This is a genomic window from Microvirga sp. Mcv34 (assembly GCF_024519725.1).
Lineage (GTDB): Bacteria > Pseudomonadota > Alphaproteobacteria > Rhizobiales > Beijerinckiaceae > Microvirga.
Window position 1 is genome coordinate 1 of the sequence record NZ_JALJRK010000045.1, and the last position, 41,749, is coordinate 41,749.

At 62.4% G+C, this 41,749-nt stretch carries 36 protein-coding genes and 2 pseudogenes; 16 read left to right on the top strand and 22 right to left on the bottom strand.

The window, feature by feature from the left end:
• Window positions 1–660 precede the first annotated feature (660 nt).
• The 13 genes and pseudogenes from OC446_RS31085 to OC446_RS20370 form a co-directional block, all read right to left on the bottom strand.
• Entirely contained in the window at window positions 661–1,290 is a 630-nt protein-coding gene (locus OC446_RS31085; RefSeq protein WP_410055104.1) for an RT0821/Lpp0805 family surface protein, read from the bottom strand.
• Between the two features lie 63 nt (window positions 1,291–1,353).
• Entirely contained in the window at window positions 1,354–1,905 is a 552-nt protein-coding gene (gene lspA, locus OC446_RS20320) for a signal peptidase II (protein ID WP_262030840.1), read from the bottom strand.
• A 35-nt stretch (window positions 1,906–1,940) separates the two neighbouring features.
• Entirely contained in the window at window positions 1,941–2,663 is a 723-nt protein-coding gene (locus tag OC446_RS20325) for a cytochrome c biogenesis CcdA family protein (RefSeq protein WP_262030841.1), read from the bottom strand.
• Window positions 2,664–2,688: 25 nt separating this feature from the next.
• Window positions 2,689–3,492 carry an undecaprenyl-diphosphate phosphatase gene (locus OC446_RS20330; protein WP_262030871.1) on the bottom strand — a complete coding sequence of 268 codons (804 nt, stop codon included), beginning with the start codon at window positions 3,490–3,492 and terminating at the stop codon, window positions 2,689–2,691.
• Window positions 3,492–4,628, bottom strand: a complete 1,137-nt coding sequence (locus OC446_RS20335) for a DUF305 domain-containing protein (RefSeq protein WP_262030842.1) — start codon at window positions 4,626–4,628, stop codon at window positions 3,492–3,494. The genes OC446_RS20330 and OC446_RS20335 overlap by 1 nt, the downstream gene beginning before the upstream one ends.
• A complete protein-coding gene (locus tag OC446_RS20340; RefSeq protein ID WP_262030843.1) occupies window positions 4,625–5,296 on the bottom strand; it encodes a class I SAM-dependent methyltransferase in 672 nt (223 codons plus the stop codon). Before OC446_RS20340 ends, OC446_RS20335 begins: the two co-directional genes overlap by 4 nt.
• A gap of 263 nt (window positions 5,297–5,559) precedes the next feature.
• The gene (locus OC446_RS20345) at window positions 5,560–8,568 is read right to left on the bottom strand and encodes a heavy metal translocating P-type ATPase (RefSeq protein ID WP_262030844.1); all 3,009 of its coding nucleotides are present in this window, start codon (window positions 8,566–8,568) and stop codon (window positions 5,560–5,562) included.
• On the bottom strand, window positions 8,552–8,884 hold the full coding sequence (locus OC446_RS20350) for an ArsR/SmtB family transcription factor (protein WP_262030845.1): 333 nt from the start codon (window positions 8,882–8,884) through the stop codon (window positions 8,552–8,554). Before OC446_RS20350 ends, OC446_RS20345 begins: the two co-directional genes overlap by 17 nt.
• 248 nt (window positions 8,885–9,132) lie before the next feature.
• A complete protein-coding gene (locus OC446_RS20355; protein ID WP_262030846.1) occupies window positions 9,133–9,675 on the bottom strand; it encodes an MAPEG family protein in 543 nt (180 codons plus the stop codon).
• A gap of 290 nt (window positions 9,676–9,965) precedes the next feature.
• Entirely contained in the window at window positions 9,966–11,330 is a 1,365-nt protein-coding gene (locus OC446_RS20360; protein WP_262030847.1) for a phenylacetate--CoA ligase family protein, read from the bottom strand.
• A 182-nt stretch (window positions 11,331–11,512) separates the two neighbouring features.
• Window positions 11,513–12,211 (bottom strand): annotated as a pseudogene (locus OC446_RS20365) (IS630 family transposase); the annotation flags it as partial.
• Between the two features lie 73 nt (window positions 12,212–12,284).
• Window positions 12,285–12,620 carry a helix-turn-helix domain-containing protein gene (locus tag OC446_RS31090; protein ID WP_410055102.1) on the bottom strand — a complete coding sequence of 112 codons (336 nt, stop codon included), beginning with the start codon at window positions 12,618–12,620 and terminating at the stop codon, window positions 12,285–12,287.
• A gap of 206 nt (window positions 12,621–12,826) precedes the next feature.
• Window positions 12,827–13,150: an ArsR/SmtB family transcription factor gene (locus OC446_RS20370; RefSeq protein WP_262030848.1), complete on the bottom strand. Its 324-nt coding sequence runs from the start codon at window positions 13,148–13,150 to the stop codon at window positions 12,827–12,829.
• Between the two features lie 96 nt (window positions 13,151–13,246).
• On the opposite strand from OC446_RS20370, the gene OC446_RS20375 reads away from it, so the two are divergent.
• The 3 genes from OC446_RS20375 (at window position 13,247) to OC446_RS20385 (ending at window position 15,746) form a co-directional block, all read left to right on the top strand.
• Window positions 13,247–13,765: a hypothetical protein gene (locus tag OC446_RS20375; RefSeq protein WP_262030849.1), complete on the top strand. Its 519-nt coding sequence runs from the start codon at window positions 13,247–13,249 to the stop codon at window positions 13,763–13,765.
• A 15-nt stretch (window positions 13,766–13,780) separates the two neighbouring features.
• On the top strand, window positions 13,781–14,263 hold the full coding sequence (locus OC446_RS20380; RefSeq protein ID WP_262030850.1) for a DUF421 domain-containing protein: 483 nt from the start codon (window positions 13,781–13,783) through the stop codon (window positions 14,261–14,263).
• 238 nt (window positions 14,264–14,501) lie between these two features.
• Window positions 14,502–15,746: a sodium:proton exchanger gene (locus tag OC446_RS20385; protein WP_262030851.1), complete on the top strand. Its 1,245-nt coding sequence runs from the start codon at window positions 14,502–14,504 to the stop codon at window positions 15,744–15,746.
• 384 nt (window positions 15,747–16,130) lie between these two features.
• Here the strand turns inward: OC446_RS20385 and OC446_RS20390 are convergent, their stop codons facing one another.
• From OC446_RS20390 to lpdA (OC446_RS20400), 3 genes are all read right to left on the bottom strand, one after another.
• The gene (locus OC446_RS20390; RefSeq protein WP_262030852.1) at window positions 16,131–16,661 is read right to left on the bottom strand and encodes a chromate transporter; all 531 of its coding nucleotides are present in this window, start codon (window positions 16,659–16,661) and stop codon (window positions 16,131–16,133) included.
• The gene (locus OC446_RS20395; protein ID WP_262030853.1) at window positions 16,658–17,209 is read right to left on the bottom strand and encodes a chromate transporter; all 552 of its coding nucleotides are present in this window, start codon (window positions 17,207–17,209) and stop codon (window positions 16,658–16,660) included. Before OC446_RS20395 ends, OC446_RS20390 begins: the two co-directional genes overlap by 4 nt.
• A 61-nt stretch (window positions 17,210–17,270) precedes the next feature.
• Window positions 17,271–18,677, bottom strand: a complete 1,407-nt coding sequence (lpdA, locus tag OC446_RS20400) for a dihydrolipoyl dehydrogenase (RefSeq protein ID WP_262030854.1) — start codon at window positions 18,675–18,677, stop codon at window positions 17,271–17,273.
• 256 nt (window positions 18,678–18,933) lie between these two features.
• Between lpdA (OC446_RS20400) and lpdA (OC446_RS20405) the strand changes: the two genes are divergently transcribed.
• On the top strand, window positions 18,934–20,331 hold the full coding sequence (lpdA, locus tag OC446_RS20405; RefSeq protein ID WP_262030855.1) for a dihydrolipoyl dehydrogenase: 1,398 nt from the start codon (window positions 18,934–18,936) through the stop codon (window positions 20,329–20,331).
• Between the two features lie 221 nt (window positions 20,332–20,552).
• Complete coding sequence (locus tag OC446_RS20410) at window positions 20,553–22,622, top strand: NAD(+) synthase (protein ID WP_262030856.1); 2,070 nt, start codon at window positions 20,553–20,555, stop codon at window positions 22,620–22,622.
• 66 nt (window positions 22,623–22,688) lie between these two features.
• Here OC446_RS20410 and OC446_RS20415 read toward each other — a convergent pair whose 3' ends face one another.
• Complete coding sequence (locus OC446_RS20415; RefSeq protein ID WP_262030857.1) at window positions 22,689–23,849, bottom strand: murein L,D-transpeptidase family protein; 1,161 nt, start codon at window positions 23,847–23,849, stop codon at window positions 22,689–22,691.
• Window positions 23,850–24,526: 677 nt separating this feature from the next.
• Window positions 24,527–24,943: a MerR family transcriptional regulator gene (locus OC446_RS20420; protein WP_262030858.1), complete on the bottom strand. Its 417-nt coding sequence runs from the start codon at window positions 24,941–24,943 to the stop codon at window positions 24,527–24,529.
• A 333-nt stretch (window positions 24,944–25,276) separates the two neighbouring features.
• On the opposite strand from OC446_RS20420, the gene OC446_RS20425 reads away from it, so the two are divergent.
• The 4 genes from OC446_RS20425 (at window position 25,277) to OC446_RS20445 (ending at window position 28,862) form a co-directional block, all read left to right on the top strand.
• Window positions 25,277–25,819, top strand: coding sequence for an MAPEG family protein (locus OC446_RS20425; RefSeq protein WP_262030859.1), 543 nt, complete (start codon window positions 25,277–25,279; stop codon window positions 25,817–25,819).
• Between the two features lie 349 nt (window positions 25,820–26,168).
• Window positions 26,169–26,816: a cation transporter gene (locus OC446_RS20430; RefSeq protein WP_262030860.1), complete on the top strand. Its 648-nt coding sequence runs from the start codon at window positions 26,169–26,171 to the stop codon at window positions 26,814–26,816.
• A 208-nt stretch (window positions 26,817–27,024) separates the two neighbouring features.
• Window positions 27,025–28,296: a cytochrome P450 gene (locus OC446_RS20435; RefSeq protein WP_262030861.1), complete on the top strand. Its 1,272-nt coding sequence runs from the start codon at window positions 27,025–27,027 to the stop codon at window positions 28,294–28,296.
• 320 nt (window positions 28,297–28,616) lie between these two features.
• On the top strand, window positions 28,617–28,862 hold the full coding sequence (locus OC446_RS20445; protein ID WP_262030873.1) for a hypothetical protein: 246 nt from the start codon (window positions 28,617–28,619) through the stop codon (window positions 28,860–28,862).
• A 59-nt stretch (window positions 28,863–28,921) separates the two neighbouring features.
• Here the strand turns inward: OC446_RS20445 and OC446_RS20450 are convergent, their stop codons facing one another.
• Window positions 28,922–29,587 (bottom strand): transglutaminase-like cysteine peptidase, encoded by a 666-nt coding sequence (locus OC446_RS20450; protein WP_262030862.1) that lies wholly within the window; start codon window positions 29,585–29,587, stop codon window positions 28,922–28,924.
• A gap of 801 nt (window positions 29,588–30,388) precedes the next feature.
• A pseudogene (locus OC446_RS20455) lies at window positions 30,389–30,685 on the bottom strand (IS30 family transposase); the annotation flags it as partial.
• A gap of 96 nt (window positions 30,686–30,781) precedes the next feature.
• Here OC446_RS20455 and OC446_RS20460 point away from each other — a divergent pair.
• The 4 genes from OC446_RS20460 (at window position 30,782) to OC446_RS20475 (ending at window position 35,172) form a co-directional block, all read left to right on the top strand.
• Window positions 30,782–31,210 carry an SCO family protein gene (locus OC446_RS20460; RefSeq protein ID WP_262030863.1) on the top strand — a complete coding sequence of 143 codons (429 nt, stop codon included), beginning with the start codon at window positions 30,782–30,784 and terminating at the stop codon, window positions 31,208–31,210.
• Between the two features lie 788 nt (window positions 31,211–31,998).
• Window positions 31,999–32,232: a histidine kinase gene (locus OC446_RS20465; protein WP_262030864.1), complete on the top strand. Its 234-nt coding sequence runs from the start codon at window positions 31,999–32,001 to the stop codon at window positions 32,230–32,232.
• 12 nt (window positions 32,233–32,244) lie between these two features.
• The gene (locus tag OC446_RS20470) at window positions 32,245–32,868 is read left to right on the top strand and encodes a sensor histidine kinase (RefSeq protein WP_262030865.1); all 624 of its coding nucleotides are present in this window, start codon (window positions 32,245–32,247) and stop codon (window positions 32,866–32,868) included.
• 330 nt (window positions 32,869–33,198) lie between these two features.
• On the top strand, window positions 33,199–35,172 hold the full coding sequence (locus tag OC446_RS20475) for a heme lyase CcmF/NrfE family subunit (protein WP_262030866.1): 1,974 nt from the start codon (window positions 33,199–33,201) through the stop codon (window positions 35,170–35,172).
• A gap of 178 nt (window positions 35,173–35,350) precedes the next feature.
• Here OC446_RS20475 and OC446_RS20480 read toward each other — a convergent pair whose 3' ends face one another.
• A complete protein-coding gene (locus OC446_RS20480) occupies window positions 35,351–36,622 on the bottom strand; it encodes a murein L,D-transpeptidase (RefSeq protein WP_262030867.1) in 1,272 nt (423 codons plus the stop codon).
• 668 nt (window positions 36,623–37,290) lie between these two features.
• Entirely contained in the window at window positions 37,291–37,899 is a 609-nt protein-coding gene (locus OC446_RS31095) for an SAM-dependent methyltransferase (protein ID WP_410055103.1), read from the bottom strand.
• A 785-nt stretch (window positions 37,900–38,684) separates the two neighbouring features.
• Here OC446_RS31095 and OC446_RS20490 point away from each other — a divergent pair.
• From OC446_RS20490 to OC446_RS20500, 3 genes are all read left to right on the top strand, one after another.
• Window positions 38,685–39,614 carry an amidoligase family protein gene (locus OC446_RS20490; protein ID WP_262030868.1) on the top strand — a complete coding sequence of 310 codons (930 nt, stop codon included), beginning with the start codon at window positions 38,685–38,687 and terminating at the stop codon, window positions 39,612–39,614.
• Between the two features lie 482 nt (window positions 39,615–40,096).
• Window positions 40,097–40,915, top strand: coding sequence for an IS5 family transposase (locus tag OC446_RS20495; RefSeq protein ID WP_262030869.1), 819 nt, complete (start codon window positions 40,097–40,099; stop codon window positions 40,913–40,915).
• Between the two features lie 10 nt (window positions 40,916–40,925).
• On the top strand, window positions 40,926–41,681 hold the full coding sequence (locus OC446_RS20500; RefSeq protein WP_262030870.1) for a hypothetical protein: 756 nt from the start codon (window positions 40,926–40,928) through the stop codon (window positions 41,679–41,681).
• Window positions 41,682–41,749 lie beyond the last annotated feature (68 nt).

The window sequence follows — 41,749 nt, forward strand, 5'->3', positions numbered from 1 at the left end:
GAAGGCTCCCACGATGTCCCTGCTGCCACACAAAGTTTATGACACAGTAGTACTAGTGAACTGTAGCATTACAGCCGCCGTATCGTTTGAGTGGGTTCGAGGGTCTCTTCCATGGTTCCAGCCTCGACCGTTTCGTCAGGATTCCCTCGAACTCACATGCAGCGCCGTGATAGTACGTGCATCCTAGGCCCTCACGGACGTGCAACTTGTTTCGAACAGGTGTGATCGTCATCCTACAGACGGGAGCGTCACGTGCAATGGTGCTTCTTCCATGGAACAGGATGTCATTATGCCGACGTTGTCCTGTTCCTTTGATCGCCCCACCGCAGCGGCGAGCGCCAGTCTCGAAAGATATTGCAAAGCCCTTGGCCCGCCTGAGGATCGCGGCCTTCGTCATAGCATTCCTGTAAACACCCTCGACGGCATCGGCAGGGGTGGCACTGCTCAGAGCTAGAAGGAGCACGATCAGGCTCGCCAATATCGTGCAGCCTATTCTCAGCGATGCTGAGGCATCTGCGACGTCGGCGCACCCTATGGCACTCGGCTGACTACGGCCGCGGCTCGGCGTACGGGCCGGACGCAGCGCCCATCCAAGCCGTGCGACGAATCTGATGAGCCAAGGAGCACGAGTCTTGGCGTGCGCCATCGTTTCCTCCGCGATTAATTCGGGTCAAGGCCCGGCTTATCGGAGCCAGCCTGCATCTCGTTGCGCGCTTGGATCCCAGGCTCCATGTCGGTTACGTCCCAATCGTCATTGGACTGACGGCAAGCGGTTCCACGGAACGACAAACCTCGAGGCATCTTCCGGATCGTGCCGGCGAACGCCCGGCAGACCTCACCGTCTACGACGACCGGTTCGCCCGCTGATCGAAAGCTCCCGTCGACCCCGCTTTCCGGATTGTCCCAATGTACGGGCGCGCCATTTCCGCGCGGATCGAGTGCAATCCCGAGTGCACCTCGCGCGCGGCGCCAGTCCTCGCCAGACAGCTGGGGTGCAAGTGCAAGCAGGGCGGCCGGTATCGCGTCCGCTTGCGATCCTCTTGCGGTTACCGGTGCAATCGGAACCGTGACGCTGCAAGCTGCGAGCATACTTCCGATCGGCGCCATCAGGCCAACGGTCTGGAGTAGCCTGTGAGCCCCGGCCTTCCACCAGGGTTCCTGGTGATCGAGCCCGCTTGTCGTTATCCCCATGTCACTGAGCTCATTTGCCAGGCTTTTACGGCCTGAGATCTCTCGATGCCGAAAAGGTCGCGTCTCATCTCCTTGGCGCCTCGTCCTCGATGCTCCCATTCGATTGTCGCGCACTGGAGCGGGTTAGCTGAGCGACGCAAAAGCGACAGCTTGTGTTCATACTCATGTCTTATCCTTGGCTTGAGCTGTGCCCCTTTGTGGGAACTGGACACCTTTTGAGACACGTTGGTCCGGCGTGGCGGCGCGCTCCACGGGATGTCCGCTGGGGTGGACGAGGCTGTCGAGCATGAGGAGGCCTGCCCCGCAGACCACGCCCACGTCCGCCATGTTGAATGCGGGCCAGTGCCACCCCGCGAGATGGAAATCCAGGAAGTCGGTTACGGCGCCATGGATGAGGCGATCGGTGCCGTTGGCGAGCGCACCTCCGATGAGCAGGCCAAGGGCCGTCGCCACGAGCCGGCCCCCGGCGCGAGCGAGCCACACCGTTAGCCCCGCCGCGATGACAAATGCGACCAGAGACAGGACCCAGGGTGGCAGGTTCGTGCCGCCGAGCACGCCGAAGCTCACTCCGGTATTGTACCCAAGCACGAGGTTGAAGAAGTCGGTGATCGGAATGATGCGCGGCGGGTTCATGACCCAGTCGCGGATCCACCACTTAGTCGCATGATCGAGCACGACCCATGCGGCAGCGAGAGAAAGTCCATATCGGAGCATTAGCTTCAGAACCTCACGAGCAAAAGGATTGGCATTCAGCCGATGCGGCCGAGCGCCGGAAACATCTCGAGAAAGAAAATCGCCACGTCGGCCATGCGGCCCGTGATCATGAGTGCTCCCATCGTGATCATCACGCCGCCGGCAGCGAGCTGGAGTGTGCGTCCGGTCCGCCTCAGCGTCCCCAGACGGGCCACGAAACCGGACAGGAACAGAGCGGCGAGGACGAACGGCACGCCCAAGCCAAGAGAATACACAGCCAGCAGCGTGACACCGCTCGCCCCTGAGGATGATGCGGTGATGGCGAGAATGGCTCCCAGAACGGGCCCGATGCAGGGCGTCCATCCAAAGGCGAAGGCCATCCCGAGCAGATAAGCAGCGACCGGACCGCGCCCGGGCGGATCGCCATGCCAGCGCAGCTCACGCTGAAGCCAGGACAATCGGATGAGCCCCATCGTGAACAGGCCGAATGCGATCACGACGAGACCACCGATCAGGTTCAGCTCGTACCGGAACGCATTCAGCGCCGAGCCCATGGCGCTCGCTCCGGCGCCGAAGGCCACGAAGATCGTGGAGAAGCCGAACACGAAGCAGAGGCTCAGGCCCAGCGTGCGAAGGTTTCGCCGCTCGGCACCGATGTTCTGGCCGGCGACATAAGAGACGTATCCCGGCACGAGCGGGAGCACGCATGGCGAGAGGAACGAGATGGCTCCGGCGGCGAACGCCGTCGCAAGGCCGATGCTGGAAATGTCTACCGCCACCTGACTGTCCTACCTGTACGAACGATCATCGAACCACCAGAAGGCTGAGCATCGCCGTCCCGACTGCAATGCGGTACCAGGCGAAGGGCGCGAAGCCATGCCGAGCCACGAAAGCGACCAGTCTCCGAACAACCAGCAGTCCCGCGAGGAAGGCCACCCCGAACCCCACGGCTATGACGAGTGCCCCGTCCGTATCGAGCGCTGCACGGCTCCGGTAGAGGTCGAAGACCGTCGCACCGAGCATGGTCGGAATGGCCAGAACGAACGAGAACTCGGCGGCTGTCGGCCGGTCGACCCCCAGGAGCCGAGCGCCCATGATGGTGGCGCCGGAGCGCGAGACCCCCGGAACCATGGCGAGGGTCTGGAAAAACCCGATCTTCAGTGCCGTGCCGTATCGGAGCTGGTCCACGTTCGGCTCGCGTGCGGGACCATCCACGACGGCTCGCTCAATGGCGAGGATCGCCAGGCCACCGGCAATGAGGCTCACCGCCACGACCCAGGGCGAGAACAGCACGCCCTTGATGAACCCATGGGCGAGGGCGCCGATGACGGCAGCGGGCAAAAACGCGAGCAAGACGAGAAGGGCAAACCGCCGGGCGCGGGGTTGATGCGGCAGCCCGAGCAGGACGCCGAGCAGCTTCGCGCGGTACACCCAGCACACGGCCAGAATGGCCCCGAGCTGGATGACAATCTCGAACACTTTTCCGGGCGGACCCTGGAAGCCAAGAATATCGACCAGCAGGATGAGATGGCCCGTCGAGGAGACCGGAACAAACTCTGTCAGGCCTTCAACAAGGCCCAGGAGTGCGGCCAAAGCGATGCTTTCGATCAAGGATGTGGCTTCCTTTGAATGCTGAGTGGCCCGAGACGCGCAGCCAGACTGTCCATAATCGCGAGCTGCCCGCGCTGGGCATGGCTGATCGCGCTAGCAAGCGCCTTGAGGCGCAGATCCGCCATGCGAGAGAGAGCATCGTTGGCCATCAGAACCGCGCCGCGATGATGCTCGGCCATGACGGTGAGGAAGAAGCGTTCAAACTCTGGTCCTGGCGCCGCGGCCTCAAGTTGCGCAACGGTCGCCGGTTCTAGCATACCGGGCATGATATGATGCTCCTCGCCCTGCAGGACCGGCACGTCTCCGCCATACCAGCTGCGCCAGTAGGCATTCATGATACGGATCTCGCTCTCCTGCACCACGACCATGAGCTCGCCAAGGTCGTGCAGGCTGAGATCGGCCACGCTGCCTTTCGCACCGGAGCCCTTCTGCTGTGCGAATCCGGCCAGAATCGTGCCGAGCTCATGATGCGCTGTCATCCGTTGCAGGAAAGCGCGCTGCTCCGTGTGGGCCGGCACGTCGAGCCCGGGCCAGGGTGGCGCCAGGCTCATAGAGTGGAACATGGCGGCCAGGGTGACGATGAACGCAACCGTCGCCATGACGCTGGCCCAGCGCCGTCCACCGCGGCTCCCCGGCAGGTCGCGATGCAGGACGAACCGGCCGCGGAGCCACGGGAAGAGCGGATAGCCGAAGCTCGACGTGGCATGCACCGCCAGGCCAACCCAGTAGGGCTGCTCAAGCACGAAGAGCGGCTGCGCCCAGGGCAGGACAATAAAGTACTCGACCGCCGACGTGGCCGCAGCCCACGGGAGCGCCAGCATGAGCAGGGGACCGGGCCGAAGACGGCTTGTCCAGCGTCCGAGAAGGCCGAAGAACACCAGCGTCCAGCCGAAGTCCGCCGCTTGATGCGTAAGAAGACCCGCGATGATCGCATTCCAGGTCGGCACTGCGTTGATGGCGGACGCGCGCAGCGGGATCGTGCCGACGATCATCCAGTCGACGGCCACGTCGCGACCCGCGAGCGGGCCGGCGCCGAGGCTTGCAACCAACGTCGAATAGGTGCTCGTTGCGAGCCCGAGCAGCGCCGCTGCACGCCAGGTCCCATTCGGATCGAAACTAATAAGCGGCTTCAAGGTCGCACCGCTTCATAAAAGGAAAGACTGCCGAATACAGTGGCAACGCGGCGGGACTCGCGTACCTCCTGAAGGCCTGCCTCACGCATGAACTGGGGCAGCAGGCCCTTCACATTGTCGGCGGTATTGGCGAAACCGTCGAGCACCTGGACCGGGTAGAACAGGAGGCGCAGGAGCGGGTTGGCCGGCTGTCCCCAATCGGCAATGTGGATGGTGCCGCCCGGCCGCAGCAAGGCGGCGGCGTTGTGCAGGGCCCGCCGTTTGGCCACCCGATCGAGGTGATGGAAGACGAGGCTTGAGACGATCGTGTCGAAGCTCGCCGACCCAAGGATCGGGACGAGGTCGGGATCATCGATGCGGCCGTGGTGGAGGGCGAGTGTCACCCCAGCTCGGGCGGCCTTCGCGCGGGCCCGTGCCAGGATGTCGGCGTCCGCGTCGACGCCGATGATCGTGGCGTCAGGACAGGCCTGCTGCAGCATGAGGGCTAGTGTTCCCGTGCCGCTCCCGAGATCGAGAATGGACTGCCCCGGCTGTGGTGAGACCTGCTTGACGAGCCAACCCTTCCAGGAGCGTTCGCGCATCACGGCGGTCAGCACCGGGTCGTAGAGCCCGGTCAACCGGTGGAAGCCGGCGGCGGGAACGAAGTTTGGGGGGTGACCGTCGCTCATTGTGATGTTCCCGACCCCGGATGAAGGGCTCCAGAGTTCACTGACAGGCCCGCTCATCCTTTGCAGAGACGGGCTACAGCATCGGACCCAAAAGTGGACCCACTTTTGGGTCCGATGCTTCCTTTTTGAATGAGAGCATCGTTCTTGCGGAAAACCAGGTTCACTTTTTCGCACGATGCTCTAGACCGCGGCGCACTCAGCCATGTCGGCCAAGTGCGTCGCGGGATCCGCTGCGGATGCCGGGAAGCACTGCTTATCCCCGATCAGGCAGTCTGCCCGCGATGGAGCAGACGCAGGCCGTTGAGGACAACGAGCAGGGACGCTCCAACGTCCGCAGCGATGGCGCCCCACAGTGACGCCAAGCCGAACACCGTCAGACCGGTGAAGAGCAGTTTGACCGCCAGCGAGAAGCCGATGTTCTGCCGGATGATCGCCAGCGTTCCCTTCGAGTGGCGGATGAGCCACGGCAGCTTTGACAGGTCGTCCGCCATCAGGGCCACGTCCGCCGTTTCGATGGCGGCGTCGCTTCCCATCGCGCCCATGGCAACGCCAATGTTGGCCCGGGCCATGGCCGGTGCGTCATTGACGCCGTCGCCGATCATGGCGACGGTGCCGTGCTCCTTCACGAGCTTTTCGACCGCCTCAACCTTGTGCTCGGGCAGAAGCTCGGCCTGGACCTCGTCGACGCCGGTTTCTCGCGCGATCGACTGGGCCGTCGCGCGGTTGTCACCCGTGAGCATGACGACATGCTTGATCCCGGCTGCATGCAGATCGGCGACGATCCGCTTGGCTTCTGGCCGCACGGCGTCGGCGATGGCGATCAGCCCCCGAACCGAGACATCATCGCCGACCGCCACAACGGTGCGCCCAGCCCCGGCGAGCGTGTCTGCCTGGTGAAGGATGCCGGTCACATCGACTTTCTGGAGCTTTCCTTTCTGAACCAGTTGGACACTCTGCTCCTCAAGGTAGGACCGGGATCCGAGCCAAGCCATACGTCCGCTATGGCGTCCGATGACGCCCTTGCCCCGCAGCGCCTGAACATCGGTGGCGGGCTCCACTGTGACACCGTCCTCAGCGCTCTGTGCGAGGATGGCTCTTGCAAGCGGATGCTCGCTGCGGGCCTCGAGCGCGGCCGCAAGCTGCAAGAGCTCCGTCCGGCTGTGGCCGCCGAGCGGCACCAGTTCGACCACCTTGGGCCGCCCCTCGGTGAGAGTGCCGGTCTTGTCCATGGCGATCGCCTGGAGCTTCGCCGGTGTCTCCAGGTGGACACCGCCCTTGACCAGGACGCCCTGCTTCGCGGCGCCCGCGAGCGCGGCCACAATGGTGACTGGGGTTGAGATCACAAGTGCGCACGGGCAGGCGATCACCAGGAGCACGAGGGCGCGGTAGAACCACACCTCCCAGCCGCCACCGAGCAACAGCGGTGGAACCAGAAACACCGCCACGGCCAGCACCATCACGACCGGAGTGTAGACCCGGGCGAAGCGCTCGACCCACTGCTCGCTCGGCGCCCGGCGGCTCTGGGCCGACCCGACCATGCGGATGATGCGGGCCAGCGTGGTGTCCTGCGCAGCTTTGGTCGTTTCGATCTCGAGCGCGCCCTCGCCGTTGATTGTGCCGGCATACACGCCGCTGCCGGGTGCCACCGGGACCGGAACGCTCTCGCCGGTGATCGGGGCCTGGTTGACCTCGCTCTCGCCCGCGACCACCTGTCCATCGAGCGGGATCTTGTCGCCTGGCCGCACGATCACCCGGGCTCCGACCGCGACGTCGGCCGCCGGCACCTCCCGCTCCGACCCGTCGCTCGACCGGACGCGAGCCACGGGCGGGGCGAGTTCCATCAGCGCGGCGACGGCCCGTCGCGCCCGGCCCAGGCTCCAAGCCTCCAGCGCGAGAGCCAGGGCGAAGAAGAACGAGACGGTCGCCGCCTCAAACCACTCGCCGATGCCGACCGCACCGGCGACGGCGATGACCATGAGAAGATTCATGTCGGGCCGCAGGCGGCGCGCGGAGAGCAGCGCCTTCGGAGCCACGTAACGGACGGCGCAGAGGATCGCCGCCGCGTAGGCCGCCATGGCCGGCCATGGCGTGCCTCCAGCGGCTTCCTCGGCCCCGACCGCCACCGCAATGCCGCCACCGAGACCGGCGTGCAGGGCGAGGCCCAGCACGGCGAACACGCCGCTTGCTGATGTCAGCACGGTCTGCATCCACCGTCGCCGCTCCTCGGCAACGGCGGCATCGGACCTCACGCCCTCCTGCCAGAGTTCAGCGGTCATCCCGGTGCGGGCAATCGCCTTTTCGACAAGGTCCACCGGGACGGCGTCGGCGGCACCGGCCACGGACATCCGGCCATTGACCAGATCGAAGGCGAGCTTGTCCTCACCGCCGACCAACGGTCCGACTTCGCGCTTGAGGACTGCAACCTCGTCGCCGCAGTCCATGCCATGGACTTTGAACACGACCTGGCCGGGCAGCGTGACCGGGACCGGCGCGGTCAACGCCTGCTCACCCGAGCAGGTCGTGCAGGACGCCTCGCCCGCGAGCGGTATCGCGGGGCTCGCCTCACCTGAGTCAGCGGGCTCGGCCGCCATACCGGTCGATGCAACCGCATCGCGGATTGCGGCGATGGTCGCGAGGGCCTGTGGCGCAACCGTCATCAGGCCCTGCTTCGTATCGAAGGAAAGCTTGTCCTCTCCACCGACGAGGGGACCAACGGCGGCCTTGAGCTGCCGGACCTCGTTCTGGCAGTCGAGGCCGCGAACCCGAAACGTCGTCGAACTCGCGGGGGCGGACGGACTGAGCCTGGCCTGCATGCCGGTCGTCGCCACGGCCGCTGCGATGGCATCTGGCGTGGCCTCGCCCTGGGGCGCGACGAGCATGATGCCCTGCTTGGTGTCAAAGCTCAGCCTCTCTTCGCCCACCAGGGGACCAACGGCTGCCCGGAGGAGACGTACTTCGTTCTGGCAGTCGAGGCCCTGGACCTCGAACCGAAGCGGCTCATCCTGAGCTGCTGGCCAGGGCATGGCGCGCATGCCGGTGCCGGCGACGGCCGCCGCAATGGCATCAATGCCGACAGTGTCGTTCTGGACTTCCATCAGGCCGGCCTTCGTGTCGAAGATGAGCTTGTCGTCCCCGCCGACGAGAGGGCCAACCGCAGCCTTGAGCTGGCGCACCTCATTCTGGCAATCCAGTCCTTCGACCTTGAACCGGCGTAACGGGCGCCGGCCGTCTCCGGTGTCGCGCGTCGCTTCGAGGCTAGCGTTCGTCATCATCGTACTCCGTTCCTAGCTGCTGTTCGGCGACGTGAGCCACCATGTCTCGGATGACGCAACGCACGTGCTCGTCACTGGCGCCGTAGAACACCTGCTTGCCTCGTTTCTGTGATCGCACGAACCGGGCCGCCCGCAGGAGGCGCAGGTGGTGACTGACGAGCGACGGGGACAGCCCCACCTGCTGGGCAATGTCGCCTACGCACAGCGGCTCCGTCAGGCAGGCGACCGCAATTCGCAGCCGGTTGGCATCGCCGAGCAGGCGGAAGATCTCCGCCAGCTCGACCGCGCGGTCGTCGTTGAGAGAAAGACCAGTCATCGAACTCGCTAAAACATTTCAATGGACGTTTGAATTATTCATTCCCGATCCGGTGTCAAGTCCGTTGCCCGCTTCCGGATTGCCGTTGCGAGGACCTTGGGTGCGGCCAATCACCCGTGCAGGGGAGTGCCGCTGGCACATTCAGGGGTCGACATTCGAGAGAGGCTTCAGGCCGACGATGGCGGCTACGCCGGCCGCTCCGTCCTCGTCGAGCAGACTGCTCATTGCGGCCGTCCCATCTCGTGCAATCAGCGGCCGGTTAGGATCAGCCCGGCCGCGAGGACATAAGCGAAGGCAATCGGAGCGCCGGTCAGGGCCATTCCGAAGGCGCGGGCGATCGGGCTTGCCGTATAGCCGGCCGCGAACGTCGCGCGCCCGACCAGGTACAGCAGGACGAGGAGGGGGATCAGAACCAGCTCCGCACCGCGCAGGACCGTCGCGAGGATCTGGTGCGCACCGACGGCCAGCACCGTCTGCTCGAGCGAATTGTGAAGCACGGCAGCGCGGACGGCAATCGCCGGTCCCGGCGGGGCGAATGCCGAACCCTTGCGGTCAACCGAATTCCAGAACCGCCCCTGCGCCACCCCGCCGACGCAGCCGGCGAGCCATAGGAACATCAGGAGATCCCACTTGAGCGCGAAGGCGAGGCGGTCAGCCACGTTCATCGCGAGCGTAATGCCGACGCCGTCCGGCGGCAGCCACAGGTAGCCGGCACCGAGCACTGCAGCCGACAGCAGTACGGCAAGGGCGCTTTGCAGGACGATCGACCTTTGCTCCTGATCGAAGGACATATGAGTTTTCCTGAAGAGGGACCGCACCTGTGGCCTTGAGCTGCGATTTTTCGCCGAAAGGACCGCGTGCCGTCGCGGCGATCACCGCTCCCGCCTCGCGGCGTCTGATTGTTGGCATCGCCGAACAGGCGGAAGATCGCCGCCAGCTCAATGGCGCGGTCGTTATTGAGAGCGACCGGTCATCGAAGTCACTAAAACATTTCAACAGGCATATGAACTCTCCATTCCCGAGCGGGTGTCAAGTCTGCCACCCGCCTTTGGATCACCGCGAGGACCGCTGTTCCGGTCAATCACCAGCGCAGCGGGATGATCTCCCGGATCTTGCCGCCCGTTAACCGTTCGGGAGGGTGCTGGTCCCGTTCAACCGTCACGTGGCCAAGTCCCTGGGCGGCCAATACCCGGGTCAGCTCAGCATGGACTGCCGTCCAGGTGCGATCAGGGTCAGCCCCGGCGGTGATCAGCAGGCGCACGCGAAGGCTCGTCCGGGTCGTCTGGACAATCTGAACGAGCTCCAGTCCTGGGATTCGTTCGACCAGCATGCCGAACGCCAACGGTGGCAGGGTCACTGTCCCGCCACGCTCGGTGGCGAAGGTCAGCCCGTCGGCAGCGCGACCCTGCACCCGGATCGCCGGGAGCGGGTTCCCGCAGGGACATGGATCCGACCGCTGCAGGACACTGTCCCCAAGGTCGTAGCGGAGGATCGGCTGCACCCGGTTCGCGAGATTGCTCAGAAGGACCGTATGCGACGGTTCGCCCGGCCAGACAGGCCGATGATCCGCATCGACAGGTTCCAGCATGGCCCAGTCGCTGTTCACGTGCAGCCAGCCATGCTCGCAGCGGTAGCTGAGGAACGGACATTCGGTGGCCGCGTAGCTGTCGCGGACCACCGCGCCGAAGGCCTTGCCGATGCGGCGATACTCAGCACCTGGCAGACCTTCAGCCGACAGGACCACCATCGCCGGGTCGATCCGCAGCCGGCCGGTCTCCTGCTCCGTCGCCAAAAGCGCACCCACGCTGGCGTAAGGAGCAAGAACGGCCGGTTGGAACCGGTTGAGCTGCGCGACCAGCTCGGGCAGCGGCATCTCGACCGGCAGCACCTGAAGCGCATCACCGCGTCGTTGGTGCAGACGGGCCGCCGCCACCGCCGAGGCAAAGTGGCCCCCGATTGCGATCACCATCGTCATCCGCCCCCTACCGACAAGGATTCGCACAACATCGGCAGGACGCAGCCAGTCGCCCAGCATCCGCAGGGCGAGGACGCCCGTCACGGCCATGCTGCGGTCGTCCATCAGGAAGATCCCGCGTGTCCCGGTGGTGCCGGATGTCGTGGCCGCCGTGTAGCGGCCCAAAAATGGCTCGCCGATACACCCCGGGTCATCAATGAAGGCGCGGATCCTGTCCAGCGTCACGTCCCGATCGGTGACCCAGTCATCGAAGCGCGCCATCAACCGCTTCTTGTCGGTCGTCGGCACCGATCCGACGGCGTCGATCTGTTCAGGCAGGGCCTGGTAGAGCTCGCGATAGTAAGGCGAGTTCGCATGGGCATACGCCACCATTTCACGAAAGCGACGATGCTGGCGCCAGCCCGTCCGGGCCGGATCCTGCTTTCGCGCCCTGTGGGCGTCGAGGATCAGCCCCAACGGGCTTTCGCTCATGGCCCCGTCCTGTGTCGCTCCGCGCGGGGCGAGGGAACAAAGATCGTGGCTCGACACCCCCGCGGATCAATAAAACATTTTTACATACGTTTGAATATTGGCTGGCCTTTGTCGCCGTCAAGGCTTGTTCGGGGCTGCCGATGGTCAACGGCGTCGGCTACTGGGGAGCAGCTAAACCGCGTCTATTTTGGGAATCGTAGTTCTTCCTCCTTGGGATCGAGTTGATCCTTGACCCAGAGGCGATCGGCCAGGGCGCATGGATCCGTGTTGATGCGGGTTTCAAAAGCGGCAACGCGCCGGGTGAGATCGTCCGGGCTGCTGTGGCAGTGGTGATAGGTGACGTCCTCGCGCAGCCAGCGCCAGAGCGCCTCCACCGGCATCAGGTCGGGGCTGTAGCCGGGTAAGGGTACAAGCGTGATGTTCAGATCAGAGGCCTGCGCCCGAACCGCCTGAGCGCGATGGTAGGGTGCTCCGTCCCACAGCAGAATGATCTTGCGGTCGGACACCTCGGCCCGCAGCCGGCGCAGCACCTCGATCGTGTGCTCTCCGTTGGCGCGGGCATAGGGCCACAGCCGGACCTCGCCCTCGTTGTAGAGATAAAGACCATAGAACGACACCTTGGCCGAGAGCCTGGGCGAGCTGGAGGCCACCCACAGCCGCTCGCCCCGGGTGCCCCAGCCATAACCAAGATCTGTGTCCTGGTGAATGTGAGCCTCATCAAGATAGACCAGGAGGTGGTGGTCGCGCTGGGCACCGGCCAACAGGTCCTGGAGGCGGTCGAGGAAAGCCTGTCGGTGCTCCGGATCCGCGCGGCCGAGCAACTTTTTGGCCTTCTTCCAGGACAGCGCAAGGCGGTGCAGGACCGCCCGGATGGTCTCGCGACAGACGCTGAGCGCTCGTGCACGAACGCCACCAGGCGCTTGAGGGTGAAGCGGGGAGCCGGATCAGCACCGTCTAAGGGCGGCGCGGCCACCGCACCCTGGGCCGTGCGCACGACCTCACCGAGACTGGCCGCGGTCCGGGCGCAAAGGGGGGACGGCCGCCGGTGCGGCCATAGGTCAGGGCCGCAGGGCCCTGTGCGTGATAGGCATGCAACCAGCCCATCACGGTCTGCGGATGGCGCCCAGTGCGTGCCGCTACCTGTGTGGCACAGCTTCCTTGAGCAATGTCGTAGAGGGCGAGTGCGCGCTCGCGGGTGCGCGCATGAGGCGCGTTCAGCGCCAACCGCCGCAGGTCATCCGGTGTTTGACCCCAGCGTTCACAATCAACCCGTAGCATGAGACCGACCATGTCAAGGAAAGTGCCTCAGATGGGAACGCCCGCCGCCAATCCAAGCCCAAAAACCATGGTTCTCAAACTGGACGCGGTTTAGGATCACATGCCCCGAAACCGCGGCAACCTGCCTAATCCGAGCAAGAGCCAGCGTGCACAGCAAAACCCGCTGCACGGCTTTGGGGTGGACCAGGTTTCCACCTGGGCTGCGAGCCCCACCAGCGTCAGCCTTCGTCATCCGTCGCGTCCCGATGTGCACCAACATGGCTGACCATGTCTTTGATCACACAGCGTGCCTGCTCGTCAGCCGAAACGTAGAAGACCTGCTTGCCTTCCTTATGGGCCCGCACGAACCGGGCGGCCCGCAGGAGCCGGAGATGATGGCTGACGAGAGAAGCTGACAGGCCGACCTGTTGCGCGATGTCGCTCACGCAAAGCGGCTGGTCCAGGCACGCTACTGCGATGCGGAGGCGATTCGCGTCACCGAGCAGGCGAAAGATTTCCGCAAGCTCCGCCGCGCGCTCCTCATCAAGAAGGACTCGTGTCATGATACTCCTATGAACATTTGAAGACATATTTGATTATAGTAAGATTCCGGGGTCGGTGCGTTCCTGAGGGAAAGTCCGCCTGGAACGGAGGAAAGGATGCGCTGTGAACCACTGTCTTCAAAGCATCTCGCGGACCTCCACATTGATGAGGATCTGCCGATGCAGCGGGTTCTCTGGCGGTTCGAGCGCAGCGGCTGGGCCATACTAGCCGGCTTTGTGGGTGCGGCGCTACTGGGCCTGTTCGGCGAGGGCTGGCTCAGCCGCGTTGAGGCCCAGGTCCCATCAGGTGCCCTCGCAGTCCGGTACGACCGCTTCACCCGCAACGATACTCCTACCATCGTGGAGGTCCGGCTCACAGCCGCCAACCCATCAGGCCTGCAGTGGCTGTCGCTGTCGGGCGACTACCTTAAGGATATGCGTATTGACCGTGTTGTGCCTGAGCCTGAACAGACGCTTGTGTTCCAAAAAACTATACGTTTCGGCTTCGATCCCGGTCAAGCAGGGGACCGCACCCTCGTCACGCTGACTTTGTCGCCCTCGCGTCCTGGTCTCGTCCGGGGCGCAGTCGTGGTCGACAGCTCCAAGCTTCCATTGGTTCAATTCGTCTATCCCTGAGGTCAAGGTCATTTTATGGAATCCGTCATCCGCACCGCAGCCATGTACGGCCTTCTGCTGGTCCTGTTCAGGGTCGCGGGACGCCGGGCGCTTGCCGAAACCAGCACCTTCGATTTTGTGCTCCTGTTGATCATCAGCGAGGCTACGCAGCAGGCGTTGCTTGCAAACGATAACTCGTTCACAACAGCTTTCCTGGTGATCGGCACCCTGGTCCTGCTCAATGCCCTGCTGGCACTGTTATGCGGGCGATTTCGCCGGTTCGACAAAGTCGTGAACGGCCTCCCCCTTGTCGTTGTGGCCCACGGACGTCTCCTGCCTGACCGCATGGCAAGTGCACGGCTTGACGAGGCAGACATCCTTGAGGCGGCGCGCCACAGGCGGGGACTGGAGCGTATCGACCAGATTAAGTTCGCTGTGCTGGAGCGAGGCGGAGGTATCTCGGTGATCCCGTTTGAGCGATCCGGCGGGAGCCGTGCTGGAGGCAATGACGGGTCTTAAGCAGCCACAGGAATGACTTGCACGGGCCTCGGTGCGTGCACAGGCTCATGCCTGTATAATGTTTCATTGAACCACAAACAATGTTGTATCGAGGCGCTTGCCCACCACCTTCCCTGAACATTTTAACAGGTGTTTGAATTATCCGCCGGATGGATCTCCCTGCCATTGGGCTGGCCTCAGCAGAGGCGCGCCTTGAGGGGCTGAGGCAAAATGCATGGACCACACGGACGCACCTCGAATGGCTCACCCAACCGCCACGTATGCCTACACGCCGCGTCAATGGCTGACGATCGGGATCGCGACGGCGACGCTGGTTCCATTGGTGGCCGTCCGTTTCCTGGGAGCCGGCACGGATTCGACTTCCATCGTCGCCGCGGCCACCGGACTGGCAATCGTCGCAGCCTCATTCACTCTGTCCTGGGGCGTCGAGTCGCTCGAGGGGAGCATGCCGCAGGGTATTGCGCTCGCCATCCTGGCCCTCATCGAGGTCGCCCCGGAATACACGTTCGAGGCCATCCTCGCCTATCGTCAGCAGATCGAGCTCGCGGCGGCCTCCATGACGGGAGCCAATCGGCTCCTGCTCGGGTTTGGTTGGCCACTCATCCTCTTCACGGCCGCGCTTGCAGCCCGCAGCCGCGGGCAGCGCTACACGACCATTGCGCTCTCGCGGGAACAAGGGATTCCTGTCACCTTCCTGCTCGGCGCATCGCTGTATGCGTTCGTGATCGTGCTGAAGGGGACACTCTCGCTTCTCGACTCCGCGGTCCTGATCGCTATTTATGGCGCCTACATCTGGACGATGCTGCATCGCCATGAGCCGGAGATGGAAGAAGGCGGCGAGGCCGCCAAGGAGGCCATCGGAATTCCGGCCACCACCAAGGCCATGCCGAAAGCGCGAAAATGGACAGCCATCGGGTTCTTCTTCAGCTTCGGCGCCTTCGTCCTTTACGTCGGGGCCGAACCCTTCCTCGATGCGGTCCTGGCTGTTGCCCGCAGCTTTGGTATCAGTCAATTCGCGTTGATTCAGTGGCTCGCGCCGTTCCTGTCCGAGTTTCCAGAAAGTCTGACGGCCTATATTTGGGCAGCCACAGTGATTGCAGCGGCCATGGGCCTCGGCACCCTCATCTCGTCCAAGCTCAACCAGTGGACCTTGCTGATCGCTACCATCCCGATCGCCTACAGTCTCGGGGCCGGGCACGTGCAAGCGCTGCCCCTCGGAACGCTCGCGCGCGAAGAAATCTTCTTGACTGCGGCCCAATCGCTGTTCGGAACCGTCCTCCTGATGACGCTCCGTTTCGATCTCTGGAAGGCGTTCGCACTGCTCATCCTCTTCCTCATCCAATTCGCGTTGCCGCTCGCACGTGTTCACATCGTTCTTGCCTGGGTGTACGTGGCCGCGGCCATCATCTACGTCACCATCTTTCAGCGAGAGATTCAGGCTGTCCTGATAGCATCCTGGTCTCCTGCGGGAGAGCGCAGATGAATGACGGCATGACCAGGGGTGAGCTCGATCCCGCGATCTTGCGCATCCTCCAGCATGGAGGTCGGGGTGGCAGGCAAGCCCGGCTGCCCCGGTATCTCGGGTCACAAACGGTCCCAAGGTATGATCACTGCCGCTCGGGCAGCGGAAGGCAGGAGGCGCCGGGGTTGGGCCGCACTAAACTCGAATCACAGCGTCTTGCGACGGATCCCGGTCGATCGTCCCCTCATTGCAGAACCAGAGGTCTTGTTCTCAGTGCCGAGGAAGAGCACAACGAGCAGCACCTGACGCGTAGGCTTTTGCGATTGCCCAGGTCGCTTCTGTCTTCAGGAGGAGTCGTCGTGCTCGCATGTTGCAAGCCGCACCATCCTGCTGATGGCTCGCGGTTCACAAGAGACCTAACAGGCCGATCACAGCGGCAGCGGCCAAGGCGATCAAGGGGCTTGCCCGGGAGAGCAGCCCGAAGGCCACTGTCGCCGCAACCACCCCATAGGTTGCCCAGCTGGATGCGGCCGCTGTGGTCAGGACGACGCCCCCCGATAGAATGAGACCGACCGTGATTGGGACGATGCCGCGCTCGAAAACTTTGTACCATTCATGTTGGGAATACCGGCTCCAAAGGCGGGATATGCCGTAGGTGATCACGAACGAAGGCGTGCAGACCGCCACAGTCGCGACGATCGCACCCACCGCGCCAGCCACATGCCAGCCGATCAGGGTCACTACGATCACGCCAGGGCCAGGTGCGGCCTGCGCCAGAGCCCATGCGGTCGCAAAAGCCTCGCTCGACATCCATTGATGGATATCGACAACGGTCTTATGCATCTCCGGCACGACGGCAATGACACCGCCGACCGCCATCACCGACAGCAAGGCGAACTGCACGGCGAGTTCAACGAGAACAGGTCGCGGACTCATCGGCGAAAGAACCAGCCCGTCAGCATGCTGAGAGGCAAAAGCGACACGAGGATCCAGATCAAGGGGATCTGCCACCCGGCTGCGGCTACTGCGGTTGCACCAACGAACAAAAGGGCCCGAGGATTACGACGCAACGGAAGGATGAAGCGAATACCCATGGCAATCACCAGTCCGGCAGCCGCCGCCGACACTCCCCGGATCATGCCCTGCACGGCCGGAACGTGCGCGAAGTTGGAATAGACAACTCCAAGCATTATGACAATCAATGCCGGTGCCAGAACGAGTCCGGTCAGCGAGGCCAGCGCACCTGCAAATCCTGCGAACCGGGATCCGACACAGACGGCAATGTTCATGACGTTGCCGCCAGGGAGAAATTGGCTGAGAGCCAGGACGTCAAGAAATTCCTTCTCGCTCAACCATCGGCGGCGCTCCACGATCATCCACCGCACCCAAGGCATGACGCCACCAAACCCGATCAAGCCGATCGACGCAAAGGCGATGAACAGGTCAAAAACCGAAACCTGCTTCTGTTGTTGGACGCTGCCCACTCGCACCTCCGTCGCGCCTAAGCCCTCACGGCGAGGTTACCAGCGCCCCTCCACGTTTCCATTAGATATGCAAGGCCCGTCCGTCGACGGCGAGTGCCGCCTCGCGAACGGCTTCGGGCAAGGTTGGGTGCGCATGGCAAGAGCGAGCGACATCCTCGGCCGATGCCCCGAACTCCATGGCAACGACGGCTTCATGGATCATGGTGCCTGCGTCAGGCCCAAGAATGTGAGCCCCGAGAACGCGATCGGTATTCGCATCAGCCACGATCTTCACCAAACCATCCAACTCACCCTGTGCCCGTGCCCGACTATTCGCATTAAAGGGAAACCGTCCGACTTTGTAGTTGACTCCTTGCGCCTTCACCTCCTCCTCGGTGTGACCGACGGATGCAAGTTCCGGCCAAGTGTAGATGATGTTGGGGATCCCGTTGTAGTTCACATGGGGGCGCATGCCCGCAAGCCGCTCCACTAGCACGACGCCTTCCTCGCTCGCCTTGTGTGCCAGCATTGGACCCGCAATCACATTACCGATGGCGTAGATGCCCTCAACATTGGTTCGGAACTCGTTATCAGTGAGAATCCGCCCCTTTTCGTCGAGCGCCACGCCGACGTTCTCCAGACCAAGCCCCTGCGTGAACGGCTTGCGGCCGATGGCAACGAGAACGACGTCGGCCGCAAGCTCCTCACTGGCGCCCCCTTGAGCAGGTTGAACGGTTAAAGCGAGATCGTTCCTGCGTTTTTCGAGGCTCATAACCTTGGTGCTGAGGCGGAATGTGAAGCCTGCCTTCTCAAGAACGCGGTGAAGACCTTTGGCGACCTCAAGGTCCATGCCATTTGCGATCCGGTCGAGGTACTCGATCACCGTCACATCAGCGCCGAGCCGCCGCCAAACGGAACCGAGCTCAAGCCCGATGACCCCGCCGCCGACGACCGCGAGACGTCGCGGGACATTCTTGAGCGAGAGCGCCCCGGTCGAGGAGATGATACGTTCCTCATCGATGTCGACTCCTGGCAGACTGACGACATCCGACCCGGTTGCGATGATGATCGTCTTCGTCTTCAACTCGCGATAACTTCCGTCTTTCAGGGCGACGCCTACTGTATCGGGAGCCTTGATATGTCCCAGCCCTCTGATTCGCTCGGCGTTGTTCTTCTTGAACAGGAACTCGATCCCTTTCGCCAGTCCGCCAACAACCTCTTCCTTGTGCCGCATCATCTGTTGGAGATTGAGTTTAATCCCTGTGACTTCGACTCCATGAACGCCGAGGCGATGGAGTGCTTCTTCATATCGCTCGGAAGACTCAAGCAAAGCTTTCGAGGGAATGCAGCCGATATTCAGACATGTACCTCCGAGGCGCTCTCTCGCCTCGATACAGGCGACCTTCATCCCAAGCTGGCCGGCCCGCAGTGCGGCCTGATAGCCGCCTGGGCCGCCGCCAATGATCACCAGGTCATACAAATTCGTCATGGGCTACCTCGAACTGTTGTTGCGGGATTCTCTGCGGGATGCAGTGAGCGGGATTTCGTGAACAACGTCCCGGGATTGCTGGGGTTCGAATCGACCTGAACCCTCAATCCCCTGACGCGGGTGAGCACGTCTGAAGACACCCAGTTGTCAGAGGAAGCGGCGCGTGGCCTTCGACGGTCGTGGCTCAAGAAGACATTGGCTGAACCTTCCAGGTTAGACCTCGTTACTGTGGCAAACCTCTTACAGGAGAGCAGGCATGCCGGACAACAGCTTCGACATTCTCATCATTGGAGCGGGACCTAGCGGTTACGTTGCTGCCATTCGCGCCGCCCAACTCGGGCTAAAAACAGCCGTGGTCGAGCGAGATGAGCTGGGTGGCATTTGCCTCAACTGGGGCTGCCTTCCTGCGAAGGCGCTGCTTCGCTCCTCGGAGGTTTACGAGAATGTCGTCCATGCTGAACGGTTTGGCCTGACGGTAAACAGTGCGAGTTTCGACATCGCGAACGTCGTGAAGCGCTCGCGAGCGGTGGCACGGCAGCTCAACCAAGGCGTTGTCCATCTTCTCAGGAAGAACAAGGTTACTGTTATTAAAGGAGCAGCAGGAATCGAAGTGCCTGGCCGGGTCTCGGTTACAGGTGAGGGGGCCGGCGTTTACCAAGCCAAGCATATCATCGTTGCAACCGGAGCGCGGCCGAGAATGCTGTCTGGTCTTGAGCCGGATCAAAAGCTGATCTGGACCTATTTCGAGGCACTGGTGCCACAAACCATGCCGAAGTCGCTCCTCATTGTGGGTTCGGGCGCGATTGGTGTCGAGTTTGCAAGCTTTTATGGAACGATGGGCGCGCACGTCACCCTGGTCGAGATCATGCCGGAGATCCTGCCGGTTGAGGACGAAGAGATTGCGGCTCACGCTCGCAAGCGCTTCGAGAAACAGGGCATCGAGATTGTGACGGGAGCCAAGGTCACGCGCGTCGACAAGGGGTTGGACAGTGTCACTGCTACAATCGAGGATAGTACAGGAGCCACGCGCCAAATCACGGTCGAGCGCGTGCTCTCGGCCGTCGGCGTCGTCGGCAACACCGAGAATATTGGTCTGGAACGCATCGGAGTACAGGTCGAGCGGGGTATCATCGTGACGGATGGATACGGCCGTACCAATGTCGAGGGCATCTATGCGATCGGTGATGTCGCGGGCGCCCCTATGCTGGCCCATAAGGCCTCCCATGAGGGTGTTGTTTGCGTGGAGGCGATTGCCGGTCGCAACGACGTCCATCCGCTGGACGAAGGAAAGATCCCGGGATGCACCTATTGCAACCCACAGGTGGCTTCGGTCGGGCTCACGGAAAGACGGGCGCGGGAGGCGGGCTTTGACGTCCGCGTCGGCCGTTTCCCCTTTATCGGCAATGGCAAGGCCATCGCCTTGAGCGAGCCTGAAGGGCTCGTCAAAACGATTTTTGACCGGGAGACCGGGCAATTGCTCGGCGCCCACATGGTGGGAGCAGAAGTCACGGAACTCATCCACAACTATGTCGTTGCGATGAACTTGGAAACGACAGAGGTCGAAATCATGCACACTGTCTTTGCACACCCAACCCTCTTCGAAACAGTCCATGAGGGCGTTCTGGATGCCTTTGGTCAAGCAATTCACTATTGAGGTTCCCGTTGGGAGCTCTCCGCAGCTGCAAGTCGGGGCTTGGGTTGAGCATGCCCGACGTTCGGTCTCCTACCGCTCCCCTTGTCCGGTCACTCCATTCGGTCACTTGGGTTGTCACCGGCCAACGGAGCGGCTCTTGTCGCACCAAGTACTTTCGGGGACGCTGGTGCGCTGCTGATGCACTTGGCTTTGCTGTCTCTGACCCCAAGAGTACGCGACCAATGATCTCCTTTTTCTCCCCCTACCGTCACGACCTTGTCCGGATCGCCGCCTGCGTTCCGCAGATGGAGGTCGCGAATCCGGGGTTTAATGGCGAGCGGACGCTGGAACTCCTGCACCAAGGCCATCAGGAACGCATCGCCCTCATGGTGTTCCCCGAACTGGGACTGTCGGCATACTCGATCGACGACCTGTTCCATCAAGATGCCCTACTGGAGTCAGTGGAAGAGGCGATCGGCCGCCTCGTGGCCGACAGCGCCGACCTCTTCCCGGCCTTCGTGGTCGGGGCTCCCCTCCGGTCCAGAGGTCGCCTCTACAATGCGGCGATCGTGATCCATGCCGGGCGCATCCTCGGCGTCGTGCCCAAGGCCTATCTGCCCAACTACCGGGAATTCTACGAGCGGCGCCACTTCGCGCCCGGGGCGGAGGTGCGGGGACAGACCATCACCGTCGCAGGAGTTGAGGTCCCATTGGGAATCGATCTCCTGTTCCGGTCGACGGGCAGTTGCCCGTTCACCTTCCATGTCGAGATCTGCGAAGACATGTGGGTGCCGCATCCGCCGAGTACTGAGGCGGCGCTCGCCGGGGCAGAGATCCTGCTCAACCTATCCGCCAGCAACATCACCATTGGCAAGGCCGAGGACCGGCGGCTGCTGTGCGGATCCCAGTCCATGCGCTGCATCGCGGCCTATGCCTACTCGGCGGCAGGACCGGGCGAGTCCACGACCGATCTCGCGTGGGACGGCCATGGCGGCATCTTCGAGGACGGCCTGCGCCTGGCCGAGACCGAGCGCTTTCCCGCGGGCTCCACCATGGCGGTGGCCGACGTGGACCTCGGACGCCTGCGCCAGGAGCGGATGCGGCGCGTCACGTTCCGCGACTGCGGCGACGTGATGGGTGTCACACCCAACGACTTCCGGATCATCCCGCTGTCCATCGATGCTCCGGAGGAGGCCCTCCCGCTCCGTCGCCCCGTCGAGCGCTTCCCTTACGTGCCCTCGGACCCCGCCAAACTCTCCGAGAACTGCTACGAGGCCTACAACATCCAGGTCCAAGGCCTCGCCAAGCGCTTGCAAGCCACGCGGACTGAGAAGGTCGTGATCGGCGTGTCCGGCGGCCTCGACTCGACGCAAGCCCTTCTCGTGTGCAGCCGCGCCATGGACAAGCTCGGCCTGCCACGGACGAACATCCTCGCCTACACGCTGCCGGGCTTCGCGACGAGTGAGGGCACAAAGGGCAACGCCTGGGCCCTGATGCGGGCGCTCGGCGTCAGCGCGTCCGAGATCGACATCCGGCCGGCCGCGCGGCAGATGCTTTCCGACATGGGGCATCCCTTCGCCGAAGGGCAGCCCGTCTACGACGTCACGTTCGAGAACGTGCAGGCGGGCCTGAGGACGGACTACCTGTTCCGCCTCGCCAACCACAACCGCGGCATCGTCGTCGGCACGGGCGACCTGTCCGAACTGGGGCTGGGCTGGTGCACCTATGGCGTCGGGGACCAGATGTCCCACTACAACGTCAACGCGTCAGTCTCGAAGACCCTGATCCAGCACCTGATCCGGTTCGTGGCCGCCTCCGGTGACGTGGATGAGACAACCGCCGACATCCTGCACGCGATCCTGGCGACCGAGATCTCGCCTGAACTCGTGCCGCAGGATGCGTCCGGGCAGATCCAGTCGACGGAGGCGATGATCGGCCCCTACGCGTTGCAGGACTTCAACCTCTTTTATCTCACCCGCTACGGCTTCCGGCCGTCCAAGATCGCCTATCTCTCGTGGCACGCCTGGAAGGATGCCGGGGCCGGCTCCTGGCCGCCGAACATCCCGGAGAGCGCGCACAGATCGTACGAGCTTCCCGAGATCAAGCGATGGCTGCGGGTCTTCCTGAGCCGCTTCTTCACCAGCCAGTTCAAACGCACGGCGATGCCGAACGGCCCGAAGATCTCGTCCGGCGGCTCCCTGTCGCCACGAGGCGATTGGCGTGCGCCGTCCGATGCGGGACCGGGCGTCTGGCTGGAGGAACTCGACCACAACGTGCCGGATGACGAGGCCGCGCTATCCCAGAAACGGTGAAGCCGCGCCTGCCAGGGCGCGGCTCTGGTGTCTTGATCCGGAGCGGCTTCGTCGGCGAACGTGCGCCTACCCGCCAATAAACGCAAGCATCCGTTTCAGGACGGAGCGCTCGTCGCCACCTGCGGCCGGGGCCGTCGGCTCAGGCGCTGCCGCAGGCGCCGAGGCGGCCTGCCGGACCGGTCCGCTGGCGCGGGTCTGGCCCACGGCCGGCTTCTGCGAGGCATAGGCCAGCGCCGACGAGGGTTCCTGCCTCGGCTTGCCGTTTGCGGCGAGGATGACCTCCTGAGGTCCAGAGGCCAAGGCTTCCGGCCGGCTGACGTCGCCGAGACGGTTGCGGGCGTTGGCGTCGACCGCGAGCGAACCACCCTCCCCGGCGGTGCCGGCCAGCACCTGCCGGAAGGACTCATGCCCGCCGCCGTCGTTGTAGACCAGCTTGATCGGCTGTACGCCGCTGGCCACCAACTCGGCGACCTCCTGCTCGTCCTTCTGCCGCTTCTGAGCCACCGCTGTCATGACCGAGGCATCGCCGCCGAAGGCATACTGCCGGTTGACGACGGACACCTGCGGCTCCTGCTTGGCCACCTCGAAGTAGTCCGAGCCCTCCTTCAGGTTCTTCCAGAAGGCGATGTTCGGGTCGTAGCGGTGCTTGGCCAGGTTCTCGGCCGTCATCCGGAACGGGTAGGACTGGAACTGGAAGCCGCGCTGACCGCTGGCGAAGGACTCGCGGGCGAGTGCATAGACCTCTGAGATGGCCTCGTCGGTCATGGCAAAGCACCCTTGCGACGAGCATGAACCGTGCACCATCAGGTGCGCCCCTGTCCGGCCATGGGCCCGGTCATAGGCGTTCGGGTAGCCGAGGTTGAACGAGAGGTAGAGCTGCGAGTTCGGGTTCATGGCGGCCGGGGTGACCGTGTAGAAGCCCTCCGGCGCCTGGCGGTCGCCCTCCCGGGTCTTCGGCCCGAGCTGGCCCGACCAGCGGCACATCGGGTAGGTCTTGAGGAGCGCGTAGCGGCCGTCGCGTCCGCGCTTCCAGACCTCGATCTCGGATTCCTTCTTGTACGACCGCATCAGGATCGGGTCGTTCTGGGACATCCCCTTGCTGGCCATCAGCGCCATGGTGGCCGCTGGGATCGGCGCCAGATGCTTCGTGGAGCTCGTGGAGACGCCCTCACTCTGGCAGGCGGCGAGCGCGAGCGTCAGGCTCGCTGCAATCCATAGACGCCTCATATTGAGTCCCCTTGTTCTTATGCGGCTTTGCAGTCTGCCGCTAAAACCTGCAACATCTGTACAATTGTTTGTGTTACTTGACACTTAAAATCTGCTAAAATCTGCTCATGGTGGCCATCTCTTTAGAGACACCAGCTGAAGACTTTCGTATTGGGGAACCGGAGCCTCCTCAGCCGCCATTTCCGTGTTTCTACATCGAAAATGCGCGGCTCCCAGCCAAAAGGAGGATGGAACCTGGGGTGAGGGGGCTGACAAACACGGGTGAACTGCGCATGGGCCGATGACATAGCTCAAGGTGTTAACTCGCTGCCACGACCGTAACTGAATTGCATACGGCGATGGCCATGGGAGCGCCTTAGCCTGCCGAGCAAAAGCCGAAACTCCCCCAGGTTAGAAGAGCTTCGTTGCACGTTGGACATGAGCGCTCCCGCTCGAAGTCAGTGAGGCCGCCCGGACGTCGCCTCGCGGAATGCCGCTTCGATCAACTTGCCGGCGTCCTAGTAGCCCGGGTCAGCCTACAATCATCCGAACTGCCGAAATCCTCAGGAAACTGATTAGGACGTCCGTACCGGCTCTCTCGGTGAGGTCCGTGGACGATGGCATTGCCACGGTGCCTGGGTTGCATGCCATCCAATGCAGAGGGGACGCTGAGGCATCGCCCTGGCATGCGCATGCACTTAATGCTGACGGTGTTGGCACCGTCCGTGGTCAGCCAAGACTTCTATGATCCGACATCCGGCCACCCGCTGGCTGTCGCAATCCATGATGGTTCGGAGCTCGTCTCGAAGGGCTATCAGGCGTTCGATCTTGCTGTTCACTTCATGAAGATGTGCCTTTGTAATCTCATGAAGATCACCGCAGGAGCGGTCTGGATCACCTGTGAGACTGAGAAGTTGCCGGATGGCTTCGACTTCGAACCCGAGTTCACGAGCATGCCGGATGAAGTTCAGCCGGTCGACATCATCGACATTGTAACGGCGTTGCTGTCCCCCGGTTCTGGTCGGCGAGGGGAGAAGACCGATCTGCTCATAATAGCGGATCGTCGGTACCTTCACGCCAGTCCGGCGGGACAGCTCGCCAATCGGGAGATCCATTGGAAAAACTCTCTTGAAGCTATAGTCTCTAGAGGTCAGGACGTCGGCTGAATTAAACCCGGATCGTCGTCGCGTCAATGGCGCACCACCTCCGCGATCAGGTTGAACGTGTATCGTGCCTGTTGCGCCTTCAGAGGGGGATCGTGCTTTTGCTCCGAATCTCTGCCTGACCATGGCACCAGAGCTAAAATCTTGTGCACGAATGTCGCTGCGCTCGATCCAGATCGGCCGAATGGGAGAATAACCCTAGTTGTGCCAGGTAGGGCTGCCGTCGTGGTGAGGGAACTCAGCATATGCGCTTTGATCAGATTTGCGTCTGTGGAGGGAACGAATATGGCTTTCGACAAGGAGCAATGGAGCATTTCTCGCGGGAGCATCCTGGCGTTGCTTGTCGCCACTGTAGTGCTCGGTATCGGTGTTGCTTGGCTGCCGGCTGAGTTCTTTGGATTGGACAGGGGCATGCCCGTCGGCGATCAGATCGCTTTCGCTCTCAAAGCTGACCTGCTGGTATTCATGTGGCTGGCTGCGTGCGTCCGGTCAGTGGCCAGAGGCCGATTCAACTCGCCTGTGGACCGACGAGGAGCAGCATTCGGCCCGCCCAGCCCGGCGCTCGCAGCTCGTGCGGCTGTGTTGCAAACCTCGCTCGAGCAGACGGTGCTCGCCGTCGGTGCACACCTTATCCTCGCTACGGTGCTGCGTGAATCCGAGTTGATCCTCATCCCTGTGCTGGCCGTCCTGTACTGGGTCGGTCGAATGGCCTTTGCACTCGGTTACGCGAAAGGCGCACCCAGCCGCGCGTTTGGTATGGCCCTAACTGGCGCATCAACGGCCGCAAGCTATGTCCTCGCGTCCGGGTTCGTCATCTCCGGACGCTGACAGTTGATATCTCATATAACGTTGCTCATGCGGCACAAGCCTTGGATACACAGCAAAACAATGTTGCGTGGCAGGTCCCTTAGACCATCCCGCTAACATCAACAGACAACAGGCACGGCCGCTCATCGGGCAGCGGAACATTAAACTAAGGGCGGCCGTTGAAGACACGTGCACAAACATATCTTCAAACGTTTAAGGCTCATTGTTGAGTGATGCCCATGGTTAGTCCTACACAGTTTGATGGCGCGATGGTTCGTGATTGTGCCGGCTCCACGTCACAGCCACGCTCCGATTCCTGACCCTGGTTTGTTACTTCGGTCTCTCAACATCCTCCTCCTGGAGATCAGAGATGGGCTCTGAAGGAAATGATGAAGGAGGCGAGATCCGCCTCGACGCGCGCAATGCCGAGGAACGGCGCACACTCGTATGGGTTTTGGTTATCAACCTGGTACAGGCCTTGACCGTCGGCGCAGTCGGCTTTGTGGCAGATTCAACCGGTCTGATGGGCGCGGCACTCGACAATCTTGCGGATGCCGGGGTCTACGCCATCAGCTTGTACGCCGTAGGTCGCACCGTTGTTGCCAAAGCCCGTGTCGCACGCCTTTCCGGCGTGTTCCTGATTATGCTGGGTCTCGGATTGCTCGGTGAAGTCATCCGTCGTTTCATCGCTGGGGCAGAGCCGGTCGGCATTGCAATGATCATCACCGCGATCGCGAACGCGGCGACAAATCTCGTCTGCCTCCGATTGCTGCGGTCTCATCGCGAGCAGGGGGTGCACCTGAAGGCGTCATGGATTTTCACCACCAATGACATGCTCGCCAATGCTGGAATCGTCCTATCTGGCGTTGCGGTGATGTTCTTTCAGTCTCCGCTTCCTGACCTGCTGATCGGGCTGGCTGTGGCTGGGATCGTCCTCAAGGGTGGATGGGAGATCCTTGAGGAAGCGCGAGATGCCCGTCGTGCCCCAACCCCGGTCTCAGCATCAAGGGAGCCTTAACCGGAAGCACTCCACGTCAACGCGTGACGAGCCCTAGGTCGGGATCCAGCCGCCAGATCGGGGGGAGGCCTGTACCATTAATGCAGGTGCCACCCCGTCGAACGCAAGCGCAACCGCCCTACCGGGCAAATACGTTCAGAGACCGCCCAGGGTGCCACAGAACGCATGTTGCAGGCTGGATCCGATTGAGGATAAAGGAAGATACACTGTGCGCCAGATCCCACGCGATCCCAGCTTTGACAGCACGCTGGCCCTGTTCCGCGAGCCCTACGAGTTCGTGTTGAGGAGATGCCGCCGGTACGGGGGCGATCTGTTTGAGGCCCGTCTCATGCTTCGCCGGACCGTCTGCATGACCGGGCCAGAGGCGGCCAAGCTGTTCTACGACCCGCACCGCTTCATCCGCCGCGGCGCCATGCCGGAGCCGATCCGCAGCACGCTGCTGGGTAAGGGCGGTGTGCAGGGGCTTGATGATCAGCAGCATCGACGCCGCAAAGAAATGTTCCTGTCGCTGATGACGCCTGAGAGCATCCGACATTTGGGCACCCTCGTAGCGGAGCACTGGCGAGCCCAGGCCCGCGGGTGGGCTGCGATGGATCGCGTGGTCCTGTATCCCGCGCTCCATCCGGTCCTGACCCGCGCCGTGTGCGCCTGGGCTGGCGTCCCGCTCGCCGACGCTGAGGTCCCGCAGAGAACCGGGGAGCTGGTGGCTCTATTCGACGCCGCAGCCGCGGTGGGACCAAGGCACCTGTGGTCGCGCCTCGCCCGCTGGCGGGCCGAACGATGGGTCGGAGGCATCGTCGAGCAGGTTCGAACCGGGCAACTCCGCCCGCCAGAGCGGAGCCCCTTGGAGATCATCGCCACGCACCGAGACCTGAATGGCGTATTGCTGCCTGCTCGAGTGGCCGCTGTAGAGTTGCTGAACCTCCTGCGGCCGACCGTGGCTGTCTCTGTCTTCATCACGTTCGCCGCCCACGCCCTGCAACTCCATCCCGAATGCCGGCAGAGACTAGAGGAGGACAAGGACAACTACGTGGACCTCTTCGTGCAGGAGGTGCGCCGGTCTTATCCGTTCTTCCCCGCCGTCATGGCGCGGGTGCGGGATGACTTTGATTGGAACGGCTACCGGTTTCCGCGCGGCAGGAGCGTGATGCTCGACCTGTACGGCACCAACCACGACCCGCGGACCTGGGACAAACCGGAGGAGTTCCGGCCGGAGCGATTCCGGCAGTGGGACAGAGGCCCGTTCAACTTCATTCCTCAAGGCGGAGGCGAGCATCACGTGACCCATCGCTGCCCGGGCGAGTGGATCACCATCGAACTGATGAAGGTCGCGGTGGGCGTTCTGGCCAGGGACATGGCGTACGACGTGCCGGAGCAGGACCTGCGGATTGACCGCGCCAGGCTCCCGGCGCTGCCACGCAGCGGCTTCGTCATGAGCAACATACGGCTGAAAGGAGATCCAAACCATGAGCGGGGATGACGACGGGATCCAGGACTGTTCCCACGTCACCCCAGCCTACCGGCGGGCCCTGTGGACCGTCGTGGTGTTGAACGTCGGCTATGGGCTGGCCGAGATCGTGGCCGGGTTCGTCTCCGGGTCGCAAGCCCTGAAGGCGGACGCCCTCGACTTTCTGGGCGACGGCACGATCACGCTCCTGGGCCTTCTCGCCATCGGATGGAGCCTGGTCTGGCGGGCCCGTTCGGCGTTGCTCCAGGGCATCTTCCTTGGCCTCCTCGGGCTGGGGGGCTGGCCTGTCCGTCTAACCGGGGTTCGTCCTGCAGCAGCCCGAGGCCGACATCATGGGCTTGTTCGGGGTGATCGCCCTCGTCGTGAACGTCGCGTCGGCTCGGGTGCGGCTGTTCAGCCGGAACGATGCCATCGGCAACGCCGCGGTCATCATTGCCGCCGGTCTGGTCGCGTGGACGGCAACGCCGTGGCCCGACCTCGTGGTAGCAGTTGTAATCGCGGGATTATTCCTGCAATCCTCATGGGCAATTATCAATCATGCCCGCCATGACCTAAAGGTCGTCCGATCCTCGGCTTGAAGCCGACGCCTGAACCCTTCTCTTAAACCAGCAGACCGCAGGGAGCCCGGTTGGTCCGGTTAGCGGCCTGCGGTGGCGGTCGGGGAGGAGAACGTGCCGCCGAGCGAGGCCCAAGTCGAGCCCTCGTCACCCTCGCGCTTCACATAGGCGTAGCCGGTCCTATGCCAAGGCAGGATGGCGTTCCTCTTGTTGTCCAGAACGAAGTCGCCACGGTCGGTGCGGACCATCATCACGGCATGCCCCGCGCCTTCCTCGTCGATGACGACCGCCATCCTCAACGCCCGGCGGGAGAAGCCGGCCCCGACCAGGAGCTTGCGCTTGACGAGCTGGTAGTCCTCGCAGTCGCCGTAGCCATCCTCGGCAAAATCCCAACGGTCCTCAACGCCCCAATGGTCCTGGTCGGTCTTGGCCTTGATGGCGGCGTTGACCTGCCGGTTGACCCGGATGAGGGTCTGCCAGTCGTTCGGCGTGAGGTTGATGGTGGCGGGCTCGGACGGGTCGACGGCGCATTCCGCCGGGTTCTGCTCGCAGAAGCGGACCCAACCCATGATGGGTTTAGCAGACCCGACCTTGGCGATAGGTTGGGAAACTGTCGGCAGGGCAGGTAGAGTTTGCGCCTGTGCCGCCGCGGCTGTCACAGTCAGAGCTAAGGAGATCGCAGCAAAACGGAGCGTGCTCTTGAGAAAAGGCCGAATGTTCAGAAGCCCGAAGAGAGGTTGCCGCATTGCCCCACCGCTGTTCCGTTAAGGTTTTGTTCATCAAACCTGACACAGCAAGATGGGCGATCTCAAGGCAGAAGCTAAACGAGAGTTAACAGGTCGCACCCGGGATCGTTTCGAAATTTCGTCAACCGTGGGATGCATGCAGTGTCGCAGCGGTAATCTCCAGACGCCCACTGACGTCATCGAACCGGCGGGCGTAGTGGACGTCGGCGCTGTCCCGGTGCGCCTCCCCGACGCTGAGGGCAGCGTCCCTAGCTCCGATAGGATCTCGCCACGGCGCTCCGCCGCCCTGACGGGGATGGGTCGTGGCCTGACCCCCATACCGCGTTGCTCATCGTCGGATCTGGCGGCAGGTCCCTGCATCCTGGAAACAGATAATCAGGGCCCCCAAGGCAGCAAACAGTTAACAGCCTATGCAAAATTGGAAACTCTTTACGCTGCTCGATTTTCCAGAGGATAGAGCGGCCGCGCTCGCCACGTTGTGACGGGCCATTGCGACATAGTATTAGTGGTATGTACCGGTGCAGCTTCCGTGCGAAGCTCAGTGGGTGTAGGCTCGCTTGTGCTGTTCCGGTCAGGAGGGTGACATGCGGTCCGTCTCGTGCCTGTTTATTGTGGCGACTGGCCTGCTCCTCACGTCCACGTTCGGTGCATAAGCCGATTCCATCATCTACGCCACCGGTGGTGTCGGAACCGACCTCCTCGCCCTTGATGTGAAGACCGGCGAGACAAAGGTGGTCGGCCGCTTCGGCTATCCCGGCTCGGCCCCTCTCGCCTTTGGTGCGGACGGCAGGCTCGACGGCTTCAAACAGTCGTCGCAACACGTATTCTGTTGCCCTCTCGCAGCCACTCGTCAAGCACCTCTGCAGGGGTTCTCCAGCCCAGCGTCTTTCTCGGCCTTGCGTTGAGGGCGGCTGCCACAGCGGCGATCTCCTCGGTGCTGTGCACACTCAGATCGGTGCCTTTCGGGAAGTACTGACGCAGCAGTCCGTTGGTATTCTCGTTGGTGCCCCGTTGCCATGGGCTGTGCGGATCGCAGAAGTAGACCTGGATGCCTGTATCGATCTTGAGGCGAGCATGTTGGGCCATTTCTGCACCTCGAGAAGGCGGGCGTGCTCAAGATCGAATACCAGGTCGGCGGCATCGGCGCGCAGGCCGCCCCCGCAGCCAACGCCCATCAGCACCACTGAGGCGGCCATGTTCATTCTGAAACTCGTGCGTTGGATCTCATGGGTACTGGTCGCCGTGGCAATCTTCGTCGTGACCGGGATCACAGTTGGCTGGTTCAGGACGGAATGGCTCGGCCAGCCGCCGCCCGCGACAGTGACGACTGCGGGCACGCCTGCCGTTGGCGGTCCATTCTCGCTGGTGAACCACCACGGCGAGCGTGTCACCCAGGAGACGTTCAAGGGCAAGCCGACGGCCTACTTCTTCGGCTTCACGCATTGTCCGGAGGTGTGCCCGACGACGCTCTTCGAAATGAGCCAGCACCTCAAGGACCTCGGCCCCGACGCCGACCGCCTCAGATTATCCAAACTGACCCCACGTGCGAGCAACGCATCGCTCGCTGGGATACCAAGAAGTCCGGATAGAAGGTCTGCAACATGTACCAACGCAAGTCCATAGGCCTGAGCCTTCCTATTGCCTCCTTTGTCTATTTTGGCGCGAAGCCGGATGAGCAGTGATTTTGCCCGCGCGAGATCTCTCTCGACTGCATCACTGTCGTGATGTCCTGCCATCCATTTGCACATTTGCGTATCTATTGTTTGGGAACCAGCCCATCGGCTGAGGTCGCAAACATAAGGCATTCTAAGGTTCAGGCAAGGAACCAAGGGGGATGAGATCCCTTCTGCGACATCATGCTCGAAGTCCTCGGAACGCTCCAAAGTGACAGACCTGAACGCGACCGAATTACAGACTAAGCTGTGGCCGACGCCAGAGGACCTCCTATCAGCCCTAGCGTTTCTGTTCCCATCAACACGCGGCACCAGCGTGCTCCTGATCTCTAACCTCTGAGGGGTGCCTTGAGCGCGAGGGATCCTGCGTAACCCTTGCGATCCACCGCGGCGGCAGACCATTTTATCGACAAGTTGATGTAACGAAGCAGAGCTAATTGATCTTCACGTCCGGCTACAGCCATCTTGATCGATGACGTGGACGAGAGCGGAGCCCCGGTCCTGGTCGCATACCGGAGTTCCGGGGCAACCAACTGGACGACCGTGGTCGCTGTCCCGCTCTCTCGTCAATGCACCAGTCACGGGCGTCCCGCGGCAGATGGAGGGAATGGCGACCTTCCTCGATCCAGCCAGCGGCCTCGCCGCACTGTTCACGACTGGCCAAGTAGAGCAGCCGCTCTGATCGCTGTCGGATCAGGTCACGGGAGCGAACAAGAGGTCAGCGCACTGTCCAGGCCATTGCTCGCCCTTCAGGAGGAGGAGTGGCAACGTATCGCCCGCGAGCTGCATGCCTCGACGGCGCAGCACCTCGTGGCGGCGAACCTCGGATTGTCGGGCCCTCAGGCCGAGGTCCGGCAGAGCCCTGCGGGCCGGAAGGTCCTGGCTGAGGTCGAGCGTCTGCTCACCGAGGCGCTGAGGGAGTTGCGCATCTTCACCTACCTGCTGCATCCACCGAACCTGGAGAAGGACTGACTCCAAGCCTCGGTGCGGGACTTTGCCGAAGGCTTCGTGGAGCGGACGGAGCTTGTCGCCCCGGTCTGGATTCCGGAGGAGATCGACGAGCTGCCGCCGGACATGCAGCGGGCGGTCCTGCGCGTGGTGCAGGAGGCTCTCACCAACGTGCATCGGCACGCCGGCGCCTCGCACGTGTCGGTCAATACCCGAATCATGTCCCGAAATCTGGCCGTCAGCATCCCCGACAACGGACACGGCATGGCAACCCCGGCCCGGCCAGATGGAGCGATCCGGTTCGGCGTCGGCATCGCGGCCATGCGGGCCCGCCTGGAGAAGTTCGGCGGCGACCTGCGGATCCGACCGAGCCGGAGCGGCACCGGTATCGTCACAATGGTTCCGGCCCAAGTGCCGGCCGGGCGCCGCTCCCTGCCGGACACTGCGGATGCCGTGGCCGGCCAAGGCGGACGGCCGGGGCCTTTCCTGAAGTTTAAGGGTCTGCCGCCTGCTGTTTCAGGGTTTTGCGCGGATGGGTTTGGCTCCCGGGAGGGGCAAAACCCAAACCGTACAACGCCTCGAGACCGACCTGGAGCGCAAGGATCGCGCTGGGTTTGCTTATGCTTAATGGGGCACAGCCCCGACCACCCTCCATCCTGATTGAAATGACATCTCGTCCAACATCGGCCTGCCTTGGTTGATTGCAGCATTCGGCCTGCTGCAACAGGTTGCCGGGTTGGTGCTATCGCTTGCCGTCTCAACCAAGTGGCATCGTAGGCGCGACGCCGCATGGGCCTCTGCCGGTTCGTCGTTATTCAACCAGGGGTTGGTCAATAGTGGATCAACGATGACCTTCCAGATTTTCTGGTCTGCGAGTAGGCTTGAAGAGCGTCGCTTGAGTGACCTTGACCCCGGGATTGCTGAATCCAACCGGGCGTCAACGAGCGATCAGACCAGGCGCGAACGCTGATCAGAGAGTGGAGATGACCAATGCTCATTGAGGCCGGACATTATGCCCTCGCGTTGGCTTTGAGCTTATCTTTGATCCAGATCATTGTGCCGCTCTGGGGTGCACGGGTCAACGATCCTGCCTTGATGGGGGTCGCGCCGGCAACCGCCCTCGCGGTGGCGGGCTGTGTTGCCTTTGCCTTCTTGGCGCTGACCACCGCTTATGTGACCTCCGACTTCTCGGTTCTGAACGTGGTCGCAAACTCCCACTCGACAAAGCCGATGATCTACAAAATCTCGGGGGTGTGGGGAAACCACGAGGGCTCGATGCTCCTCTGGGTTCTGATCCTGACCTTGTTCGGGGCCATTCTTGCTATGGCAAAGGATGCAGTGCCGCAGCGGCTTCGGGCCAATACGCTTGCCGTCCAAGCATCGATTACCCTGGCGTTTCTGCTCTACCTGCTCATCGTCTCAAACCCGTTCACGCGGGTCACTCCTGCTCCGCTCGAGGGGCAGGACCTGAACCCGCTGCTGCAGGATCTCGGGCTCGCGATTCATCCGCCGCTCCTCTACCTCGGCTATGTGGGCTTCTCGATTTCATTCGCCTTCGCCGTGGCAGCCCTGATCGGCGGGCGCATTGATGCGGTCTGGGCGAGAGTCGTGCGCCCCTGGACTCTCGGGGCCTGGATCTTCCTGACACTGGGCATCGCTATGGGCTCGTACTGGGCCTACTACGAACTCGGCTGGGGTGGCTGGTGGTTTTGGGATCCGGTGGAGAACGCTTCCTTCATGCCTTGGCTCGCTGGCACAGCCCTCCTGCATTCCACCGTGGTCATGGAGCGCCGGGATGCACTCAAAGTGTGGACAATCCTGCTCGCCATTCTCACTTTCTCCTTATCGCTGCTCGGAACGTTTTTGGTCCGATCCGGCATCCTAACGTCGGTGCACTCCTTCGCCGTTGATCCGGCCCGTGGTGTCTTTATTCTCGCCATTCTCATCGTCTTTATCGGCGGTTCGCTGGCCCTGTTCGCATGGCGTGCACCGCTCCTACGGCAGGGCGGCCTGTTCGCGCCGGTGTCGCGGGAGGGGGCGCTCGTGATGAACAATCTCTTCCTGGCGACTGCCTGCGCGACCGTCTTCATCGGCACGCTCTACCCGCTGGCCTTGGAGGCTCTGACCGGGGAAAAGATTTCGGTCGGCGCGCCCTTCTTCAACTTAACCTTTGTGCCACTTGTAGTTCCGCTTCTCCTGCTGTTGCCTCTCGGCCAGGCCCTAGCCTGGAAACGGGGCAACCTCCTTGGCACGACCCAACGCCTCTTCCTGGTGTTCGGCTTCACCTTGTTTGCCACTTTCGTTCTCTTTGCTCTCACGATCAAAGGGCCCGTTGCAGCGCCGCTCGGCGTTGGTCTCGGCGTGTTTCTGATCCTAGGTTCCCTCAATGAGATCGTGACGCGATCCTGGCGACGTGGTCAGCCGTTCAGCATTACGTTGCGCAAGGTGGCTGGCCTGCCGCGCTCGGCCTGGGGTATGGTGATGGCTCATGCTGGCGTTGGTTTGACTGTGATTGGCATCGCCGCGTCAGCCTGGGGCGTCGAGAATATAGCGACGATGCGCCTGGGTGAGCAGGTCAGAGTAGGGTCATATCAGGCGCGTCTGGAGAGTGTTCAGCCGAGGACCGGCCCTAATTATCGCGAGGATGTGGCACGGCTGTCAGTAATTCGGGCTGACCGGGCCATTGGCACTGTCGAGACGATGAAGCGCGTCTATCCAGCCCGAGGCATGCCGACGACGGAAGCCGGCATTCTCACGATCGGGTTGAGCCAAATCTACATCAGTTTTGGTGACGTGCAGGCGGATGGTGCGATTGCCATCCGGCTTTACTACAAACCTCTGATCCTGCTCATCTGGCTTGGTGCGATTGTTATGGCTGCGGGCGGCACCTTGTCACTGAGTGACCGGCGCTTCCGCATCGGAGCGCCAGTGCAGGCAAGGATGGTGCCTGTTCCAGCCGAATAGATGCCGTGGCAGATCCTTCGAGTCGCCGGTTGCGTCAAGGTGAGACAGTTGCTGTCGTCCGGCTCTGTATGTCGATCAATCACGGCGGTCAGCCCCTCCGCAATCCAGAAGTGCGCGCATCGAACTTTGAGCAGGGGCGAGAGCAGATCGAGACAATGCTCAACAAACTGGCTTCCCTCTAGTTTTGCAGGAACATCTCCTGATCTGGCTCGGTCGGGGTGCGGCTCGCTACTGGGATGGCGTTGCCGAGGCCGTCCTTGTTGTAGATGTCGTCGCGGAACTGCACCAAGCCGTCCGGGGTCGCCCAAGCCGTGATGTAGACCCAGTAGACATTGATCGCCTGCATGAGCCTAGCATCGATGCGGTCGCCGGACTTGAAGGTGGCGTCGATCTGCTCGCGGCTCCAGCCGGGGGTGTCCTTCAGCAGCCACTCGATGTAGTCACGCACATTCTGTACGCGGATGCAGCCGGACGACACGAAACGGAAATCGTCGCCGAAGATGCCTTTGGACGGAGTGTCATGCATATAGACTCCATCCTTATTCGGCATGTTAATGCGAACGAAGCCCATCGAGTTGATCTCACCGCCGGGATCTTGCTTGAACATATACCGAGTGGCTTCATTTGAGTTCCAGTTAATCTGCTCGGGTCTAATCTCCTGACCCTGACCGTTGATGATTCGGATCTTGTTTTCGGTCAGGTAGTTCGGCTCCTTCTGCATCTTCGGAATCAGGTCTTTCCGAATGATCGAAGCTGGAACCGTCCAGAACGGGTTGAAGTTCACTTCCGTGATCTTAACATTGATGATGGGCGACTGACGGTCGATCTTGCCGACGCCGGCCGCGTGACGGGTATGAACGACGCCGCCCTCCACCGTCTCCACGAGAGCCGCCGGGATGTTGGCGACCACGTACTTGTTGGGAAGTCCGGCGCCGCCGAGGGTGCGCAGGCGAGAGACGTTGATCTCAAGCTGACGGATGCGGACGTCAACCGGCACGTTCATGGCCGCCACCGTCGGGGCAGTCACAGTACCGGTGGAGCTGATGCCGTGGCGGGCCTGGAAGCGGCGGACGGCGGCCTCGACATAGGAATCGAAGATCGGCGATTCGCCGGCGGCCTGATCGAGGTCGCCCGTGATGATGAGGCGCTGACGCAGGGCCATGACGGCCGGGCTCTTGGAGCCGACGCGCAGGCCCTGGACGCCCTGCACAGGCTGCCAGCCGCCCCGGGCGGAGATGTTGCGGTAATACTCGATCATCTGCTCGGTGGCGGCGAGCGCCTCCTGAGACAGCATGGGCGTAGAGGTCCGCTGCACGCGGGTGCGGGACACCGCCTCGTAGTTCTGCGACCACTCGGCCTGGCTCTGAGCGAGTTGCTGGGCCAAGGCTCCGGTCGCCGGCGTGAAGACGAGGGCGAGCGATCCAGTCAGGAGGGTACGGCGAGACAACATGAGCGCAGGCTCTTCCCGGTTAGGTGTGGTCGACGGCGGGAGCGGCGGACAGGTGCCCGGATCCACCCCCTCTCCTGGCGATAAGTGCCGGGATAGGATTAAAGAACGGTATCGAAAACAGGGAACATTGGGTCCGTTGTATGGCAAATGGAACCGCCCGATCTCACTTCTGCGTGAGGAGCTTAGCTTGGTGCTCACGAACGCGGTCCGCGGTAGCGCATCGAGCGGAAAACTGGACCCGGTTTTTTGCTCACGTGGACCTTCGGTTCGGATCCAACGATTCGAACTTCAAGAAATGGAGCATCGTTGGATACTACAAACAGGAGCCCGCTTCTGGATCCAATACTCTAGCAGCCTGATGACCAGTCTTGTGGGTCACAGCCGGATTCTCCTCGCCCGGTGACCGAGAATTCTTCCCCGGTCCGGAAGCGCTCATCCTGTGCCTTCAGCAAATGCGGTTGCTCAGCGTCGAGCAACTTCGCAATAAGTTTATCTCGCAATTCAATCTGATGCCGTTGCTCGACACGATCCATCAGACCGCTGTCTGACACAGTGAGCAAATGCTCAAGCGGCCATAGAGATGGCTCAAGTGAAGCGATGCTATACCCGCCCCGGTGCAGGGATCAACCGCAGAACACCTGATCTACATGCTCATCTTGCAACACGTATCAGCGACGTCGATGGCCGATTGTGCAGACCAAAGAGCCTCTCCGGCGTGGTAGAGCCTCTACACGTGTTCCCGTCCATCCAGCGCCGATCATGTCGAGTCGTGTATCCTCGCCGAGTGCAGTGGCACCTCCCAGCGATGCTTGGGCATCTGTTGCAATGATAATGCGACCACCAGCGGCGATAACGTCGGATAGCCTGCGAAGAATTCCAATCCGATTTTCCACGTCTTCGACTGTGTTGATGCAGAGCACTTTATTGACAGGCTCGATGCCGCCGCTTAGGGCCTCCAGCGCTCCGTGACGCAGACTCAGCCGACCTAGAAGACATGCGGCGCGGTTGCGGCGGTACGCGATGGCGAGCTTCACCAACCAAGGATCGAAGCCAACAACCCTGCTTGCGCCGTAGGCCAGGCAGAGAGACAGCTCTAGCCCGGAACCGCATCCCAACACCAGAATTCGGTCACCGGGTTGAACGTCGAGAAGTGCTGTGAGCCAATAGTGCTGTTGCCATCTGAAGACACACGATGTTCTCTGTACAGAAATCCCAAGAAGGGTTCTGAGTTGCCCGGACAGACAATGTGAAGGTGCAGCGCGCGGGAAGTCGCTCATTGCATTTACACTCCGTCAAAAGCCGCAGCAGAAATGGTGCACAATGATCTTCACGGACGGCCTTGTCCCCGATGTACCTGTATGCCGAAAGAAACCGGCGGTGAGTTCGGATCGGCCTCCGGCCTTGTGACCTCAACACGTGTTACTTGCCTATACGGCTCCTCCCGCAAATACCAGATTAAGTATTTTCCATGACTCAGACGAGCGGGGCGTCCGTTCAGAATGGCTCATACTCGCTTGATGGGACGACGCCGGGTGGACTCCCGCGCGACTAAGCAGCCACTTTCCCCTGCCAAGCTGTGACCTGGAACAGGTAAAAGCCGTTAAACCGCACGCCAACCGATGCGGCCCGATCCTCAAAGCCTGCCGGGGCTATGTCGGCATCATGGAGAGGCCGCTCAAACGTCCAGCCTTCTAAGTCGAGGAACCTGGGTACGGGCCAGTGTTCCGGCACAGCACAGAGAAGCTCAGGCCGCGGCCTATTCCGGAACAGGTTATAGGTGCACTCGCGTGCGGATGGTCTAGCAGAAGCCAGCAACGACATGGACATCGCGGTAAGGTCCTTTGGAAGCCGTCACTCGTTTAAGTTGTTGATCCAGAACGGCTGTCGCAAGCCTTACCGGACCTCAATAATATTTTGTATCGTCCTCATGAGGTATACGAGGCAAGAAGTAATGCATTCCGGCACGGCCTTATCCTTGTCTGCACCAGCCGTCCGCAGATTGTACAGGAGCCGCAGGATCGTTCATTGAGGTCAGTCTCCATCGTCCCCATGTCAGGCGATGATGAACGACATTGCCATCACAGCCGGCGCTCTTAACCCACCCATTCTGATGGGCGCGGACGGCTCGTTCCGGCGAGTCGGGGTTGAGATCGAGTTCCTGGGCCCCACAGCCCGGGCTGCCGCGGAGGCCCTTGCGAATGATCTTGGCGGAAGCTGTGAGGCTGAGGACCCGCACGCTTTCAGGGTCACCGGCACCGGCCTGGGCGACCTGCTGATCGAAACCGACCTGCGGCACGTTCACCCTGACCACCATCCGGAACTCGACCTTAGGCTGAACCGCCGCTTGGCGACATGGCTCGGCACAGTGACCGCACCGTTTGTCCCGCGCGAGCTCATCACCGCCCCCTTGCCCATCGCCCGGCTCTCGCAGATGGACATCGTCATAGCCAGCTTGCGGGCAGCGGGAGCGCATGGCCGCGGGGCCGTGCTCTGGGACTCGCTGGGCCTCCACTTCAACATCGATCCACCGCATCTTGATGCGACAACGGTAATGGCCTTTCTGAAGGCTTTTCTCCTGGTCGGCGACCGGCTGCGGCGGGAAATCGCGCACGGGAGCTTTCGTCATGCCCTCGTCCTACCGCCCGACTACCCGCAGGCCTACAAGCACCGCGTGCTTGATCCCACCTACTGGCCGCGCCTGCCGGAATTGACCGAAGATTATCTTGTGGCGAACCCGACCCGGAAGCGTGCGTTGGATCTTCTGCCCCTGCTAGCTCACTTCGATGAGGAGCGGGTGCGCTCTGTTCTGCCGCATGAGAAGATCGCATCCAGGCCGGTGTTTCATTACCGGCTGCCGCAGGCGCACCTGAGCGATCCTGCCAGGAGTATCATGCCGGACTGGCAGCGCTGGCTGAGCGTGGAGCGTCTAGCAGCGTGTACGGAAGGGCTTGCCGCATTGGGTAAGGCCGTTCTGAGCCGTGGGAGCGCATGACCAAGTTCGGCAGGGTTTCGTAAATGTGATTCGAGTCCACTGATAATCGCTCTTTGACCATCTGGCTCTTAATCGGAAGGTCCTGGGTACAGATTCCAGTGCGCTCACTAGCAGTATCGTAGGCTGATCGGCATTTACCCTTCTGTGACATGTCCATTCAGGTGGCCTGATGCCCCGGGTGGCGCTGGGATTTGCTTATGGTAGCTACCTGGCCGAAGCCGACGCCAGTGAGAGGCGGGGACTTGATTGTCTGCTCCGCTCGTCGGAGACGGGTTGGACACGGTTTATGCGGTGTATAGTGGCAAGACTGGATTCCTGATTTTACGAATGAGCTCGCCTATATCATGGGCTGCTGCGGCCAATAGAGATCAGGAACTCCCCTTAGAGCCGATCCCAATTACCGGGCGGGGCGGTCGGCGGTCGTGCAAGGGCAAGGATGAAGGGCCATATCCTGGGGCCGAACGTTTGTTGGTTGTGCCCCGATGAATTCGTCGTTTCAGTTATCCGAGCGCTTCTGGTCTCTGGCCCGGCGGCTGATCCCCAAGCCTGCCAAGCCACATCCTTTCGGGGGTGGGCGTCGGCGCGTGCCGAACCGAGCTGTCCTGGCCGCGATCATCTTCGTGCTGCGGACGGGATGTCAGTGGAAAGCGCTGGATGCCACCGGGCTTGGCTCAGGCTCGACCGCGCATCGCCGGTTTCAGGAGTGGGTCCGAGCCGGGCTGTTCTTCCGGTTGTGGCGGGTGGCGGCCCAGCGCTACGATGAAGTGCACGGGATTGACTGGCGCTGGCTTGCGGTCGATGGCTGCCTGACGAAAGCGCCGCTGTCACGCAGCGAGGTGGTTGGGCGCAATCCCACCGACCGCGGCAAGCAGGGCGTGAAGCGCTCCCTGCTGGTCGACGGCAAGGGCCTGCCGTTAGCTCTTGTGGTCGGGCCGGCCAATCGCAATGACCACCGGCTTCTGGCTGAGACGCTCGACAGTCTGGTGGCTCGGCGCCCCACCCGCACAGCCATGGTGCACCATTTGTGTCTCGACCTCGGCTATGATGATGCGGGCTCGCGGCACGAGGCAGCGCGGCGCGGCTATAGGGTTCATATTCGCGGTTGGCGAGACGAAATGGGTCAGCAGAAAGGTAAGCGTAAGCGGGCGCGCCGGTGGGTTGTTGAGCGGACACACGCTTGGCTCAACCGCTACCGTCGGTTGCTGGTGCGCTGGGAGCGCAAGGTGGCCAACCATGCGGCTTTCCTCCACCTCGCCTGTGCCCTGATCTGCCAGCGTGTGACTGACGGGAACGCGACATGAGAGGGCGGCCATGACACGGGCCGAGGTTCTGGCTCAGTATCGCCCGATCCGAGCGGGCATCCGCCGCGTGCTGAGCGCAGCGACGAAGGCGTGCGGCCGAGCGGATCTGGACCGGGCCATCAAGCAGGTCGCCCCGTGGGCTGAGGCGGAGGTGCTGGACGAGGAGGTCACCGCCGAAATGCTGGTCGATGTCGCGCTGTTCGAGCCGAACCAGCGGGGCCGGCGTGCGTTCGAGCGCTTTCTCGCCGAGAAGGGCGAGCGCCTGACCGGGGTGGAAGGGGCCCTGGCCGAGCGCATGGTCGGGGCGTGGTTCTCGATCTTCCGGGTGGCCGAGCGGCATGAGGCGGCCGGGCTCTGGCTGGAGGACCTGCTGGCCGGACAACGTCGCGTCTGGCTCGTCGACGAGGCCCTCGAGGTCTCCGCCCCCGAAGATGCTGTCATCGGCCTGCGGCTGTTCGATGCCGGGCCGTTCCATGCCGGCTTTGGCATTATCGTAGCGCCCGATGCCGAGACCCTCGACTTCTGTCTGGCTGCGACGGAACGCGGGGAGCCCTTGCCGTTCCGCCATTCCCTGGCCGCAACACTCTACGGCGACCAGCTCCGGGCCAACGCACCGCCCGGACCTGCCGACCTCGCCTTACTGGAGATGGTGGCGGACATGCTAATCTCGTCCCCTGCAGCACTAACGATCCCTGGGACGAAGAAGGCTGGCCGTCAGGCATCATCCAAGCCACGCAACACACCGCACCCTCGCAAACGAAGGTAATTGGGATTGGCTCTTAGCCTTGGCTCACACACGAGTCCCGAGATGCGGGCCTCCTACTCGCACTTTCT

What these genes read in the sequence shown, in the direction of transcription:
- OC446_RS20340 (WP_262030843.1), bottom strand. Translation starts at nt 5,296, where the DNA reads ATGAGCGACGGTCACCCCCCAAACTTCGTTCCCGCCGCCGGCTTCCAC.
- OC446_RS31085 (WP_410055104.1), bottom strand. Translation starts at nt 1,290, where the DNA reads ATGGGAGCATCGAGGACGAGGCGCCAAGGAGATGAGACGCGACCTTTT.
- OC446_RS20480 (WP_262030867.1), bottom strand. Translation starts at nt 36,622, where the DNA reads ATGTTGTCTCGCCGTACCCTCCTGACTGGATCGCTCGCCCTCGTCTTC.
- OC446_RS20370 (WP_262030848.1), bottom strand. Translation starts at nt 13,150, where the DNA reads ATGACACGAGTCCTTCTTGATGAGGAGCGCGCGGCGGAGCTTGCGGAA.
- OC446_RS20360 (WP_262030847.1), bottom strand. Translation starts at nt 11,330, where the DNA reads ATGAGCGAAAGCCCGTTGGGGCTGATCCTCGACGCCCACAGGGCGCGA.
- OC446_RS20490 (WP_262030868.1), top strand. Translation starts at nt 38,685, where the DNA reads ATGAACGACATTGCCATCACAGCCGGCGCTCTTAACCCACCCATTCTG.
- OC446_RS20420 (WP_262030858.1), bottom strand. Translation starts at nt 24,943, where the DNA reads ATGGATCTCCCGATTGGCGAGCTGTCCCGCCGGACTGGCGTGAAGGTA.
- OC446_RS20385 (WP_262030851.1), top strand. Translation starts at nt 14,502, where the DNA reads ATGGCTCACCCAACCGCCACGTATGCCTACACGCCGCGTCAATGGCTG.
- lpdA (WP_262030854.1), bottom strand. Translation starts at nt 18,677, where the DNA reads ATGACGAATTTGTATGACCTGGTGATCATTGGCGGCGGCCCAGGCGGC.
- OC446_RS20390 (WP_262030852.1), bottom strand. Translation starts at nt 16,661, where the DNA reads ATGAGTCCGCGACCTGTTCTCGTTGAACTCGCCGTGCAGTTCGCCTTG.
- OC446_RS20430 (WP_262030860.1), top strand. Translation starts at nt 26,169, where the DNA reads ATGGGCTCTGAAGGAAATGATGAAGGAGGCGAGATCCGCCTCGACGCG.
- OC446_RS20355 (WP_262030846.1), bottom strand. Translation starts at nt 9,675, where the DNA reads ATGTCCTTCGATCAGGAGCAAAGGTCGATCGTCCTGCAAAGCGCCCTT.
- OC446_RS20445 (WP_262030873.1), top strand. Translation starts at nt 28,617, where the DNA reads ATGGGCTTGTTCGGGGTGATCGCCCTCGTCGTGAACGTCGCGTCGGCT.
- OC446_RS20375 (WP_262030849.1), top strand. Translation starts at nt 13,247, where the DNA reads ATGCGCTGTGAACCACTGTCTTCAAAGCATCTCGCGGACCTCCACATT.
- OC446_RS20450 (WP_262030862.1), bottom strand. Translation starts at nt 29,587, where the DNA reads ATGCGGCAACCTCTCTTCGGGCTTCTGAACATTCGGCCTTTTCTCAAG.
- OC446_RS20425 (WP_262030859.1), top strand. Translation starts at nt 25,277, where the DNA reads ATGGCTTTCGACAAGGAGCAATGGAGCATTTCTCGCGGGAGCATCCTG.
- OC446_RS20500 (WP_262030870.1), top strand. Translation starts at nt 40,926, where the DNA reads ATGACACGGGCCGAGGTTCTGGCTCAGTATCGCCCGATCCGAGCGGGC.
- OC446_RS31090 (WP_410055102.1), bottom strand. Translation starts at nt 12,620, where the DNA reads ATGGTCGGTCTCATGCTACGGGTTGATTGTGAACGCTGGGGTCAAACA.
- OC446_RS20380 (WP_262030850.1), top strand. Translation starts at nt 13,781, where the DNA reads ATGGAATCCGTCATCCGCACCGCAGCCATGTACGGCCTTCTGCTGGTC.
- lspA (WP_262030840.1), bottom strand. Translation starts at nt 1,905, where the DNA reads ATGCTCCGATATGGACTTTCTCTCGCTGCCGCATGGGTCGTGCTCGAT.
- OC446_RS31095 (WP_410055103.1), bottom strand. Translation starts at nt 37,899, where the DNA reads ATGAGCGACTTCCCGCGCGCTGCACCTTCACATTGTCTGTCCGGGCAA.
- OC446_RS20350 (WP_262030845.1), bottom strand. Translation starts at nt 8,884, where the DNA reads ATGACTGGTCTTTCTCTCAACGACGACCGCGCGGTCGAGCTGGCGGAG.
- OC446_RS20495 (WP_262030869.1), top strand. Translation starts at nt 40,097, where the DNA reads ATGAATTCGTCGTTTCAGTTATCCGAGCGCTTCTGGTCTCTGGCCCGG.
- lpdA (WP_262030855.1), top strand. Translation starts at nt 18,934, where the DNA reads ATGCCGGACAACAGCTTCGACATTCTCATCATTGGAGCGGGACCTAGC.
- OC446_RS20460 (WP_262030863.1), top strand. Translation starts at nt 30,782, where the DNA reads ATGTTCATTCTGAAACTCGTGCGTTGGATCTCATGGGTACTGGTCGCC.
- OC446_RS20345 (WP_262030844.1), bottom strand. Translation starts at nt 8,568, where the DNA reads ATGATGACGAACGCTAGCCTCGAAGCGACGCGCGACACCGGAGACGGC.
- OC446_RS20475 (WP_262030866.1), top strand. Translation starts at nt 33,199, where the DNA reads ATGCTCATTGAGGCCGGACATTATGCCCTCGCGTTGGCTTTGAGCTTA.
- OC446_RS20415 (WP_262030857.1), bottom strand. Translation starts at nt 23,849, where the DNA reads ATGAGGCGTCTATGGATTGCAGCGAGCCTGACGCTCGCGCTCGCCGCC.
- OC446_RS20410 (WP_262030856.1), top strand. Translation starts at nt 20,553, where the DNA reads ATGATCTCCTTTTTCTCCCCCTACCGTCACGACCTTGTCCGGATCGCC.